Origin of the sequence: Streptomyces sp. NPDC006296 (assembly GCF_040613235.1) — a bacterium.
GTDB lineage: Bacteria > Actinomycetota > Actinomycetes > Streptomycetales > Streptomycetaceae > Streptomyces.
On the sequence record NZ_JBEXRT010000012.1, the window covers coordinates 1 to 54,927 of the forward strand.

The 54,927-nt window shown below is 73.9% G+C and carries 52 protein-coding genes and 1 pseudogene (1 of these 53 only partly in view); 27 read left to right on the forward strand and 26 right to left on the reverse strand.

From position 1 onward, the window contains the following. Nucleotides 1–134: 134 nt before the first annotated feature. On the reverse strand, nucleotides 135–2,102 hold the full coding sequence (locus ABZ172_RS10855; RefSeq protein WP_356882457.1) for an NAD-binding lipoprotein: 1,968 nt from the start codon (nucleotides 2,100–2,102) through the stop codon (nucleotides 135–137). A 329-nt stretch (nucleotides 2,103–2,431) separates the two neighbouring features. Between ABZ172_RS10855 and ABZ172_RS10860 the strand changes: the two genes are divergently transcribed. Beyond that, nucleotides 2,432–2,782: a hypothetical protein gene (locus ABZ172_RS10860; protein ID WP_356882459.1), complete on the forward strand. Its 351-nt coding sequence runs from the start codon at nucleotides 2,432–2,434 to the stop codon at nucleotides 2,780–2,782. 345 nt (nucleotides 2,783–3,127) lie between these two features. Then, a complete protein-coding gene (locus ABZ172_RS10865) occupies nucleotides 3,128–4,372 on the forward strand; it encodes a SpoIIE family protein phosphatase (RefSeq protein WP_356882461.1) in 1,245 nt (414 codons plus the stop codon). Nucleotides 4,373–4,448: 76 nt separating this feature from the next. Here the strand turns inward: ABZ172_RS10865 and ABZ172_RS10870 are convergent, their stop codons facing one another. After that, nucleotides 4,449–5,252 carry a siderophore-interacting protein gene (locus tag ABZ172_RS10870; RefSeq protein ID WP_356882463.1) on the reverse strand — a complete coding sequence of 268 codons (804 nt, stop codon included), beginning with the start codon at nucleotides 5,250–5,252 and terminating at the stop codon, nucleotides 4,449–4,451. 392 nt (nucleotides 5,253–5,644) lie between these two features. Between ABZ172_RS10870 and ABZ172_RS10875 the strand changes: the two genes are divergently transcribed. Both ABZ172_RS10875 and ABZ172_RS10880 read left to right on the forward strand, forming a co-directional pair. Next, on the forward strand, nucleotides 5,645–7,705 hold the full coding sequence (locus ABZ172_RS10875; RefSeq protein WP_356882465.1) for a phosphocholine-specific phospholipase C: 2,061 nt from the start codon (nucleotides 5,645–5,647) through the stop codon (nucleotides 7,703–7,705). A gap of 172 nt (nucleotides 7,706–7,877) precedes the next feature. Further along, the gene (locus ABZ172_RS10880; RefSeq protein WP_356882467.1) at nucleotides 7,878–8,270 is read left to right on the forward strand and encodes a VOC family protein; all 393 of its coding nucleotides are present in this window, start codon (nucleotides 7,878–7,880) and stop codon (nucleotides 8,268–8,270) included. Nucleotides 8,271–8,400: 130 nt separating this feature from the next. On the opposite strand, the gene ABZ172_RS10885 is transcribed toward ABZ172_RS10880, so the two are convergent. The 7 genes from ABZ172_RS10885 to ABZ172_RS10915 all read right to left on the reverse strand — a co-directional run bounded on the left by ABZ172_RS10885 (nucleotide 8,401) and on the right by ABZ172_RS10915 (nucleotide 15,570). Further along, the gene (locus ABZ172_RS10885; protein ID WP_356882469.1) at nucleotides 8,401–9,309 is read right to left on the reverse strand and encodes a class I SAM-dependent methyltransferase; all 909 of its coding nucleotides are present in this window, start codon (nucleotides 9,307–9,309) and stop codon (nucleotides 8,401–8,403) included. 233 nt (nucleotides 9,310–9,542) lie between these two features. Beyond that, entirely contained in the window at nucleotides 9,543–10,637 is a 1,095-nt protein-coding gene (locus ABZ172_RS10890; RefSeq protein WP_356882471.1) for an NAD(P)-dependent alcohol dehydrogenase, read from the reverse strand. Continuing rightward, nucleotides 10,634–12,034, reverse strand: coding sequence for an aldehyde dehydrogenase family protein (locus ABZ172_RS10895; protein WP_356882473.1), 1,401 nt, complete (start codon nucleotides 12,032–12,034; stop codon nucleotides 10,634–10,636). Before ABZ172_RS10895 ends, ABZ172_RS10890 begins: the two co-directional genes overlap by 4 nt. Nucleotides 12,035–12,043: 9 nt before the next feature. Next, nucleotides 12,044–12,799 carry a (5-formylfuran-3-yl)methyl phosphate synthase gene (locus ABZ172_RS10900; RefSeq protein ID WP_356882475.1) on the reverse strand — a complete coding sequence of 252 codons (756 nt, stop codon included), beginning with the start codon at nucleotides 12,797–12,799 and terminating at the stop codon, nucleotides 12,044–12,046. 264 nt (nucleotides 12,800–13,063) lie between these two features. Beyond that, nucleotides 13,064–13,834 (reverse strand): polysaccharide deacetylase family protein, encoded by a 771-nt coding sequence (locus ABZ172_RS10905; RefSeq protein WP_356882477.1) that lies wholly within the window; start codon nucleotides 13,832–13,834, stop codon nucleotides 13,064–13,066. Beyond that, nucleotides 13,828–14,694, reverse strand: coding sequence for a DMT family transporter (locus tag ABZ172_RS10910; RefSeq protein ID WP_356882479.1), 867 nt, complete (start codon nucleotides 14,692–14,694; stop codon nucleotides 13,828–13,830). Before ABZ172_RS10910 ends, ABZ172_RS10905 begins: the two co-directional genes overlap by 7 nt. A gap of 42 nt (nucleotides 14,695–14,736) precedes the next feature. Continuing rightward, entirely contained in the window at nucleotides 14,737–15,570 is an 834-nt protein-coding gene (locus ABZ172_RS10915) for an SDR family oxidoreductase (RefSeq protein ID WP_356882481.1), read from the reverse strand. Between the two features lie 178 nt (nucleotides 15,571–15,748). On the opposite strand from ABZ172_RS10915, the gene ABZ172_RS10920 reads away from it, so the two are divergent. The 5 genes from ABZ172_RS10920 to ABZ172_RS10940 all read left to right on the forward strand — a co-directional run bounded on the left by ABZ172_RS10920 (nucleotide 15,749) and on the right by ABZ172_RS10940 (nucleotide 21,848). Then, a complete protein-coding gene (locus ABZ172_RS10920) occupies nucleotides 15,749–16,849 on the forward strand; it encodes a glycosyltransferase (protein WP_356882483.1) in 1,101 nt (366 codons plus the stop codon). 124 nt (nucleotides 16,850–16,973) lie between these two features. Next, complete coding sequence (locus tag ABZ172_RS10925; protein ID WP_356882485.1) at nucleotides 16,974–17,849, forward strand: methyltransferase domain-containing protein; 876 nt, start codon at nucleotides 16,974–16,976, stop codon at nucleotides 17,847–17,849. Nucleotides 17,850–18,034: 185 nt separating this feature from the next. After that, nucleotides 18,035–18,925 (forward strand): oxygenase MpaB family protein, encoded by an 891-nt coding sequence (locus ABZ172_RS10930; protein ID WP_356882487.1) that lies wholly within the window; start codon nucleotides 18,035–18,037, stop codon nucleotides 18,923–18,925. Nucleotides 18,926–19,022: 97 nt separating this feature from the next. Further along, entirely contained in the window at nucleotides 19,023–19,928 is a 906-nt protein-coding gene (locus ABZ172_RS10935) for an NAD-dependent protein deacetylase (protein WP_356882489.1), read from the forward strand. 459 nt (nucleotides 19,929–20,387) lie between these two features. Beyond that, nucleotides 20,388–21,848, forward strand: coding sequence for an amino acid permease (locus ABZ172_RS10940; protein ID WP_356882491.1), 1,461 nt, complete (start codon nucleotides 20,388–20,390; stop codon nucleotides 21,846–21,848). A gap of 254 nt (nucleotides 21,849–22,102) precedes the next feature. On the opposite strand, the gene ABZ172_RS10945 is transcribed toward ABZ172_RS10940, so the two are convergent. Beyond that, entirely contained in the window at nucleotides 22,103–22,534 is a 432-nt protein-coding gene (locus tag ABZ172_RS10945; protein WP_356882493.1) for a nuclear transport factor 2 family protein, read from the reverse strand. An 86-nt stretch (nucleotides 22,535–22,620) separates the two neighbouring features. Here ABZ172_RS10945 and ABZ172_RS10950 point away from each other — a divergent pair, with 86 nt between their 5' ends. The 6 genes and pseudogenes from ABZ172_RS10950 to ABZ172_RS10975 all read left to right on the forward strand — a co-directional run bounded on the left by ABZ172_RS10950 (nucleotide 22,621) and on the right by ABZ172_RS10975 (nucleotide 27,638). Continuing rightward, on the forward strand, nucleotides 22,621–23,190 hold the full coding sequence (locus ABZ172_RS10950) for a PadR family transcriptional regulator (RefSeq protein WP_356882495.1): 570 nt from the start codon (nucleotides 22,621–22,623) through the stop codon (nucleotides 23,188–23,190). Further along, nucleotides 23,177–23,995: an SGNH/GDSL hydrolase family protein gene (locus tag ABZ172_RS10955; RefSeq protein ID WP_356882497.1), complete on the forward strand. Its 819-nt coding sequence runs from the start codon at nucleotides 23,177–23,179 to the stop codon at nucleotides 23,993–23,995. The genes ABZ172_RS10950 and ABZ172_RS10955 overlap by 14 nt, the downstream gene beginning before the upstream one ends. A gap of 336 nt (nucleotides 23,996–24,331) precedes the next feature. Next, the gene (locus ABZ172_RS10960) at nucleotides 24,332–25,135 is read left to right on the forward strand and encodes a methyltransferase domain-containing protein (protein WP_356882499.1); all 804 of its coding nucleotides are present in this window, start codon (nucleotides 24,332–24,334) and stop codon (nucleotides 25,133–25,135) included. 257 nt (nucleotides 25,136–25,392) lie between these two features. Beyond that, nucleotides 25,393–25,776 (forward strand): DoxX family protein, encoded by a 384-nt coding sequence (locus ABZ172_RS10965; RefSeq protein WP_356882501.1) that lies wholly within the window; start codon nucleotides 25,393–25,395, stop codon nucleotides 25,774–25,776. 269 nt (nucleotides 25,777–26,045) lie between these two features. After that, nucleotides 26,046–27,059: pseudogene (locus ABZ172_RS10970) on the forward strand (cation diffusion facilitator family transporter); the annotation flags it as partial. Between the two features lie 231 nt (nucleotides 27,060–27,290). Continuing rightward, nucleotides 27,291–27,638 carry a hypothetical protein gene (locus tag ABZ172_RS10975; RefSeq protein ID WP_356882745.1) on the forward strand — a complete coding sequence of 116 codons (348 nt, stop codon included), beginning with the start codon at nucleotides 27,291–27,293 and terminating at the stop codon, nucleotides 27,636–27,638. Between the two features lie 94 nt (nucleotides 27,639–27,732). On the opposite strand, the gene ABZ172_RS10980 is transcribed toward ABZ172_RS10975, so the two are convergent. Both ABZ172_RS10980 and ABZ172_RS10985 read right to left on the reverse strand, forming a co-directional pair. Next, a complete protein-coding gene (locus tag ABZ172_RS10980) occupies nucleotides 27,733–28,878 on the reverse strand; it encodes a DUF6596 domain-containing protein (protein ID WP_356882747.1) in 1,146 nt (381 codons plus the stop codon). An 8-nt stretch (nucleotides 28,879–28,886) separates the two neighbouring features. Beyond that, on the reverse strand, nucleotides 28,887–29,294 hold the full coding sequence (locus ABZ172_RS10985) for a YciI family protein (protein WP_356882503.1): 408 nt from the start codon (nucleotides 29,292–29,294) through the stop codon (nucleotides 28,887–28,889). Between the two features lie 327 nt (nucleotides 29,295–29,621). On the opposite strand from ABZ172_RS10985, the gene ABZ172_RS10990 reads away from it, so the two are divergent. Then, nucleotides 29,622–30,206 carry a helix-turn-helix domain-containing protein gene (locus ABZ172_RS10990; protein WP_356882505.1) on the forward strand — a complete coding sequence of 195 codons (585 nt, stop codon included), beginning with the start codon at nucleotides 29,622–29,624 and terminating at the stop codon, nucleotides 30,204–30,206. 33 nt (nucleotides 30,207–30,239) lie between these two features. Continuing rightward, a complete protein-coding gene (locus ABZ172_RS10995; RefSeq protein ID WP_356882507.1) occupies nucleotides 30,240–31,544 on the forward strand; it encodes an MFS transporter in 1,305 nt (434 codons plus the stop codon). 123 nt (nucleotides 31,545–31,667) lie between these two features. Here ABZ172_RS10995 and ABZ172_RS11000 read toward each other — a convergent pair whose 3' ends face one another. Next, complete coding sequence (locus ABZ172_RS11000; protein ID WP_356882509.1) at nucleotides 31,668–32,990, reverse strand: geranylgeranyl reductase family protein; 1,323 nt, start codon at nucleotides 32,988–32,990, stop codon at nucleotides 31,668–31,670. Between the two features lie 664 nt (nucleotides 32,991–33,654). Further along, entirely contained in the window at nucleotides 33,655–33,858 is a 204-nt protein-coding gene (locus ABZ172_RS11005) for a cold-shock protein (RefSeq protein WP_014158060.1), read from the reverse strand. 417 nt (nucleotides 33,859–34,275) lie between these two features. On the opposite strand from ABZ172_RS11005, the gene ABZ172_RS11010 reads away from it, so the two are divergent. Further along, the gene (locus ABZ172_RS11010) at nucleotides 34,276–34,902 is read left to right on the forward strand and encodes a hypothetical protein (RefSeq protein WP_356882511.1); all 627 of its coding nucleotides are present in this window, start codon (nucleotides 34,276–34,278) and stop codon (nucleotides 34,900–34,902) included. 69 nt (nucleotides 34,903–34,971) lie between these two features. Here ABZ172_RS11010 and ABZ172_RS11015 read toward each other — a convergent pair whose 3' ends face one another. After that, nucleotides 34,972–36,081: a glycerophosphodiester phosphodiesterase family protein gene (locus tag ABZ172_RS11015; RefSeq protein WP_356882513.1), complete on the reverse strand. Its 1,110-nt coding sequence runs from the start codon at nucleotides 36,079–36,081 to the stop codon at nucleotides 34,972–34,974. A 396-nt stretch (nucleotides 36,082–36,477) separates the two neighbouring features. Here ABZ172_RS11015 and ABZ172_RS11020 point away from each other — a divergent pair, with 396 nt between their 5' ends. Next, nucleotides 36,478–37,368: an LLM class F420-dependent oxidoreductase gene (locus ABZ172_RS11020; protein ID WP_356882515.1), complete on the forward strand. Its 891-nt coding sequence runs from the start codon at nucleotides 36,478–36,480 to the stop codon at nucleotides 37,366–37,368. 144 nt (nucleotides 37,369–37,512) lie between these two features. Here ABZ172_RS11020 and ABZ172_RS11025 read toward each other — a convergent pair whose 3' ends face one another. From ABZ172_RS11025 to ABZ172_RS11040, 4 genes are all read right to left on the reverse strand, one after another. After that, the gene (locus ABZ172_RS11025; protein WP_356882518.1) at nucleotides 37,513–37,683 is read right to left on the reverse strand and encodes a hypothetical protein; all 171 of its coding nucleotides are present in this window, start codon (nucleotides 37,681–37,683) and stop codon (nucleotides 37,513–37,515) included. A gap of 464 nt (nucleotides 37,684–38,147) precedes the next feature. After that, complete coding sequence (locus tag ABZ172_RS11030) at nucleotides 38,148–38,414, reverse strand: hypothetical protein (protein WP_356882520.1); 267 nt, start codon at nucleotides 38,412–38,414, stop codon at nucleotides 38,148–38,150. Nucleotides 38,415–38,590: 176 nt separating this feature from the next. After that, nucleotides 38,591–39,358 (reverse strand): NPP1 family protein, encoded by a 768-nt coding sequence (locus ABZ172_RS11035; RefSeq protein WP_356882522.1) that lies wholly within the window; start codon nucleotides 39,356–39,358, stop codon nucleotides 38,591–38,593. Between the two features lie 202 nt (nucleotides 39,359–39,560). Beyond that, nucleotides 39,561–40,697: a hypothetical protein gene (locus tag ABZ172_RS11040; protein ID WP_356882524.1), complete on the reverse strand. Its 1,137-nt coding sequence runs from the start codon at nucleotides 40,695–40,697 to the stop codon at nucleotides 39,561–39,563. 217 nt (nucleotides 40,698–40,914) lie between these two features. On the opposite strand from ABZ172_RS11040, the gene ABZ172_RS11045 reads away from it, so the two are divergent. After that, nucleotides 40,915–42,312, forward strand: coding sequence for a hypothetical protein (locus tag ABZ172_RS11045; RefSeq protein ID WP_356882749.1), 1,398 nt, complete (start codon nucleotides 40,915–40,917; stop codon nucleotides 42,310–42,312). A gap of 191 nt (nucleotides 42,313–42,503) precedes the next feature. Here ABZ172_RS11045 and ABZ172_RS11050 read toward each other — a convergent pair whose 3' ends face one another. Next, complete coding sequence (locus ABZ172_RS11050) at nucleotides 42,504–43,364, reverse strand: PepSY domain-containing protein (protein ID WP_356882526.1); 861 nt, start codon at nucleotides 43,362–43,364, stop codon at nucleotides 42,504–42,506. 208 nt (nucleotides 43,365–43,572) lie between these two features. Beyond that, nucleotides 43,573–43,815, reverse strand: a complete 243-nt coding sequence (locus tag ABZ172_RS11055) for a DUF5133 domain-containing protein (protein ID WP_356882528.1) — start codon at nucleotides 43,813–43,815, stop codon at nucleotides 43,573–43,575. Nucleotides 43,816–44,091: 276 nt separating this feature from the next. On the opposite strand from ABZ172_RS11055, the gene ABZ172_RS11060 reads away from it, so the two are divergent. The 5 genes from ABZ172_RS11060 to ABZ172_RS11080 all read left to right on the forward strand — a co-directional run bounded on the left by ABZ172_RS11060 (nucleotide 44,092) and on the right by ABZ172_RS11080 (nucleotide 48,717). Continuing rightward, on the forward strand, nucleotides 44,092–44,346 hold the full coding sequence (locus tag ABZ172_RS11060) for a DUF6296 family protein (RefSeq protein WP_356882530.1): 255 nt from the start codon (nucleotides 44,092–44,094) through the stop codon (nucleotides 44,344–44,346). 141 nt (nucleotides 44,347–44,487) lie between these two features. Further along, nucleotides 44,488–45,249 (forward strand): DeoR/GlpR family DNA-binding transcription regulator, encoded by a 762-nt coding sequence (locus ABZ172_RS11065; RefSeq protein WP_356882532.1) that lies wholly within the window; start codon nucleotides 44,488–44,490, stop codon nucleotides 45,247–45,249. Further along, nucleotides 45,246–46,193, forward strand: coding sequence for a 1-phosphofructokinase (gene pfkB, locus ABZ172_RS11070; protein ID WP_356882534.1), 948 nt, complete (start codon nucleotides 45,246–45,248; stop codon nucleotides 46,191–46,193). The genes ABZ172_RS11065 and pfkB overlap by 4 nt, the downstream gene beginning before the upstream one ends. Before the next feature lie 81 nt (nucleotides 46,194–46,274). After that, complete coding sequence (locus ABZ172_RS11075) at nucleotides 46,275–48,257, forward strand: fructose-specific PTS transporter subunit EIIC (protein ID WP_356882536.1); 1,983 nt, start codon at nucleotides 46,275–46,277, stop codon at nucleotides 48,255–48,257. A gap of 25 nt (nucleotides 48,258–48,282) precedes the next feature. Further along, the gene (locus tag ABZ172_RS11080; RefSeq protein ID WP_356882538.1) at nucleotides 48,283–48,717 is read left to right on the forward strand and encodes a protein phosphatase; all 435 of its coding nucleotides are present in this window, start codon (nucleotides 48,283–48,285) and stop codon (nucleotides 48,715–48,717) included. Between the two features lie 22 nt (nucleotides 48,718–48,739). Here ABZ172_RS11080 and ABZ172_RS11085 read toward each other — a convergent pair whose 3' ends face one another. Both ABZ172_RS11085 and ABZ172_RS11090 read right to left on the reverse strand, forming a co-directional pair. Further along, a complete protein-coding gene (locus ABZ172_RS11085; RefSeq protein WP_356882539.1) occupies nucleotides 48,740–49,027 on the reverse strand; it encodes a hypothetical protein in 288 nt (95 codons plus the stop codon). 124 nt (nucleotides 49,028–49,151) lie between these two features. Further along, nucleotides 49,152–49,583, reverse strand: coding sequence for a DUF2000 domain-containing protein (locus ABZ172_RS11090; RefSeq protein WP_356882541.1), 432 nt, complete (start codon nucleotides 49,581–49,583; stop codon nucleotides 49,152–49,154). A gap of 89 nt (nucleotides 49,584–49,672) precedes the next feature. On the opposite strand from ABZ172_RS11090, the gene ABZ172_RS11095 reads away from it, so the two are divergent. Next, on the forward strand, nucleotides 49,673–50,485 hold the full coding sequence (locus ABZ172_RS11095; RefSeq protein ID WP_356882543.1) for an AraC family transcriptional regulator: 813 nt from the start codon (nucleotides 49,673–49,675) through the stop codon (nucleotides 50,483–50,485). Nucleotides 50,486–50,531: 46 nt separating this feature from the next. Here ABZ172_RS11095 and ABZ172_RS11100 read toward each other — a convergent pair whose 3' ends face one another. From ABZ172_RS11100 to ABZ172_RS11110, 3 genes are all read right to left on the reverse strand, one after another. Next, the gene (locus ABZ172_RS11100) at nucleotides 50,532–51,041 is read right to left on the reverse strand and encodes a DinB family protein (protein WP_356882545.1); all 510 of its coding nucleotides are present in this window, start codon (nucleotides 51,039–51,041) and stop codon (nucleotides 50,532–50,534) included. Between the two features lie 52 nt (nucleotides 51,042–51,093). Further along, nucleotides 51,094–52,101 carry an alpha/beta hydrolase gene (locus tag ABZ172_RS11105; protein ID WP_356882547.1) on the reverse strand — a complete coding sequence of 336 codons (1,008 nt, stop codon included), beginning with the start codon at nucleotides 52,099–52,101 and terminating at the stop codon, nucleotides 51,094–51,096. Between the two features lie 252 nt (nucleotides 52,102–52,353). Continuing rightward, nucleotides 52,354–53,064 carry a DUF4230 domain-containing protein gene (locus tag ABZ172_RS11110; protein ID WP_356882549.1) on the reverse strand — a complete coding sequence of 237 codons (711 nt, stop codon included), beginning with the start codon at nucleotides 53,062–53,064 and terminating at the stop codon, nucleotides 52,354–52,356. Between the two features lie 987 nt (nucleotides 53,065–54,051). On the opposite strand from ABZ172_RS11110, the gene ABZ172_RS11115 reads away from it, so the two are divergent. Then, nucleotides 54,052–54,927: the 5' portion of a glycoside hydrolase family 6 protein gene (locus ABZ172_RS11115; RefSeq protein WP_356882551.1), read on the forward strand. Its footprint extends 870 nt past the window's final position; the window shows 876 of its 1,746 coding nt (coding positions 1–876); the start codon lies at nucleotides 54,052–54,054; its stop codon lies off the right edge, out of view.

The following is a 54,927-nucleotide window of genomic DNA, read 5'->3' on the forward strand; positions in this document are numbered from 1 at the left end:
CTTAAGTTGTGTTGTGTTTTGTTATTTCCTGTGTTTTTTTCTCCCTTGGTCTGGCCGGCGGGCGGTCCCCCCCCCCGGGCCCTCCGCCCCCGCCCCGGCGTCCGGCGTAGGGGCCCGCGGACCGGTCCCCGTCGTCAGGGTGCGGGGGCGGTGTCCGCGGGGTCCACCGGGCCGGCCGGGGCCGAGGCGGTGGAGGGTTCCGTCGCCAGGAGCACCAGCAGGTCGTGCGCGTTCCAGACGCGCCGCTCGGCCTTCGGCGGGTTGAGCCGGATCCCCGGGCCGGTGGCGGACCCGGTGCGGGCGTCGTGGCGGATGTAGCCGATCGCGCACTCGCCCCGTTCACCTGCGGCGGCGACCAGGGTGGCGAAGGTGGCCTCGGCGTCCTGGAGTACGTATCCGCCGGCGGGCCTCAGGGACACCCCGGCGCCCTCCGCGGAGAACAGTTCGTCGAAGACCGGAGCGAGGTGCCGGTTCTGGGCGATCTGGGCCATCAGGAGGCCCGTGAGCTTCCCGCTGACGATCACGTCGGAGCCGGTGTTGACGGGTGCCAGGGGGCGGTTGCGGTCGTCGATGATCTCGGTGACCAGGCGGACCTCACGTCCGGTCCGCTCCTCCAGCAGCCTCAGGGCGAGCAGGGTGACCAGGGTCCAGTCGTCGGGGTGGTCCGGGCCGCCGTCCTGGTCGGGGGCGAGGACGACCAGCCCGTCGTACGGGGTGAGGTCGAGCCCCAGCAGGGTCTCGGGCCGCGACAGCGCAGCCGACCGGAAGCGCACGTCCCGGTCCGACGGGGCCCCCTCCCCCGGCTCCGGCTGTCGCGGCCCGGGGACGGCGCTGTCGGTGACCACGTCCAGGACGGACCCGGGGCGCGCGGCGCGGCGCAGCTGGTCCACGACGAGCGGGGCCCGCCGGTTCCAGCCGAGCAGCAGCAACCGGGCCGGCCGGTCCGGCGCGCAGGGGGCGGAGACGATCACCGAGGGGTCGACGAGATGGCCGCAGTCCTCCACCCGGGTGCTGTCGTCGTCCCGGGCGAGCACGATGAGGCGGCCCCCCGGTGCGACCGCGGTGCCGGCCGGCGGGTTGAGCAGCGTACGGCCGTCGGGGGTGAGCAGTCCGACCACGCAGGAGCCGGGGTGGCCGAGCAGGGTCGCGCCGAAGGTGCTTCCCCGGAAGGCGGTGGCGTCGGCCAGGTGGAACTCGTCGCCCGCGAAGTCGAGGAGGTCGCCCAGGACGAGCGAGAGGCCGGGCCGGCCGACACACTGCGCGATCAGCCGGGCCGTCACGGTGTCGGTCTCCAGCACCGTGCCCTGCGCACCGGCGGCCAGCCGGGCCGGAGCCCGGTACCGGTCGTCCCGGACGGCCGCGAGCACCGGCGGGCCGTCGGCGCCCTCGCCGAGAACGGCGCGCAGCGCCAGCAGCGTGCGCAGCACCTCGGCGTCCGCCGCCGGTCCCGCCGACGGCAGCACCAGGACGGTGCTCGCCGTCCGCGGGCTGACGAGGGCGAGCATGTCCGGATCGCCTGCGGGCCCGCTGCGGCAGATGATCAGGTCGCGGACGGCCGCGGGGACGTGGGCGGCCAGCAGCCGTTCCATCCCGACCTTGTCCCGGTCGGCCAGCACCACGATGGCGCGGGGCCGGTGCGGGGCCCGGGCGGCGGCCAGCTCGCCCACCACCGTGGTCACCTGGTCCGACCAGCCGAGCACCACGACGTGCCCCTCCTCCAGGACCGTGGACCGTCCGCGGCTCAGTTCGGCCATCCGCTCCGCCAGACCCGTCGTGATCACTCCGACCAGGGTCGACACGCACAGCAGGGCGACGAGCCCGAGCACCGCCGAGAGCACCAGGCGCAGCGGTGTACCGGTGGCGGTGCCCAGCCGCAGCGTCTCGGCGCTGGTCCGCCAGGCCGCGGCCAGCCGTCCCGACACCGAGCGGGGGGATCCTGGATCCGTCCACACGAGCAGCGCGCTCACCGGCACGACGACGGCCAGGCACGTCACCACGAGCCAGCCCATCAGCGTCCCGGTGGAGCGGGCCAGCGTGCGGTCGAACCGGTAGCCCATCCGGTCCCGCAGCGACGCCCTCGTCCGCCCCTCGGCTGTGTCCACTGCCACTCCCCTCGCCCGCCGTCGCACACCCCTGCGGAGGTGCACCACCGACTGTCCCCGCACGCAGCGTGCTGCCTCGGGGCCGGGGACACGCGGGGTACGGAGGCCGGTTCATCCTTTCGGGCGGGTGCCCCCGGCGGCCGGGAGGCGGCGGGACGAGCCGCAGGGCGTGCGCGCGCCGCCGGAAGGACCCGGGGCGCGGACGCCCGGTGCGTCCGCGGGCGGGGTCGAGTTCCCGCCGCTGAGCCGGAACCGTTGCATGGGAGCAACTGAAAAGGGCAGACGCAGTGCACACGAGCCCGCGGACGGGCCTGCAACGGAGGTCACCCATGCTGCGTCACAGATTCGATCACGACGTCCTCGTCATCACGGTCGTCGACGACCCGGGGGTCACCGGACGCGCCGGACTGGCCGCCGACATCATGGACCTGGTCCAGGTCCACCGGCACGCACCCGTCCTCCTCGTCGTCGACGGCGCCGCGGCCACCCCCGCCACGGTCAGCGCCGTCCTGCGGGTCCACCGCCAGTGCGGCGACCTGGAGACGCCGCTGTCCGTCGCCACCCGGGACGCGGCCACCCGGCGCCTCCTGGAGGCCAACACCGACGCCCGCGGGCCGAGGCTGGTCTTCGACGACCCGGCCGAGGCCGCGACCGGCACGGACTACGCCCCCGCCGCCTGAGCCCGCGGTCCGAGGCGCCCGGCCCCGGGGACCCCGTCCCCGGTGACGTGAGGGCGCAGACCGCCGGGGACGCGTCGTCGCACACCTTTCCGCCCTGTCGGCGCCTCCGTACGGCCTCCGTGTCCGGGCAGTCGGGTGCGCCGGGACCGGAATCAGGGATTCCGTAAGTGCCCGGCGCGCGGGACCTGTCCGCGTCGATCCGCCCACCGCCCCGGGCACCGTCCTCCCGTCGGCACACACCGGCGCCGCGCCCGGCGGATCCACAGCGGGCGAGGCCCCGTGGTGGCGCATAGCGTGGAAGGACCAGGGCCGTCGAGGCCGAGGCTTCACAGTGGGCGGAATCGCGTGAAACCCGAACTGGACTACAGGTCGTTGTTCGCAGCGACGCCGAGCCCGTATCTGGTGCTGGCGTCGGATCTGGTGATCGTCGACGCCAACGTGGCCTATCTGCGGGCGACCCGCCGCACCCGGGAGGATCTGGTCGGCCGGCACGTGTTCGACGCCTTTCCGGACAACCCGGCGGATCCGGACTCGGACTGGGTGCCGACCGTCGAGGCGTCCTTCGGGCGGGTACTGGCTTCCGGCGAGGCGGACGTGCTGGCCATGCAGAGGTACGACATCCCCGTGGCGGCGCAGCCGGGGACGTTCGAGGAGCGCTGGTGGTCGACGGTCAACACGCCCGTGCTCGACCGGGACGACGGCGTGGCGTGGATCATCCACCGGGTGGAGGACGTGACCGCCTTCGTGCGGGCCCGGCGGGCACCCGGCCGCGGGGCGGGTAGCTCGCTGACGGAGCGCGAGGAGGGGATGGAGGCCGAGCTGTACGTCCGGGCGCGTGAGCTGCTGCGTCTGAACGAGGAGCTGAGGGCGGCGCACGGGCGGGAGCGGGAGGTCGCGGTCACCCTGCAGGAGTCGATGCTGCACTCCCCCGACCTGGCGCGCCACGAGGACGTCGCGGTGCGGTACCTGCCCGCGATCGGCTCGCTGAACGTGTGCGGCGACTGGTACGACGCCGTCGACCTGACCGACGGGCGGTTCACCGTCGCCGTCGGTGACGTGGTGGGCCACGGTCTGGAGGCGGCCACCGTGATGGGAATGCTCCGCAGCGCCCTGTCCGCGGCGAGCCGGGCGGTGACGGGGCCCGCCCAGGCCTTGGAGGTCCTCGGCATGTACGCCCGCTCCGTCGAGGGCGCACTCGCCACCACCGCGGTGACGGTGCTCGTGGACGCCCGGTCGGAGCTGCTGGTCTACTCCAGCGCGGGCCACCCGCCGCCGGTGCTGCTGCACGCGGACGGCACCTGCGAGATGCTCGAGCACGCCACCGACCCGCCCCTCGGCGCGCGCCCCGAGCACGTACCGCGCCCGCAGGCGAGTGCCGCCTATCGCCGTGGCGACTCGCTGATCCTCTACACCGACGGCCTGGTCGAACGCCGGGGCGAGGACATCTACACCAGTCTGGACCGGCTCAAGACGGCCCTGGACGGCATGACCGGATTCAGCCCCGCCCGCATGGCGGACACCCTGCTGGCACGCCTCGGTGTCGCCGGGGGCGGCCAGGACGACATCGCCCTGGTCGTCGTCCGGCTGTGAGGCACGCGCACCGAGCGGACCGGCAGCACCGGCGAACGCCTTCCACCGCGGAGCGGCTGGTCTCGCAGGGATGCGGTCAGGCGGCCACCGGCTCGCGGTCCGTCGTGGCGGCTGCCCGTACGGCGGCCGGCGTCTCCCGCCAGTAGCCGCAGAAGTAGATCCGGTCCTTGTCGATGCCGCGCTCGTTCACCAGGTAGCGGCGCACCGTGGTGGCCAGGGTGGACTCGCCGGCCACCCAGACGTACGGCGTGCCGGCCGGGAAGGACAGGCCGCGCAGCGCCGCCACCGTCCGGGAGCCGCGGGCGCCCGACCGGTGCAGCCAGTTCACCTCGCCGGCCAGGTCCGGGACGTCGCCCTCGTCCCCGACCTCGAGGAAGGTGTGCACAGGGGTGCGGGCCCCTTCGAGCGCCGACGCGATGGCGGGCACGGCGGTCTCGTCACCGATCAGGAGCTGCCAGTCCGCACCGTCGGCCCGGTAGCGGGCGCCGTCGCTGAGCACGCCGATCCGGTCCCCCGGTACGGCGGCTCCGGCCCAGGCGGACGCCGGCCCGCTGTCCCCGTGCAGCACGAAGTCGACGTCGATCCGGCGCCGGGCGCGATCGATGCGGCGCACCGTGTAGTTGCGGACCACGGGGCGCAGGCCGGCCGGCATCGCCTGCAGCTCGCCCCACCAGTCGGAACCGGTCGGCAGGTGCAGCTCCTCGCCCACCGGGAGGAACAGCCGGACCAGCTGGTCGGGGCCCGCGTAGAGGAAGTCGCCCAGGCCGTCCCCGGCCAGCGTGATCCGGACCATCCGCGGTGCGAGCGGACGCACGGCCACGACCGTGGCGTACAGGGGCCGCTGGGGTGCCGCCTGACGGACTGCAAGCGATTCGGGCATCGAAGGACCACTCCCCGGCAAGAGACGCCATGATTAGGTTAGGTTTAGCTTAGTTGCAACAGGTGCCTTCTCCGCAACCTCGGCGGGGACAGCACATGAGGAGTGCGCGGTTCCGGCACTCCGGGGACGGGCGTCCCCGACAGCGGTCCGCCGGTTCCGGCCGCCGGCCGGAACCGGCCCCTGGACGGAGAGCGCACCGCCGGGGCCTGTCGCCCGGCCACGGGTTGCCCGTACCCTCCGACCAGCCGCAGGCGCGGGCAGGTCCGTCCCGCCGGAGCGGGAGGCCGTTCTCCCGGTGTACCGCCCGGTGTCACGGACCCGTCCCCGTCCGGTACCCCGGGACGGCTGTCCTTGGGGCGCCCCTGATCCCCCCACCCCAGAGGTCGTCACCCATGACCGAGTTCGACCGCCGCAGGTTCCTGCAACTGGCCGGAGGCACCGCCGCCCTCACCCTGCTGAACGAGAGCATCGCGCGGGCCGCCTCCATCCCGGCGCAGGGCAGCAAGGGAACGGTCCAGGACATCGAGCACATCGTCGTCCTGATGCAGGAGAACCGTTCCTTCGACCACTACTTCGGATCGATGAAGGGGGTGCGCGGCTTCGGGGACCCCCGGCCGGTGCTCCAGGACAACGGCAGGTCCGTCTTCCACCAGTCGGACGGGACGAAGGACGTCCTGCCCTTCAACCCGCAGGTGGACGACCTGGGGATGCAGTTCCTGACGGGTCTCGACCACGACTGGGCGGGCGGCCACCGGGCCTACGCCGACGGCAAGTACGACGCGTGGGTGCCGGCCAAGACGGCCACGACCATGTCGTACATGACGCGGAACGACATCCCGTTCCACTACGCCCTGGCCGACGCCTTCACCGTGTGCGACGCGTACCACTGCTCGTTCATCGGGGCCACCGACCCCAACCGCTACTACCTGTGGTCCGGGCACACCGGCAACGACGGCACGGGCGGCGGTCCGGTCCTCGGCAACCAGGAGGCCGGCTACGGCTGGCGGACCTACCCCGAGCGGCTGGAGGCCGCCGGGGTGTCGTGGAAGGTGTACCAGGACATCGGCGACGGGCTCGACGCGGCCGGTTCCTGGGGCTGGACCGACGACGCCTTCCGCGGCAACTACGGCGACAACTCCCTGCTGTACTTCGACAACTACCGCACGGCGCGGCCCGGCAGCGCCCTGTACGAGAAGGCCCGCACCGGCACCGACGTCGCGGCGGGCGGCACCTACGTCGACCGGCTGCGCGCGGACGTGACGGGCGGGACGCTCCCCCAGGTGTCCTGGATCGCCGCGCCCGAGGCCTTCAGCGAGCATTCCAACTGGCCCACGAACTTCGGTGCCTGGTACATCGCGCAGGTCCTGGACGCACTGACGGCGAACCCGGCCGTGTGGGCGAAGACCGCCCTGTTCCTCACCTACGACGAGAACGACGGCTTCTTCGACCACGTGGTGCCGCCGTACCCGCCCGCCTCCTCCGCGTGGGGGCTGTCCACGGCGGACGTGTCGAAGGACCTGTACCCGGGCGGCGGAGGGTACGCCGCGGGCCCGTACGGGCTCGGCCCCCGGGTGCCGATGATCGTGGTCTCACCGTGGAGCAAGGGCGGCTACGTCTGTTCCGAGACCTTCGACCACACCTCGGTGATCCGCTTCATGGAGAAGCGCTTCGGGGTGCGGGAGCCGAACATCTCCCCGTGGCGTCGCGCCGTCTGCGGGGATCTGACCTCGGCCTTCGACTTCGCCCGCGCGGACGCGGATCCCGCGGCGCTGCCCTCCACGGCCGGATACGAGCCGCCGGACCGGAACCGGCACCCGTCCTACCACCCGAGCCCGCCGGCCACCGGGGCGCTGCCCCGGCAGGAGGCGGGCTCCAAGCCGGCCCGCGCCCTCGGGTACGAACCGTACGTGGACGGGAAGGCCACCGTCTCCAGCGGCACGTTCACCCTGACCTTCGCCGGCGGCCCCACCCTGGGCGCCCACTTCCACAGCACCTCGGGCAACCGCACGGACGGCCCCTGGCCGTACACCGTCGAGGCGGGCAGGACCCTTTCGGACACCTGGAACACCAGCGCCTCCACGGGCAACCGGATCGACCTCACGGTCTGGGGCCCCAACGGCTTCCTGCGTACCTGGCGCGGACCGGCGAAGGAGAACGGCCCCGAGGTCACCGCGCGTCACGTGGCGGCCGGCGGCAATCTGACGCTGAGCATGACCAACTCCGCCTCGGCCGCGGTCAACCTGACCGTGACCGACGCCTACGGCGGCGCGGCCCAGACCTTCAAGGTCAACCCCGGCGCGACCGTGTCGCACACGGTCGACCTGCGCGGCTCCGCCCGCTGGTACGACATCGAGGTCGTCTCCGACACCGACGCCGCCTTCCTGCGCCGCTTCGCCGGTCATGTGGAGACCGGCGAGGCGGGCGTCTCCGACCCGGCGATCAGCACGGTCTGACGCGGCGGCGGGCGCGGCGGGCCGGTGGCCCGGGAGCCCGTGCCGCCGCCGCGCCGCGTCCGGGCTGTGCGCGGCTCCGGGAGCCCCGCAGTCGGCACCGCGGGGCGGGGAGTGGGCGGCGTGTCGCGCGGATCCGGCGCGGGGCGCGGCCCTCGGGCCTATCCTCTGCGGCATGGCATGCCGTATCAGCGAACTCGTGATCGACGCGGAGGATCCCGCCCGGCTGGCCGCGTTCTGGTGCGACGTCCTCGGATACTCCGAGCTGGAGCGCGAGGACGACGGCAGCATCCACATCGGTCCGCCGGATGCCGGATCCGGCGGACCGACGTGGATGCTGCCGACCCTCGTCGTCAACGCGGGACGCGACCCGCGACCGGGGAAGCTCCCGCTGCACCTCGATGTCAGCGCCACCGACCGCGACCAGGACGCCGAACTGGCCCGGCTGCTCGCCCTGGGTGCCGTGCACGCCGACGTCGGCCAGTCCGGGGAGGAGAGCTGGCACGTCCTGGCGGACCCGGAGGGCAACGAATTCTGTCTTCTGCGCACCCGGGTGAAGCCCGTCTGACGCGTCACCGGTCCCGACGACGGTCCGGGACCCGCGGTGCGCGTCACCGCGCCCGCGGCCTGCGGGAGGGGGCGCCGAACCGGTCGTCGCGGCCACGGCCCGGGCACGGTGTCAGCGTCCGTCGACCGTGTCACGGGCGGGTTTTGTCCGCGAACACCCAGCGGTTGCCCTCCAGTGCGTCGTTCGGCTCGGGCAGGGGGCCGCGGCCGTGCCGGTGAGTGAAGTCGAAAGGGGTGTGCACCGAGGTCGACCAGCCCCTGCCCTCCAGGTCTCCCGCAGAGTCGGGCCGTGGTCCGCCGTCGAACAGATGGAGCAGGTCGATGCCGATCTGCCGCTCCGTGGACGTGTAGAGCGGGCTGTCGCGATAGGCCAGCAGATCCTTTTCGAGCTTGACCTCGTACGCCAGAGTGCTTCCCCTCGGGCTCAGCCGGTCCACCGTGTCGATGAGGTATCTCTCGGCGGTGATGGGGAGGTAGAACAGCAGGCCCTCGGCCAGCCAGACCGTCGGGGCGGTCCGGTCGAATCCGGCGTCGGTCAGCGCTCCCACCCAGTCCGCGCGGAGGTCGATCGGGACGGGCACGCGCGTGGCCCTGGGCGTGGCCGACAGCCCGTCGAGCACGCCGTGCTTGAAGTCCAGCACTCCCTGCCGGTCGATCTCGAAGATCACGCAGCCGGGCGGCCAGTCCAGCCGGAACGCACGCGCGTCGAGACCGGCCCCGAGCAGCACCACCTGGCGGAGAGCGCCGGTGTGCACCGACCGGAGAAGGTGGTCGTCGAGCACCCGGGTACGCAGTCCGAAGTACCGCGCGAAACGTCCCCAGAGCGGGTTCGCGTCCCCGTCCGGAACCTCGTGGATGCGGACCGGCCAGTCGGCGGACGCCGGCGCGGCGCGCACGAAGTGCTCGGCGTAGGGATCGCGGGCCAGGCTGTCGTGGCGGTGGGTCTCGATCGCCCGTGACGCGGCGACCAGGAGGGCGGTACGTCCGATTCCTCCTTCCACGCCCTCCCTCTCGGTGTCCCTGCGAGCTGTGTCGACCATGTGCATCTCCTTCGACGGACAAGCGGACGAGCGGACGAGCGGACGAGCGGACGAGAAAAGGACACGGGGTGACGGGGACGGGAGCCGCGCCGATCTGCCCCGTCGGCCCCGCGCCACCGACGGCTGCGGCCGGGTCTGGATCTGAGGCTGAGGTTGAGGTTGACGCTGAGGTTGAGGCTCAGGAGGGCCGCTCCTCGGCGTGCGCAGACGGCGCATCCCCGCGTCCGCCCCTCCTACGGAATGAGGACGGGTTTCACCACGCGGCCGGCTTCGCAGTCACGTTCGGCCTCGTTGATGCCGTCGAGCGGGTAGGTCCGGATGAGCCGGTCGAAGGGGAACAGCCCGGCCTGCCACAGCGCGGTCAGACGGGGGATCAGCAGGCCGGGCACCGCGTCCCCCTCGCAGATGTGGGAGATCTTCCTGCCGCGGTCCAGTGACCCCGGCAGGAGCGGGAGGGCCGTGTGGGTCCGTGCCACCAGGCCGAGATGGCCGGTCGGACGCAGGGCCTGGAGGGCGTCGTTGATCAGCTGCGGTGAGCCCGTGCTGTCGAGCGCATACTGCGCGCCCGCGTCGGTCAGCCGGCGGACGACCTCGGGCAGGCCGGCCGACGAGCCGTGGACGGGGATCGCACCGAGCTCTTCGGCGAGAGCCAGGCGTTCCGGGTGCCGGTCGACGGCCACGGTCACCGCACCGGCTGCGGTGGCGGCCATCACCGCGGCGAGGCCCACCGCTCCCGCGCCGAAGACGGCGACGGTGTCGCCCGGTCCGGCACCGAAGGTGTTGAGGACGGCGCCCGCCCCGGTGAGGAAGCCGCAGCCGAGCGGCCCGAGCAGTTCGATCGGCAGGGACCGGTCGACCCGGACGGCGTTGCGGGCCCGCACGACGGCGTACTCGGCGAACGAGGACTGGCCGAACCACCGGGGGGCGAGTCCTTCCCCGGCCGCGTCGGTGCACCGTGCCGCGTCCTCCTCCCGCCCCCCGAAGAGGTTGAGCGAGGCGAAGGAGTCGCAGTAGGCCGGGGCCGCGGCCCTGCACGTGCGGCACTGTCCGCAGGAGTCGAAGCTCAGCACCACGTGGTCGCCGGTGCCGAAGCCGGTGCCCGCACCGCCCGTCTCCACCACGACCCCCGCCCCCTCGTGGCCCAGCACCGCGGGCAGCGGGCTGCGGCCGGCCGACCGCCGGACGGCGAGGTCGGTACGGCACATCCCGCAGCCCGCGATCCTGACCAGGAGCTCGCCGTCGGCCGGCCCCGCGCCGAGCGTCACCTCCTCGAGGGAGAACCGCTCCCCGTACGAGCGCAGTACCGCCGCCGTGAACCCGGTGGTCACGCCTCCTCCGGGCGGTGCACGACGAACGGCCGGAGGTTGCCGTAGAGACCCCAGGGGCCGCCCGCGACACCGGCACCGCTCTCCTTGGTGCCCGCGAAGGGCTGGGCGAGGGACAACTCGGCGTGGTGGTTGATCCAGGCCGTCCCGCACTCCAGCCGGTCGGCGACCGCCTCCGCCCGGTCCAGGTCGGTGCCCCACACGGAACCGCCGAGACCGAAGCCGGTGCCGTTGGCCGCCTCGACGGCTTCGTCGAGGCGGGCGTAGGGCAACACCGGCAGCACCGGGCCGAACTGCTCGTTCGTCACCACCGGGCTGGTGGCGGGGACATCGGTCAGCACCGTGGGCGCGAAGAAGTAGCCGGGCCGGTCCAGCCGGTGGCCACCGGCTGCGGCCCGGGCGCCGTCCGCCAGAGCCCGGGCCGTGTAGTGCTCGACACGGGCGAGCTGTGCGGCGTTGTTGACCGGGCCCAGCTCCGACACGGGGTCGAGTCCGGGGCCCACGGCCACGGTCCTCGCGCGCTGTGCGAGGGCCTCGACGACGCGGGAGTGGAGCCGGGCGGGGGCGTACACACGCTTGACCGCCATGCACACCTGCCCGCAGTTGCGGAACGCGGCCCAGAACAACCGGTCCGCGATGCGGTCCACGTCCACGTCCTCCAGCAGGACGGCGGCGTCGTTCCCGCCCAGCTCCAGGGTGGCCCGGGTGAGTGAGGCCGCCGCGCTCTCCGCGACGGCCCGTCCGGTGGGGACCGAGCCGGTGAACGTCACATGGCGGATCCCCGGATGGGAGGCGAGGCGGGCGCCGAGGGGCTCCCGGCCCGTGACGACGGTGAGGACGCCCTCGGGCAGGGCGCTGGACAGGACGGAGCCCAGCATGCGGGTGGCGAGCGGGGTGTACGGCGAGGGCTTGAGCACCACCGTGTTGCCCGCGGCGAGCGCGGGCGCGAACTTGGCGGAGGCGAGCTGGAGGGGGAAGTTCCAGGGGACGATGGCGGCGACGGGACCGAGCGGTCGCCAGCGGACCTCGCTGCGGACCGGTCTGCCGTCGGTGAGCGGCTGGACGCCGGGCTCCAGTTCGGCGAAGTAGCGAAGGCGGGCGGCGGTCCGGACGACCTCCGCGTGGGACTCGGCCAGCGGTTTGCCCTGTTCACGGGTGAGCAGGGGGGCGAGCTCGGTCCCGGCGGCCTCGACGGCGTCGGCCGCCGCGAGCAGTGCGCCGGCGCGGACGGCGGGGGCGGCACGCCAGCCGTGCCAGGCGTCGTGGGCCGCGTCGACGACGGCGTCCAGGTCAGGGCCCTGGTCGGGTGCCTCGTCGAACGTCTCGCCCGTCGCGGGGTCGAGCACGGCGAAGCCCGTACGGGGGACCGCGGGGGCGCGGACGGGCCGGTGCGTCGGCATGCCCGGCGGTCAGCTCGCGGCTGCCGCGGTCACGGCGTCTGCGCCGGCGTGCCGGTCCATCTCCGCCCGGAAGGCCGCCACCAGGTGCGGCTGGATCCTTCCGGTGGTCCGGTCCCCGCGTTCGCAGACCGCGCCGCGCACCCCCACGATGTCCGTGCCGATGCGGGTCAGTGTGGCGAGGTCCTCGGCCCTGATGCTGCCCGCGAGGGCGGCGAGCAGATCGGCCTCGTGGGCCAGCCGGACGAACTCCGCGCAGACCTCGGGCGGAACGTGGTCGAACAGCCGGGTCCCGTCCTTGACCGCGGTGTCGAGCATGGCCGCGTCGGAGCCGGAGAGGCGGGCGATGTCGGGCAGGGCGAGCGGGTTGACACTGCCGATCCGGTGGGCGTCGGCGTACCCGGAGGCGACCACGAAGGCGTCGGGCCGGTGGTCCTTCACCGCGCGGACGACCCCCCGCATGACCTCGACGGCCTGTTCGGGCGTCGTGCATCCGTAGAGCCCCACCTTGATGTACGTGGCTCCCGAGACCGCGGCGCCGAGCGCCGCCTGGGCCACCGTGCCGGGCTTGTACGGTACGTCTCCCACGGTGGCGGACACCGGTTTGTCCGCCGGGACCGCGGCGCGGATGTCCCTGATGACCCACGGGTAGTTCGCACCGAGCGAGCCCTCGTCGGGCTTCTTGACGTCGACGATGTCGAGGTGTTCGGCGGCCTTCGCGCAGTCGAGTGCTTCCTCGACGCCGTCCGGAGAGATGAGCAGCAACAACGTGGGTTCCTTCCACCGTGGGTCCACCGGCCGGAGGCCGGTGGGCGGAGTCCGTCGGATCACGTGCGGTGTGCTCATCCTTCCCGCGCCCCGGGGGTGACCGGCAGGGCGCGCGGACCGCCGGAAGGATCATTGCCGGACCGTGCACACGCCCCTCCCGGCGCGCCGTCCGCGCCGGTGCGCAGGGGGCCGCGGGGGTGCGCACGATCGCGGCGGCGGGTGGACGTGCGGGTGGGGCCGCACCGGGGGCGTGCGGTGCCGGCGCTACCGGGCCGGGGGCCGGGGCCTGGGATCCCGGAAGCTCCCCACGGCGTGCTCGGCCAGTGGGCCCACGCTCAGACCGCGCCCCCGGCAGGCTGCGAGGAGGCCGGGCAGCGCGTCCGCCGTGGCCCTCCACGCGTCCGGTGCGCTCCACCGGTCCGCGTCGTGCAGCAGCACGGTGCCCCCACCGTCCAGGTCCGTCAGGACCGATGCCGTCACGGAGCGGGCGTCGGCGTGCGCGGTCCAGTCCCGGCCCCATGCCGACCACAGCACCGGCCGCAGGCCGGCGCGGCGGGCGGCCGCCAGCCGTCCCCCGGTGAGGATGCCGTAGGGCGGCCGGTACCACCGCGGGTCCGTGCCGCAGATCCGCCGTACCGCACCGGCGGCGCGCGCCACCTCGCGTACGTCGCGCAGCGGCGCGGGCATCCAGGGGCGGTCGTGGTGCCAGCCGTGCACCGCGACCTCGTGACCGGCGGCCACGAGGGCCCGGCCGAGGCCGGGGTGACGCGTCAGCGACTCCCCGACGAGGAAGAAGGTGGCCCGGACCCGGTGTTCGGCGAGCAAGCGCAGGACGTGCGGGGTGCCGGCCGGGTCCGGTCCGTCGTCGAAGGTCAGTGCCACGTGGTCCGGGCGGCCCCGGCCGTCCAGCGACGGGCTGAGGATCCTGCGCACCGGGGGCAGCCAGGTGGCGGCGGGACCGATGTGCCATGCGGCGGTCGCGGCCAGCACGCCCGCGACCGCTGCCGCGCTCCTCGCACCGGGGTGCCTCACCATCGTTGTTCCGCCTTTCCGGAGACCAGGGGCGACCTGCTCAGGCGGACGCAGGCGTACGCGATGAGGCCGAGCGCAGCGGCCTCCGGAAGCACCCGCCAGCCGAGGCCGATCCGTTCGTCGAACAGGGAGATGCCCAGGATGACGCTCAGCAGGGAGTCGCCGAGCGTGAGGGCGGGCTGTGACGCGGCCAGCGAACCGGCGCGCAAGGTGGCCTGCAGCATCAGGAAGGACCCCAGTCCGGACACCCCGGCGGTGTAGACCTGCCAGGAGGTGAGCACGTTCCCGGGCCCGCCGGAGGCATGGCCGAGCGTGTCCTTGATCAGTGCCGCGGTGAAGGCGAAGCCGATGGCCGTCACGGTCCCGAGGACCGCCGCGCGTGCCGAGCCGCGCAGCCGCCGTCCCACCGCGACCAGCGCGACCGACACGGCGAGGGCGGGAACGGCGCTGATCGGCCATCTGCCGGGAGGGACGGTCTCCGTGCCGCCGGACGGTGCGGCCAGCAGCAGGAAGGCGGCCAGCCCGAGCGCCATCCCGAGGAACGCCGCCCAGGTCGCGGGTCCGGGCGGACGCCGGAAGACGGCGGCGGCCAGCACCAGCGTGAACAGCAGCTCGGTCGTCATCACCGGCTGCACCACCGCCAGCGGTCCGGTCGCCAGGGCCAGGGCCTGCGCCGCGCCCGAGACGACGAGGAGTCCGGCGCCCCAGCGCCAGGCCGGGCGCCGGACGAGGCCGAACCGCCGGCCGGGGAGCCCGGCCGCGGTGTCGGCCAGGTCGGCGGCCGCGGCACGGCGCTGCAGCACGGAGGCCGCCGCGTTGCCCAGCGCGGCGCACAGGGCGGCGACGACGGAGAGGACGATCACGCCTCCGGCCCTCCGCGGCCGTACCGGAGACGGGGGTCCAGCTCAGCCAAAGCGTGTGGCCAGCCGGCGAAAGAGGTTCGGGGCCATGCCCTGGACGCGGCCGGGGGTTCCCAGCCAGCGCGGCACGGTGATCTCGGGCCGCCTCCCGGTCAGGGCCTCCTCGACCGCGGCCGCCACCCGCCCGGCGGGTACCGGCCGCGGCCAGGAGCGGGTGTAGGGGGCGTGGCGGTGGGCGAAGAACGGGGTGTCGACGGGGCCCGGCTGGACGAGACAGACGCGGACCCCGGTGCCCCGGAGTTCGTAGCGGAGGCTCTCGGCGAAGGGGATCAGCGCGCCCTTCGTCGCCGCGTACACCGCCTCGCCCCGCACGCCGAACCGGCCGGCCACGGAACCGAGGAGGACCAGGCTGCCCGACCCGCGGGCGACCATCTGCGGCAGCAGCAGGCGGACGAGGTGGAGCACGGCCCCGACGTTGACGTCGACCAGGCGGTCCACGGCGGCCGGTGGCATGTCGGTGTAGGCGCCCGCCCATCCGAGCCCGGCCGCGGCGACCAGTGCGTCGACCCGGTCGCCGTGGGCCAGTGCCGCCTCGGCGAGTTGGCGGCAGCCGTCCGGGGAGGCCAGGTCCACCGGCAGCGCGGCACCGCCGGTGCGGTCGGCGACCGCACCGAGCCGGTCCCGGTCCCGCCCGTTGAGCAGCAGGTCCCACCGGCCTCCCGCGGCGAGCCGTACGGCGACGGCGGCGCCGATCCCGGACGAGGCGCCGGTGATCAGCGCGACCCTGCGCCGGCCGCGGGCGGGGCGGCCGGCCGCGTCCGACGGCTTCGCACCGGCTCCGGCCGCCGGGGTGCTGCGGGGTGTTGGGCTCGCGCGCATGGGCCTTCCGTCCTCCGTGGCCACCGGTCACGCGGAGCACCGTCCCGGGCCCGCACCGGCCGTACTCACTCATCCTTCGTGCAACCGGCGTACCGGCAAACGCACATGCCCGCAGTGGGCTAACGGCTCGCCGGTCCCCTGCCTGGCCCCCGGAGCTCCTGACGGGGACCATGCGGGAATGAGCAGGTTTATGATCATCAGCGCCAGTATGGGAGCGGGGCACGACGCCGTCGCCCGCGAACTGGCCGGACGCCTGCGGGCCGAGGGTCACCGGGCCGCACTCGTGGACCTGCTGGACCTGCTGCCCTCCGGTGCCGGCCGGGGGATGCGCGCCGCGTACCGGACGGCGCTCCGCCGCTGCCCGTGGACCTACCAGGCGGTCTACTCGGCGTTCTTCCAGGACCGTGGCGCCGCACGCGGCCGGGGCACGACCACCGCCCCGCTGGCCGCGGTCCTCGCGCCGCGCCTGCGCCGCGTCGTCGGCCGGTGGCGTCCGGACGCGCTGGTCCCCACCTTCCATCAGGCCGCCCAGGTGACGGGACGATTGGGCGCGGCGGACGGCGACGACTGTCCGCCCCGCACGGTCGTGGTCACCGACTTCGCCGTGCACCGGCAGTGGCTGCACCCGGGCAACAGCCTGTACCTGTGCCTGACGGATGCCGCGGCGGCCCGCGTCCGTGCCGGGACCGGCCGCCCGGCGCGGGTGAGCGGCCCGGTGGTGCCGGCGGCCTTCACCGCCGCCGGGCGGGCGGACGGCGCCCGGCAGCCGTCCCGCTGGGTGTCCGAACTGGCGCGGTACGGCCGGGGCCGCCCCGCCGTGCTGGTCTCGGCGGGGGCCTGGGGGGTGGGCCGGGGTCTGACCTGCACCGCACGGCTGCTCGCCGAGGCGGGTCTGCTGCCGGTGCTGCTGTGCGGCGGCGACGAGAGGCTGCGGGCGCGTGCGGCGGGGCTCCCCGGCGTCCTGGCCCTGGGCTGGGTCGAGGACCTGCCCGAGCTGATGGCCGCGGCGAGCGCTCTGGTGGACAACGCCGCGGGGCAGACCGCGGTGCAGGCACTGGCCGCCGGGGTACCGGTCGTGGGGTACCGGCCGATTCCCGGGCACGGGGTGGAGGGTGTGCGGGAGATGGCCGGCGCGGGCCTCACCGAACACGTCCACGACGCGGCCGCGCTGCTCGGCGCGCTGGACCGGCTGAGCCGCCCCGGCCCGGAGCGGGAGCGCCGGATCGCCGCCGGGCGTACGGTCTTCACCGGGGACGCCGCCCGTCTCCTGGCCCACTGAGACGGGTACGCCGACGGGCCCGTCGGTCCGCCGCTCCAACTGCCGCGGTGCACCGCACCCCCTTCTTCTTGCCATTCCGGCAAACAAAAGTGCCATCTGCGCACGGTGGGCCTAGCGTGACGCCATGACCCACGCACACCCGCACTCCCCCGGCCACGGCACGTCCCACCGCCCCGATGACGCCGCCGGCTCCGACGACCAGGCGGAGATCCTCGACCTGGACGCCGAGGTGCTCGGCGAGCACACCGCCTCGATCACCGCATGGCTGCCCGTCGGAACGCCCCCGCAGGAGATCGTGGACCTGGGCTGCGGGACGGGCACCGGGACCTTCGCGCTCCTCGCCCGCTTCCCCGAGGCACGCGTCACCGCCGTCGACTCCTCCGCCGAGCACCTGGAGCGGCTGCGGGAGAAGGCCGCCGCCGAGGGGGTGCAGGACCGTGTGCGCACCGTGCGGGCCGACCTCGACGCGGCCGACTGGCCGGACCTCGGGACGCCCGGTCTCGTCTGGGCCTCCGCCTCGATGCACCACATGGCCGACCCGGGACGGACCCTGCGTCAGGTGCACGAGGTGCTCGCACCCGGCGGCCTGTTCGCCGTCGTCGAGCTGGCGGGCTTCCCCCGTTTCCTGCCCGAGCACGCCCCCGAGGAGCGGCCCGGCCTCGAAGAACGCTGCCACGCGGCGACCCGGCGGATCCACGAGGAGCACGTGCCCCACCGCGGTGCCGACTGGGGGCCGATGCTGACGGGCGCCGGCTTCACCGTGGAGGACCGGCGCACCGTCGAGGTGCGCATCGAGGGTTCCCCCGGCGACACGGTCCCCCGGTACGCGCTGAGCGTGCTGCAGCGCATCCGCGGCGCCGCGGCCGAATCGCTCGCACCCGAGGATCTCGCCGCGCTCGACCGGCTCCTGGACGCCGACGGCCCGCACAGCATCCTGCGCCGCACCGACCTGGGCGTACGCACCGAACGCATGGTCTGGGCCGCACGCCGTACGGGGTGAGCGGGGAGGGCCACGGGCGACCGCGGCCAACCCGGCACCGTCGAAGCGGTGTTGTCGCACCCCGCCGGTCCGGCCGGCAGGGTGCGGCACGGCTCCCGGCCGAGGGCGCCGTGCCGTCCCGGCCGCCGCCGTCCGGGCGTCCCCCGCCCGGCCGGCCCGGCTCTCGCGAGGCGCATACTGGGCTCATGGAATCGCCCACGCGTGCCGCACCCGGTCTGCGGGACCGGCTCGGCAGCGCCGTCTTCGCCCGGGTCGCAGGTCCGGCGGGACCGGAGAACCGCGCCCGTATCCACGGCACACCCGGTCCGCGCTGGTTCGGCCCCGACCGGCCGATCCGTACGGTCCACGGCGACGCGTCCATGTTCATCGGCGGTCTCCGGGCACTCCTGCTCCAGTCCCTGCATCCCCTGGCGATGGCCGCCGTGGAGGCCCATTCCGGTTATCGCGGCGATCCCTGGGGACGGCTCCAGCGCACCAGCACCTTCCTCGCCGTGACCACGTACGGGACGGCGGACCACGCCCAGCAGGCGGTCGACCGGATCCGCGCCGTGCACGACACGGTGCGGGGCACGACACCCGCCGGGGAGCCCTACGCCGCCTCCGACCCGCATCTGCTCGGCTGGGTGCACGTGGCCGAGGTCGAGAGTTTCCTGCTCGCGCACCGGCGCTACGGCGCCGCACCGCTCGACGCCGCCGGCTACGACGGTTACATCGCCGACACCGCACGCGTGGCGGAGGCCCTCGGGGTCATCGATCCGCCGCGCGACCGGACGGAGCTCGCGGCCCGGCTCCGCTCCTACCGCGCGGAGCTGCGCCCGACCGTGGAGGCGCGCGAGGCGGCGCGCTTCATCCTGCTGCATCCGCCCCTGCCCCGGGCCGCCCGTGCGCCGTACGCGGTCCTCGCCGCGAACTCCGTCGCCGCGCTCCCCCGGTGGGCCCGCACGTCGCTGGGGCTGCCCCGGCTGTCCGGCGTGAGCGAGGCGTGCCTGAACCCGACGGGGCGCGCCCTGACCGCCGCGATCCGCTGGGCGATGGCTCCGGGGCGCGAGGCGCACCGGCCGGCCGTGTCCGGCTGACACCCCGTCCCGGAACGCACCCCGGCAGGGCTCCCTCACCCGGGACCCGGCAGGCACGGCCACCGCCGCTGGCGGGTCCTTTCCGTACTCTGGGGGCATGCGTATGCGCCCGACCCTGAGCTGGACCCCCACCGAGGGCCTGGCCCCGGGCACCACGGATCCGGAGCCGGTGGCCGACGCCCTCCGGGCCGGTGGTGTGCTGGTCCTCAGCGGGGCCGGCCTCTCCACGGAGTCCGGCATCCCCGACTACCGCGGTGAGGGCGGGAGTCTCAGCCGGCACACCCCGATGACGTACCAGGACTTCACCGCGAGCGCGCAGGCCCGGCGCCGGTACTGGGCCCGCAGCCACCTCGGCTGGCGCACCTTCGGCCGTGCGCGCCCCAACGCGGGCCACCGGGCGGTGACCGCGTTCGGGCGGGAGGGCATGCTCTCGGGTGTGATCACCCAGAACGTCGACGGTCTGCACCAGGCCGCCGGCAGCGAGGGCGTCGTGGAGCTGCACGGGAGCCTGGACCGGGTCGTCTGCCTCGTCTGCGGTGACCTCAGCCTCCGGCGCGAGCTGGCCCGGCGGCTGGAGGAGGCCAATCCGGACTTCCGGCCGGTCGCCGCGGCGATCAACCCGGACGGCGACGCCGACCTCACCGACGCACAGGTGGGTGACTTCCGTGTGGTGCCCTGCACGGTCTGCGGCGGCGTCCTGAAGCCGGACGTGGTCTTCTTCGGTGAGAGCGTGCCCCCGGCCCGCGTAGAGCAGTGCCGCGCACTGGTCCGCGAGGCCACCTCCCTGCTGGTCCTGGGGTCCTCGCTGACGGTGATGTCCGGGCTCCGCTTCGTCCGCCAGGCGGCGCAGGCCGGCACGCCGGTGCTGATCGTCAACCGGGACGTCACCCGGGGCGACCGGCACGCCGTCACCCGCGTCGCGCTCCCGCTGGGCGCGGCCCTGGCCACCGTGGCCGGCCGGCTGGACGTCCCCGTAGAGGACGGGGTGTCCGGGCCCGCCTGAGACAGCGGCGGACGTGAACCACCCGCCCGGGGCTCGGGCCACCGGGAGGGCGGACGGCTGCCTGCGGTCCCGTGTCCGGCCGCGGTGACGCCCGGGGCACCCGGTCGTGACGGCCACCGGCCGGCCGGGGCGCCGTACCGGCCCATGCGCCCGCCACGGCGCCCCGCTCCGGTCCGCCGGGCCGCGGCGGCGACCCCGCACACCGGCCCCGTACCGGCGCGCCGGAGCGCCTGACGCCGGGGTGCGGACCGCGGGACCGTCCTCCGGGCCTCGCGCCGTCCGGCACGGTTCATCCAGTCGAAACCTCTGAAACACCTCAGATTTGTTTTCGCGGACCCCACCGCACTGCCAGAATCGCAGGGTTCCTGATCATGAGCCCTCGCGCCATCGCCGGATGCCCGCCCCCCACGGGCCCGGCCGGGACGGACCGTTTCCCCCTCACAAAGGCGAACCCCCCACATGAGTGACGGCAGCATCGCAGCAGCCGATCAGCCCGGCGCCGGCACCTCGTCGACGACCTCCCCCCACGTGGACGCCGGCGACGCCGGTTACAGCAAGGACCTCAAGTCCCGCCACATCAACATGATCGCCATCGGCGGCGCGATCGGCACGGGGCTCTTCCTGGGCGCGGGCGGACGTCTCGCCGACGCCGGCCCCTCGCTCGCCCTCGCGTACGCCGTGTGCGGCGTCTTCGCGTTCTTCGTCGTGCGGGCGCTCGGCGAGCTGATCCTCTACCGCCCGTCGTCCGGCGCCTTCGTCTCCTACGCCCGTGAGTTCATGGGCGAGAAGGGCGCCTTCGCGGCCGGCTGGCTGTACTTCCTCAACTGGTCGACGACCGCGATCGCGGACATCACGGCAGCGGCGACCTACGCCCACTTCTGGGGCCTGTTCAGCGACGTCCCGCAGTGGATCCTCGCGCTGATCGCCCTGGCCGTGGTGCTGACGGCCAACCTCATCTCGGTGAAGTACTTCGGCGAGATGGAGTTCTGGTTCGCGATCATCAAGGTGGCGGCGCTCGTCGCCTTCATGCTGATCGGCATCTTCCTCGTCGTCACCCGGCATCCGGTGGACGGGCACACCCCCGGGCTGTCGACCGTCGCGGACACCGGGGTCTTCCCGCTCGGGGCCCTTCCGATGCTGCTCGTGATCCAGGGCGTCGTCTTCGCCTACGCGTCCGTCGAGCTGTGCGGCGTCGCCGCGGGCGAGACGGAGAACCCGGAGAAGATCATGCCCCGCGCGATCAACTCCATCATGTGGCGGGTCGGACTCTTCTACGTGGGCTCGGTGGTCCTGCTCGCGCTGCTGCTGCCCTACACCGCGTACTCCGGTGACCAGAGCCCGTTCGTCACCGTCATGGACAAGATCGGCGTGCCGGGTGCGGCGGGCGTGATGAACCTGGTCGTGCTCACCGCCGCCCTGTCCAGCCTGAACTCCGGCCTCTACTCAACCGGCCGCATCCTGCGCTCCATGGCGCTCTCGGGCTCGGCGCCCCGTTTCACCGGGCTGATGAACAAGGGCCAGGTGCCCTACGGCGGCATCCTGCTGACCGCGGGGTTCGGGGTGCTGGGTGTCGGGCTGAACTACGTGGTTCCCGGCCAGGCCTTCGAGATCGTGCTGAACTTCGCGTCGATAGGGATCCTCGGGACCTGGGGCATGATCATGCTGTGTTCCCTGGTGTTCTGGCACCGCTCGCAGAACGGCGGGGTCGCCAGGCCCGCCTACCGCCTGCCGTGGGCTCCCTACACCCAGATCGTCACCCTGCTGTTCCTCGCCGGCGTGGTCGTCCTCATGTGGTGGGGCGGCGGCGTCGGGCGGACGACCGTGACCCTCCTGCCGCTGATCGCGGCGGCTCTGGTGGGGGGCTGGTTCCTCGTCCGCGGCCGGGTGCGCGAGATCGCACGGACCCGGCAGGACGCCTGAACCCTGCTCCCGGTGTGGCCCCCACCCGCGCGGGTGGGGGCCACACCTGTGTGTGCCCGCGGCGGGGAAGGCCGCGGGTGCGAGGGCTCCCTGCCCCGGGCCGCGGAACCTGGCGCGGGCTCGCCCCTGAACGGGGACAGCAGGGTCACAGCAGCACCGGGGCCGCTCCCCCTGCCGGAACGCGGGGGCCTCGCCGGGCACGGGAGCTTCCCGCGGTCGGCGGTCGGGGGTCAGCGGGTTCCGGGGCGAGGCGATCAGCGGTCGGCGGGTTCCGGGGCGAGGCCGTCGGCGACCAGGCCTGCGAGCACCGCCTCCCCCAGGGCGTGCACCGCGGACCGGGGACGCACCATCACGGTGAACTCCTTGATCCTGTCCGCCTCGTCGAACTGGAGCAGGTCGATCCCGTGGATCTCCTTGCCGTTCACCGTGGCCCGGAAGACCAGGATCGCCGACCGGGCCTCCTCGCCGTCGGCGCTGGTCTCGGCCGTGCCCTCGAAGTCGCCGACGTAGCGGAAGTCCTCGAAGGTGCGCAGCAGGACGCCGAAGAGTCCCGTCACCATGGCCCTGCCCTCGAAGGGCGTGAACTTCACGGGGCTGTAGAGGCGGATGTCCTCGGTGAACAGGTCTTCCAGCGCCTTGAGTTCACCCTTCTCCACGGCGTCGCGGAAGCGTTCGGCAGTCTGCATGACCTCTCCCCATACTCAAGAATGTGACTATTCATTTTCTTGAGTATGATGCAGCGGGGGACGACGAAAGGGAAGGGGCTGCTTCGATGGCCTTGCGGCACGCGGTGCTGGCGGCACTGCTGGACGGCGAGTACAGCGGGTACCAGCTGGCGAAGGCGTTCGACATCGGTGTGGCGAACTTCTGGCACGCCCTGCCGCAGCAGCTGTACGCCGAGCTGGCGAAGCTGGAGAAGGAGGGGCTGGTCTCCGGCCGGCAGGTCGTCCAGGAGACACGGCCGAACAAGCGGCTGTTCCAGGTCACCGACGCCGGCCGCGCCGAGCTGGAGGCGTTCGCCGAGGCCGCGGCGAAGCCGTCGTTCATCCGTGACGACCTGCTGGTGAAGGTCCAGACCGCCGACCGCATCGGCACGGCGCCGGTCATCCGGCAGCTGGAGGAGCGGGCGTCCGCGGCCGAGGCCAAGATCGCGCTCCTCGGCTCGCTGCTGCGGCAGTTGCGCGGCGAGGCGGACGAGGAGGACTTCCTCCTGCGGGGCGAGCGGATCGGCCCGTACCTCACCTGTCTGCGCGGCCTGGCGTTCGAACAGGAGCACCGGAGCTGGTGCCTCAGAATCGCAACCGTCCTCAGAGAGAGGCAGTCGACCCATGCCGAGCGGTGAGTACCTGCGTTACGTCGCGCTGGGCGACAGCCAGACCGAAGGGGTCGGCGACGGTGACGACACCGTCGGCCTGCGCGGGTTCGCCGACCGGCTCGCCGGGCACCTCGCCGCGGCCCGCCCGGAGGTGCTGTACGCCAACCTGGCCGTGCGGGGCCGGCTCGCCGGACAGGTGCGCGCCGAACAGCTGGGCCCGGCCCTGGCGCTGCGACCCGATCTGGCCACCGTCGTCGCGGGGGTCAACGACGTGCTCAGGCCGCGGTTCGACGCCGCTGAGGTGGCCGGACACGTGGAGGCGATGTTCGCCGCCCTCACCGGGGCCGGGGCCCATGTGGTGACGCTGGCCTTCCCCGACGTGACGCGGATCGTGCCGCTCGCCCGGCCGGTCAGGCCGCGCATCCTGGAGCTCAATGCGCGCATCGGCGCCGCGGCCGCCCGTCACGGGGTCACGGTCGTCGAGACGGGCGGGCACGCCGTCGCCACGGATCCCCGGATGTGGAGCGCGGACCGGCTGCACGCCGGCCCTCTCGGGCACGAGCGGATCGCCGCGGCCGTGGCCCAGGCCCTCGGCCTGCCGGACAGTGACGACGCCTGGACGCTCCCCCTGCCGCCGCGGGCCGTTGCCACGGGGTGGCGGACCGCCGGCGACGAACTGCGCTGGATCGCCGCGTTCCTGGGCCCGTGGCTCGGCCGCCGCCTGCGGGCCCGCTCCTCCGGCGACGGCCGTACGGCGAAGCGCCCCCAGCTGCTCCCGCCGGACACGCCGTGGCGCGCCCCGGACGGCATCGGGCAGCAGGAGCCCGCGTAGCGCCGCCCGCGTCAGCGCTGCGCCGCCCCGGCGCGGGGTGCGGCCGTTCGAGAACGTCCGGGCGAGGGTGCGGAAGGCCGCGGGCGTCCGGGCGGTGGTGCGGAAGGCCGTGCTGGGGGCGCGTGGACTCCGTCGGACACGGGGGCGTCCGCCCGCTCGGGCGGGTGGGCCGACAGGCCGGATCCGGCCACGGGATCGGCCTGGTCCTCGCGGAACCCGCAGCCCCGCAGTCCCGCGTCCGGTGGGCGCGGCCTGCACCCGGGCGCGTCCGGGACCGGCGCACGGGCCATCCTGGACACGTCCGGTCCGGGTGCAGCAGGAGAGACGGGTACGAGCATGACCGAACACGGCACGGAGAGCGGGTATCTGCTCGCCAACCAGCAGTCGGAGGCGGGCGTGCGGTTCGGCGCGCTGGCGGAGCTGTTCGATCCGGTGACGTTCCGGCACGTCGACCGGATCGGCCTCACCGAGGGCATGCGGTGCTGGGAGGTGGGGGCGGGCGGCACCTCCGTCCCGACCGGTCTGGCCGAACGGGTCGGAGCCTCGGGTCATGTGCTGTGCACCGACATCGACGTGTCCTGGGCTCAGGAGGCCGCCTCCGACGTCATCGAGGTCCTGCGCCACGACGTCGCCGCCGATCCCCCTCCGCCGGGCGGTTTCGACCTGGTGCACGCCCGGCTGGTGCTGGTGCACGTCCCCGACCGGGCCGAGGCGCTGCGCCGCATGGTGCGGGCGCTGCGACCCGGTGGCGCGCTGCTCCTGGAGGACGCCGATCCGGGGTTGCAGCCCTTGCTGTGCCCCGACGAGTCGGGCCCCGAGCAGCGGCTGGCGAATCGCCTGAGGGCCGGCTTCCGCGAGCTCATGGCGGCACGCGGCGCCGATCTCGCGTACGGCCGCACCCTGCCCCGGCAGCTGCGCGAGGCCGGCCTGAGCGACGTCCGGGCGGACGCCTGCTTCCCCCTCGCCTCTCCGGCGTGCACCGTCCTGGAGGCGGCGACCGTCCGGCAGATCCGCGGGCGGCTCGTGGCGGCCGGGATCGCGACCGACGAGGACATCGACCGCCATCTGTCGAACGTCGCCACGGGACTGCTCGACCTGGCGACGGCTCCGCTGGTCTCCGCCTGGGGACGCCGCCCGTAGCGCACGCCGCGGAGACTCGGGACCACGGAGGTGCGGGGCGAGGAGCGGGGAGCGGTGAAGCCGTCCTGCCGCGTGCGCGTGCGGTCCGGGAGTGGTCGGGCGTCCTGCCGTGTGCGCGTACGGTCCGGCATCGGCGGTTCCGTGTGGGCACGCGTCACCGGAGGCGGTGGACGCCGCTCGCGGGAGCGCCAGGGACCCTGCCCTTACCCAGGAGTAATGTTCGTGGCCCGCACCGCCGGTCATCCTCGGGAGCCCTCATGGCACACGCCCCGCACGCCTCGCGTTCGCCCCTGCTGCTTGCCGGTTTCCTGGCCGCGGCCGGGGTCGCGCACTTCGCCGTCCCCGCGTCGTTCGACGCGATCGTGCCGCGGTCCCTCCCCGGGCACCCCAGGACCTGGACCCGGGCGAGCGGCGCGGTCGAGCTGGCACTCGCGGCGGGACTCGCCGTGCCCCGTACCCGTCGCCTCAGCGCCCGGGCGACCGCGCTCCTCTTCGTGGGGGTGTTCCCCGCCAACGTCAAGATGGCGTACGACTGGCGCACCCGCCCCGCACGTGCGCGGGCGCTCGCCTACGGGCGGCTGCCGCTCCAGGTCCCGCTCGTCCTGTGGGCCCGTGCGGCAGAACGTTCCGCGACCCGCTGACCGGGGCGTGCGGCCGTGACGCCGCTCCGCGCGCCGCCGGTGTGCGGTTGCGAGCCTGTCGCACCTGGTCACGGAGGGTAGGACGGCCGTAGCCGCAATGGGTTCGATGTGCCACGGTGACGGGCATGGAGGGGAATCGGCACACGCAGGCACCCGACAGCGCCCACACCCACCGAGACGCCCACCCGGCCCGCGCACATGAGCACCGTCACCGGCCCGGGCCCACGGCCGCCGGAACGCCGCACCGGTCCGCGGGGTCCCTGTCGGGCCGGCTCCGCCACAGGCTCGCGCACGCGGTCCGGCCGCACGGTCACGAGGCCGCGGACAAGGTCGACAGGGCGATGGAGACGTCCCGCGCGGGCATGCGCACGCTGTGGATCTCGCTCGTCGTCCTGGGGGCGACGACCGTCGTCCAGACACTCGTCGTCGCCCTGTCCGGGTCGGTGGCGCTGCTCGGCGACACGATCCACAACGCCGCCGACGCGCTCACCGCCCTCCCCCTCGGCCTGGCGTTCCTGCTCGGGCGCAGGGCCGCGAACCGCCGCTACACGTACGGATACGGCCGTGCCGAGGACCTCGCGGGCATCCTCGTCGTGGCCGCCATCGCCGCGTCCGCCGTACTGACCGCCCGGGTGGCCGTCGAGCGCCTGCTCGGCCCCCGCGACCTCACGCATCTGTGGGCCGTCTCCGCAGCGGCGCTGGCCGGCTTCGTCGGCAACGAATGGGTCGCCCGTCTCCGGATCCGCACCGGGCGGAGGATCGGCTCGGCCGCCCTGGTCGCCGACGGGCTGCACGCGCGGACCGACGGGTTCACCTCCCTCGCCGTGCTCGTCGGGTCGGGGGGCGCGGCTCTCGGGTGGCGGGCGGCCGACCCGGTCGTCGGACTGCTGATCACCGCCGCGATCCTGTTCGTACTGAAGGACGCCGCCCGCGAGGTCTGCCGGCGCCTGATGGACTCCGTCGACCCCGCCCTGGTCACCGCTGCGGAGGACGCGTTGCGGGGCGTGGACGGGGTGCGGGACATCGGGCCGGTACGGATGCGCTGGATCGGCCACACCCTGCGGGCCGAGGCCGACATCGTCGTCGACGCCCGGCTGACGGTCGTCCAGGCGCACGAACGGGCGGTCGCGGCCGAACACGCGTTGATCCACGCGGTGCCCCGGCTGACCGCCGCGACCATCCACACCGACCACGTCCGCGTCACCGGCGCCGACCCGCACCGTGTGCTCGCGCGCCATGACGGCCGCCCGGACCCGACGGCCGAGGCGCCGGGACGGGCCTGAGGGACACCCGCGGCTCCGGTCCGCCCCTGCCGGAGACCGCGGCCTCCGGGGTCGAGCCGTGCGGCCTCGCGCGGCCGGCCGGGGAAGGAGCGGCCGGGCCGGCGGCGACTCCTCGCAGGCCCGGGACGGCACGGCGTCCGCCGATCGCATGAATCCGAGTGGCCGGAAATCGACCGCCCGGCGTGTGACTCGCGCCCGTAAATCGAACAGACGTACTATCCCGGGGTGCCCATGTACGACTTCCCCCAGGACCTGCGAGACGCCCAGCTCGCCCTCCACCGGACCCGCACAGCGCTGGACCGCTGTGCCGCGGCTCTCCCCTGGTCAGCCGAGCCGATGCCCGGGTGGCAGGGCGAGAAGCACCTGCACACCGAGTACCGGTCCGAGAAGGGCGACAGCCCCGGTTACACCCCCGAACAGCGCGACGAGATCGCCCGGCTGCGGACACAGCTGCTCGACCTGAGCGTCACGGTCTCCACCCACCCGTACTGGGCGACGGTGGACCGGGGCGAAGCCGTCGAGGTCCGCATGGCGCTGAAGCACGCCCACGAGGCGGCCGACGGAGCGCCGCAGCCCTGACCGGCGGCACGCCGTGCGCGGCGTCCCGCCGATCACGCCCGCGGGGTACCGGCCGGGCGGGCCTCCACGGCCGGGCCGTGCGCGGGGGGGACCGTCAGCCGGCCGGACGGGAGTTGAGCCGAGCGGCCTGCCGCGTCAGGTGGTCGCGCTCGGCCAGGTCGCGCGCCTTCCCGGCCGCCCGGGCGTACAGCCTCGCCGCGGTCACCGGGTCGCCGTCGCGTTCGTGGAGGTACGCCGCCACCGCGTCGTAGCGCGGAAGGGTGTCGTCCAGCGCCGCGAGCGCCGTCAGGCCGGCGCGCGGACCGTCGGCCTGGCCGACGGCCACGGCGCGGTTGAGCCGGACGACCGGGCTGTCGGTCAGCCGGGCGAGCTCGTCGTACCACTCCACGATCTGCACCCAGTCGGTCTCCTCGGCGGTGGGGGCGTCCGCGTGGAGTGCGGCGATCGCCGCCTGGGCCTGGAACTCCCCCAGCCCGTCCCCGCCCAGGGCGCGCTGGAGGATGTGCACGCCCTCGGCGATCGCCCCGGTGTCCCAGCGGCTGCGGTCCTGCTCGGCGAGCGGCACCAGGCTGCCGTCCGGCGCGGTCCGGGCGGGGCGCCGCGCGTGGTGCAGCAGCATCAGGGCGAGCAGCCCCGACACCTCGGGGTGGTCGATCGACGTGGCGAGCTGCCGGGTGAGCCTGATGGCCTCGGCCGCCAGGTCGACGTCTCCCGAGTAGCCCTCGTTGAAGACCAGATAGAGGACGCGCAGCACGGTGGACACGTCCCCCTGCCGGTCGAACCGGACACCGGAGACGGTTCGCTTGGCGCGGCTGATGCGCTGCGCCATGGTCGCCTCGGGCACGAGGTAGGCCCGGGCGATCTGCCGGGTGGTCAGCCCGCCGACGGCGCGCAGCGTGAGCGCCACCGCGGACGAGGGGGTCAGCGACGGGTGGGCGCACAGGAAGTAGAGCTGGAGCGTGTCGTCGGACGCGGGAGCCGGTCCGGGGACCGGCTCCTCGTCGACGCGGTCCTCGCGCCGGCGCCGGGAGGCGTCCGCGCGGGCCGCGTCGAGGAATCGGCGCCAGGCCACGGTGACCAGCCACCCCTTGGCGTCCTGGGGCGGATCGGACGGCCAGACGCGGACCGCCTCGACGAGTGCGTCCTGGAGGGCGTCCTCGGCCGCCGCGAAGTCGGCTCCGCGGCGGACGAGGATGCCGAGCACGCTCGGCGTGAGGCTCCTGAGCCGGGCCTCGTTCACCCCGGGGTTCACTCCGTGACGGTGGGCGGGGCGGTCAGGAAGGGGCGCAGTTCGAGCCACTCGTGAATCGGCTTCCCGCCCGCACCGGGGGCGGCGGACAGCTCCCCGGCCAGTTCGACGGCGCGCTCGTAGTCGTCGACGTCGATCACCATCCATCCGGCGATGAGGTCCTTGGTCTCGGCGAACGGCCCGTCGGTGACCGGCGGCCGGCCCTCGCCGTCGTACCGGACGAAGGTCCCCTCGGGGGAGAGCGCCTGGCCGTCGACGTACTCGCCGGTCCCCTCCAGGCGGGCCGCGAAGTCCTCCATGTACCGCATGTGGGCGGAGATCTCCTCGGGCGTCCAGCGGTCCATCGGCACGTCGTTGACCGGATCGGGTGCGCCTCGGTAGTGCTTGAGCAGCAGGTACTTGGCCATCGGTGGTTCTCTCCTCTGCGCTGTGCGACCCGTCGTGGTCGCGTTCACCCCGGGGACGGAGCGGGCGACCGGTTCTCGACATCGGCGGCCGACGTGTTCTCCGGCTCTCCGGAGGGCCCGGAGACGGCCGGGGGTCCCGCACGGTGCCCGCTCCCCCGCGCGGGGCTCCGGGACCATCGATACCACGCCGACGGGCGGCGGGCGGCGCACGTCCGTGGCGCAGGGGAGGACGGCTTCCGGCCGCGCACGTCCGCTCTCCGGCGGGACACACAACAGATGTGAAAATATTATTGCGCAATAAAATGTGCGCATCTATCGTCGGCGCGCATGCGAGAGAAGCGCGAGCCCGAGCAGATCACCGGCCTGCGCCGGCTGAAGGCCTTCACCCATCCCCTGCGGATGCAGCTCTACCGGCTGCTGTTCGCGGCGGGTACGGCGACCGCCTCCCAGCTCGCCGATCAGGTCGGCCAGGCTCCGTCACTGGTCAGCTACCACCTGCGCACGCTGGCCGAGCACGGCTTCGTGACCGGGGCGAGCGGGCGGGGCGCCGACGGCCGGGAGCGGTGGTGGCAGGTGGCGACCGAGGAGGGCTGGGGCTTCCGTTCCTCGGACTTCGCGGCCACCCCCGAGGGCGCGGCGGTGGCCGGTGCGCTGACCCGGGGCATCTTCGAGACCCGTGCCTCCCAGTACCGCGCCTATCTGGACCGGTCGGCCTCCTGGGGCGGGGCGTGGACCGACGCCGCGTTCAGCTCGGAGTGGCTCCTCGATCTGACGCCCGCCGAACTCGCGGAGATGAGCGAGGAGTTCAACGCGGTGGCGCGGCGCTGGCGGGACCGCGGCCAAGCTGCCGGGGCCGCGGAGGACCGCGAGCACGTGTCCGTGCACCTCTACGGCTTCCCGTTCCGGCCCTGATCCGGCCCCGACACCCACATCCAGGAGCCCCGCTTGACCACCACCGACCCGGCCCCACCCCGTGGCCCCGCCCTGCCCGCCTACCGTGACGGCAACGTGCTGCGGTGGCTCGTCGCGTACACCGCCTCACTCGTCGGCGACAGCGTGTACTTCGTCGCTCTCGGATGGTCGGCGCAGAAGACCGGCGGTCCCGCCGAGGTCGGTCTCGTCATGGCCGTGGGGGCCGTGCCGCGGGCGTTGCTGATGCTCGTCGGGGGCGTGGTGGCGGACCGGTCGGATCCGCGCCGGGTGATCCTGGGCAGCGACGCGCTGCGCTGCCTCCTCATCCTGGCGGTGGCCGGCGGGATCGCCCTGACCGCGCCGTCGCTGTGGATCCTGGTCGCGGTGGCACTGGTCTTCGGCGCCGTGGACGCGCTGTTCGTGCCGGCGATAGGCGCCCTGCCCCCGAGGATCACCGGCCCCGACCAGCTGGCCCGTGTCACCGGCATGCGCTCCCTGTCGGTGCGCCTCAGCCAGATCGCGGGTCCGCCGGCCGGCGGCCTGGCCATGGGGCTGGGCGGTACCGCGGCCACGTTCGCCGTGGCCGGCCTGCTCTTCGCCCTGTCCCTGCCCTTCCTCGCGACGATGCGCCTGCGGCCCCTGGAGAAGGGCCCGGTGGAGCGGCCGGGCCCCGGGACCGCACGCCAGGACCTCCTGGACGGGCTGCGCCACATCCGCCGGCACCGTCTCGTGGGTCCGCTCGTCCTGGTCGGCGGCGTCTGCGAGCTCGGGCTCATCGGCACCCTGAACGTCGGCATGGTGCTGCTGAACGCGGAGCGCGGCTGGGGGCCTTCCGGCTACGGCTGGATCATCAGCGGCTTCGGGACGGGTGCGGCCGTCAGCGCCGTGCTCCTCACCGTCATCGGCTGGCTGCCGCGTGCGGGCCTCGTGCTGGCGGGCACGCTGGCCGTGTGCTCCGCGGGGGCCGCGGCCATCGCGCTGGTGCCGGCGCTCTGGATCGCCGTGGTCGCGGCCGTGGTGACCGGGCTGTGCGCGGGCGTCTTCGCCGGTCTGAACAACGCGCTGGTCCAGATCTCGGTCGAGCCCGCGTACCTCGGCCGGGTCACCTCCGTCGGGATGCTGGTCTCCGTCGGAATCGCCCCGCTCAGCTATCCGCTGGTCGGGGCGGCCATCGGGGCCTGGGGCAGCGCCCCCGTGTTCGTGGGCTGCGGCGCCTTCGCCGGTCTGGGCGTGGTCGTCGTCCTGGCCTCCGGAGCGGTGCGCCGCGCCGAACTCCCCCGGCCGGTCCGGCGGCCGGAGCGGGGCACGGCGGGCCCCGGCCGGGGAGCACGGCCCTGACGGGACGCACGCGCACGGCTGTGCGGCTCCGCGGCGGCCCGGCCGCAGAAGCCGCACCCCGCGTCGCCCTCGGCTGACCTCAGCTGCACGACGGTTCGGCCCGCCGGCCGGGCACCCCGCGGCTCACCGGCGTCCGCGCTCCAGGCCCCGCGCACGCCGGCCCGACGCGGGAACCATCCGCACGACGCTCCGGACGACGGTGTCGATGAGATCGTCCGTCGGCGCGTCGCTCCCGTGCGTCAGAAGCCGGGCGAGGGTGCGCACCAGCGCCGGCGAAGCCATGACACGCGGGCTGAGCAGCGGCCGGTAGCCGTAGCGGGCGAGCACCAGGTCGGCGACGCTGTTGCCGAGCCGGTAGTAGCGCCCCCAGCGGCGGTTGACCTCGCTCGCGTACTGGTGGAGGGCCTGCTCACGCCCGGGACCCTCGGAGCGGTGCAGGGCGAGGGCGACGGTCTCGGCGGCGACCTCGCCCGCCTCCATCGCCTGCACGATGCCCTCACCGCTCCACGGGCTGACCATGCCCCCGCTGTCGCCGACCAGGAGCAGCCCGCGACCGTACTGCGGACGGCGGTTGAACCCCATGGGCAGCGCGGCGCTCCGCATGGGCGAGTCGGCGTTCTCCTCCCGCAGCCCCCAGTCCGCGGGCACCCGCTCCAGCCACCGGTCCATGGTGGCCCGCAGGTCGATCGCCCCGTGGCCGCGATGCGGCAGGGCACCCAGGCCGACGTTCACACGGCCGTCGCCGAGCGGGAAGATCCAGCCGTATCCCGGCAGGTCGCGCCCGGTGCGGGAACAGCGCAGGTCGGCCCAGAGCTCCAGGTAGGGGTCGTGCGTACGGGCCTCGCTGCGGTAGTAGCGTCGCGCGGCGGTGGCCATCGGCTTGTCCGGATCGCGTTCCAGCCCCATGGCGAGGGCCGTACGGGCGGAGGCGCCGTCGGCAGCGATCACCAGCGGGGCGCGGTAGTTCACCGGCCGCTTGTCGGCCCCGGTGACGGTGCTGACGCCGACGATGCGGCCGGCCCGGTCGGTCAGCGGGCCCGTCGCCTTGGTCTCCAGGCACAGCCTGGCACCGGCGGCCACCGCGTGGCGGGCCAGGATGTCGTCGAAGTCGTGCCGGGACCGGGTGAGTCCGAAGTCCGGGCTGCTGCCCGAGCGCGGCCAGTCGATGTGCACCTGGCGCCCTCCGCACACCCAGCGCATGCCCTTGGTGCGCATCCAGCCCGGGGCGTCGATGTCGACGCCCATCCGCACCAGTTGCTGCACCCCGCGCGGGGTGAGTCCGTCGCCGCACACCTTGTCGCGCGGGAAGTTCCCCTTCTCCAGCAGCAGTACGTCCACTCCGGCCCTCGCCAGGTGCAGCGCCGCGGCCGAACCCGCGGGTCCCGCGCCCACCACGATCACCTGCGCTCGGTGATGGTCGTTCCCCACGCCCTCGTCTGACTCCACGTGCTGACTCCTCGATGAGCCGGGCGGCCGGAGATCCGGTGCGGCCCCGGCGTCGGCCTGTCCGTCCGGCAGGCCCGGCTCCGGGCCTGCGCATCGAGCACCTACCCGGTCCGGGCCCGGGGCACCCTCCGGGGCGGACGGCGAAGTCGGACGCGGGCGGCGGGCGGAGGTCGGCGGTCGGCGGTCGGCGGTCGGCGGTCGGCGGTCGGCGGTCGGCGGTCGGCGGTCGGCGGTCGGCGGTCGGCGGTCGGCGGTCGGGCCACTTCGCAGGCTCGACCCGCGCGAGGCGCACCGGGTCACCGTCCGCCCGTCGCGTCCGTCCGTCGCGTCCGCGCATCGCGGAACGGTGAGTGCCGGGGCCAGGGGAACGTCAGGGAGGACCGGGGGCCCGGGAATGCCGGGGGCCCGGGAAACGTCGGGGAGGACCGTGGCCCGGGGACCACCAAGGGCCCGGAGCATGCCGGGGAGTGCCGGGGCCGGGCGACGCCCGGCGGTGCGTACGAGGGCCGCGGGCCGCGGCGGCCCTCGGGGGCTCGGCGGGGGCGCGTCGTCCTCGGGGCGTGACGCCGACCGGTTCGCTCCGTGGGAGAACGGAACGGCCGATACAGATCACCAGGCCCCGGGATCGTGCTCCCCGGGGCCTGGTTGATCTCGACCTACACCGTCAGGCGGTCGTGATGTTCTCCGCCTGCGGGCCCTTCTGGCCCTGGGTGACGTCGAAGGTGACGGCCTGGCCTTCCTGGAGCTCCCGGAAGCCGGTGGCGTTGATGGCGGAGTAGTGCGCGAAGACGTCCGGCCCGCCGCCGTCCTGCTGGATGAAGCCGAAACCCTTTTCGGCGTTGAACCACTTGACGGTTCCGCTGGCCATGCTCATGCCTTCCCGTTGATATCCGGATCCGCACCACGCGTGCCCGGAGGCGTCGTGGACCGCGCCGACACAGCGAAACGCCCGCACCGAAGCGCGGGCTTGTACGGCGAACCACGACATCTGGCAGTGACGCTACATGGCGAAACCGGCCCCCACCAGAGAGCAACGACGGGATGTGGAGGAGTTGTGCGCTCGACTCACTCCTACGCACGGCACGCGAGGGAGGCGAGGCGCTGACGCGGCGTCCGGTTCACCCGCGCGGGCGGACACCGACGGGGCAGGTGGGGCCGGTGATCCGAGGGGTCCGAAGGCCCGCGGCGGGGCGGATCGGTGCTGCCCCGGCGGTGGCTCCCCCGGTGTCGGTAGCATCGGCCGCCCTGCTTCTTTGAGACACGACGACCGAAGGACGAGGACTGCATGTCCGAAAACACTCCTACTTCCGGCATCAGCGCGGACTACGCGCAGCGGATCGAGGACGATCTCGCCGCGAACCGCAGCGAGCAGGACCGGGCGCGTGCCGAGCTGACCCGGCTCCAGGACGAGATCGCCCAACTGGAGGAGGGCGAGCGGATCCTGGTCAGGATGCAGGACGTACTGGGCGACGCCGTGAAGTCCGCCTCCCGTGCGGGCAAGGGCCGCCGGGCACCGGCGTCCGTACCCGCCGCGCGGTCGGCCGGGGGCGGGGCGGCGGCGAAGAAGCGGGGAAGCACGCCGAAGTCCGGTGCGCGAGCGGGGCAGCGGAGTGACGCGGGGCGGACCGCGTCTTCCAGGAAGGTGTCGTCGAAGGGGACCGGCGGGCCGACGTGGCGTGAGCTGGTCACGTCGTACCTCGCGGGCCAGCGGGAGCCGAAGTCGGCCGCAGAGGTGGCCGCGGCGCTGACGGAGGCTCATCCGCAGCGCTCGCCGCAGGTCACCGTCGTGCGGAACACCCTGGAGCAAGGAGTCGCGCACGGGCTGCTGGAGCGCTCCAAGCAGGGCCGGTCCGTCTACTACAGCCCCGTGTCGGCCCCGGATCTCGACACCGCCGCGGTTACCGCTCCGTAGCCGTACCCCCGGGGTGTGCGCGGCGGGCCGGAGGGACGGGGCGCGCCTCCGGGAACCGCCCGCGGCGCGTCAGGGACGCGGCACCGGGTACGCCCTCGGCAGGGGCATGCCGCGCTCGGCCATGAGGTCCCGCACACGGTCCGGATAGTCGGTGATGATCCCGTCGACCCCCATGTCCATCAGCGCCTCGACGGTGGCGGGGTCGTCACAGGTCCAGGGGATCACCTTCAGTCCACGGCGGTGGGCGTCCCGCACCATCGTCCGGTCGGGGTAGAAGCGGAAGCCGGGGTCCGCGACGGTGCCGTTCTGCGGGAAGCCGTAGTTGGGGGACAGCGCGGTCACCCCGGGGACGGCTGCGGCGGCCCTCACGAAGTCCCCGCCGTAGTCGTCGGCGTCGATCCCGCCGAGCCAGGGCGAGGCCCCGGGCTCGCCCACCTGGAGGAAGTCGTAGTTGGTCAGCGCCACCAGCGGGTAGTCCGGAGCGAGCGTGTGCATCTCCCGCAGTGATCCCCAGTCGAAGGACTGGACGGACACCTGGTCCTCGATGCCCGACCGGTGGATCTCCTCGAAGACGCGGCGGACGAACAAGGAGCGCGGAGCGGTCTGCTCGGGTGCCCCGGCCTCGACCTTGGTCTCGATGTTGAGCCTCACACGCTTCGCCCCGTGCTTCCGCACCAGCCCGAGGACGTCCTTGAGCTCGGCCATCCGGGCGCCTGCGATCCGCTCCTGCTCCGGGAAGCCGGGCAGCTGCCGGTATCCGCAGTCCATCGTCCTGATCTGCGCGAGCGTCAGATCCTTGATGTATTTTCCGACGTACGGATACATCGGATCGCGCGGTGCCGACGGACCGGTGTCCCGGCACTTCTGGGCGCTGACCTGGCGGTCATGGGTCACGACCACCCGCCGGTCCCTGGTGATCTGGGTGTCGAGCTCCAGGGTGCTGACGCCCAGGCGCAGCGCCTTGCCGAACCCCTCCAGGGACGACTCCGTGGTCAGCCCGAGGCCTCCGCGATGGGCCTGCAGATCGAACACGGGACGGTGAGCCGGCCCGTGCGCATGGGGCGGCGCGGCCGCGGGGAACGACTCGGCCGCGTGCGGGGGCACGGCCGCGTGCGCGGTCGCCGGGACCACGAGCGCGAGGGAGAGGGTCAGACCGGCCAGTGCGTGCTTCAGGGACATGGGTGCCTCGTCTGTCACGTCGAACAGGACGCCGTGAAGCCAATCCCGGAGAGCCGGCTGGCACGGGGCCCCACCGTAAGCACCACGTGAACGTCCACGGAACGGTCGCACCGGGAGAGGCCGGCCGGGCTGCGTCGCACGCGGAGCGACGGCCCGGCGGCGCCCACGGGCAGTCTCGAAAGGTCCGGGCGGCGCCGTCGCTCGCGGACGCACCCTCCGCCCCGGTGCCACCACCCCGCGCACGCGCCACCGTCCACCGCCCGTCCGTCCCGTCCTCGACGCCCGTTCCGCCTTCCTTGCCGTCCTCGACGCCCGTCCCGCCTCCGGGGCCGGCTCCGTTCGGACGAACCCTCGCCCGGCCGGGAATAGGCGCGCCGGGACGCGGTTGACCTCACCATGAGTGCAGACAAGCGTGAGACGTTCGGACAGGTCGGCATCTGGAGCAGCGCCCTGCACGGGTCGCGTACCGACGACGCGGGCAGAGCCGCGATCGCGGAAGCCGTCGCCGAGCTCGAGGAGCTGGACTACGGCACCCTCTGGATCGGCGGGAACGCGTCGGTCGAGGACGCCGCGGCCCTCGTCGCCGCCACCCGCACGGTCACCGTGGCCACCGGCATCCTGAGCATCTGGGACCACACCGCGGAGGAGGTGGCCGCGCAGATCGCCTCGATCGCCGCGAGCGCGCGGGGGCGGTTCGTGCTCGGTCTGGGCGTCAGCCACGGCCCGATGGTGCCCCGCTACGCGAAGCCCTACAGCGCGATGGTCGCCTATCTGGATGCCCTCGACGCCGCGAAGCCCCCGGTGGACCCGGGACACCGGGTCCTGGCCGCCCTCGGTCCCAAGATGCTGAAGCTGGCCACCGGCCGCTCGCTGGGCGCCCACCCCTATCTGGTCACCGCCGAACACACGGCGGAGGCACGTGCGGCGCTGGGTCCCGACGCACTGCTCGCCCCCGAACTCTCCGTGGTCCTCGACACCGACCTGGAGCGGGCCCGCACCACGGCGCGGACCATGCTCGCGCTCTATCTCAAGCTGCCCAACTACACCGACAACCTGTTGCGCCTCGGCTTCGCCGAAGCCGACTTCGACGGAGGCGGCAGCGTCCGTCTCCTCGACGCCCTGTTCGCCCTGGGCGACGCCGAGCGGGTGCAGGCCCGGACGCGCGAGTACCTCGACGCCGGCGCCGATCACGTGGCACTCCAGGTGCTCACCGCCGGCGAGGGCCGCAGCGGACTCCCCCGGGCCGAATGGCGTGAGCTGGCCGGAATGTTCGCCGGCCGGTCGTAGGGCACGGCACCGCGGCCGATCGGCTCGTCCCGCCCCCTGCGGACGGACCGGTCCGGCGACAGCAGCCCCGGACGAGCGCGCCCGCCTCCGCGCGTGCCCGGCCGGAACGCCGCCACCACGGTGTTCCGGCCGGGCACGCGAGGATCATCGCCGGCCGACTCTGCGCCCGTTCCCGATGCCCGCGACGTGCAGGGCCAGCAGGATCAGGCCGATCAGCATGACGTTCGTCGAGGAGAAGACGTCGTTCGTCGCTATCTCGGCAGCGTTGATCAGGAAAGCGATGAAGAACAGTACGGCCGCGCCAATACCCAACATGACATGTCCCTTTCGTCGTTGGAACGCATATGCCCCCGGATACCGCGGTCAGACCTCGCCTGCCGCGCACACCACGATCCGGGTCGGCGGGCGCGGCCCCGCGGTGACGAACAGGCGGCCCCGGACCTGCGGGACCGGCCGCCGATACCGAGGAGGGGTCCGTTTCGCCGATACCGAGGGGACGTCCCGCCGGGGCGCGAGGAAGCGGCCTTCCCGCACGGCTTCAGCACAGCGGACGGGCATCCTCGGCGCCCGCCCGGACGGCTTCCGCACCGGGACGGTCAGCCTCGGCCGATGGCAGGCACCGGCCGGGGTGAGCCCTCCGCCCGGAGCGGGCGGGTGTGGTGGGCAGGCCGACCCGCGACCACCGTCCGGTCGGGCCGGAGACCGTGGTGCACCGCCCCGCCGACGGCCACCACGCCGCTTCCCCGCACCGCACCCGGCTGCGCACAGGACCGGGCGGCTCAGGGGCTGTCCGCCTCCCAGGCCCAGCGCTGCGGATCGGCAGCCAGGGGCCCGTACACGGTGCGGCCTCCCGCACCGAATCTCCCCAGTTCGGTGCCGAGCGCGGCCCCCGCGGCCAGGCGGTCCCGGGGCCAGCCGGTCACGTCGAGGAGCAGGCCGTCCAGCGGTCCGCCCACCAGCTCCACGTAGACGCGCCCTGGCCGGGGTCCCGGGTCGGGGTCGTCGTGGTCGGCGCCGTAGACGCGGCGCCTCATCAGTTCGTCCATACGTGCAGCATCACAGCCACCACTGACAGCCGGTCCCGTTCCCCCGGCCGCGCGCTCCGCCCGCAGGACGACGGGCACGGCGCCGGCCGTGTCCTCGGTGTGCGGACGGCAGGGCCGGGCGTCCGCCTGCGCGTCGCCCGGCCCCTCGGATCAGCCCCTCGGATCAGCCCTTGGGATCAGCCGTTCGGATCGAAGGGGATGCCGGTCGGAAGGGCCTTCTCCAGGTGGTTGCCGAAATTGCCGTCCTTGAGCCCGAAGACCGCACTGCCGAAGTCCGCCTGCACCAGCTTGTCCCGGAGTCCGGCCGGGTAGCCGTTCCAGCCGACGAGGGTGGGGAACCGCCAGTCGTGGTAATGGTTCTCCGGCGGTTCGTCGTTGGCGTTCGCGGGGCGGAAGCAGTGGGTGCCGATTCCGTCCTTGTGGTAGACGACCTTCGGGTGGTTGCCGTCCCAGCGGATCTGATCACGGTTGTAGACGTCGAAGTCCCCGTGGGCGGAGGTGGACACGTAGCGCGCCTCGTCGTCCTTGATCCACACCACGACGTGCTCCCAGTCGTGCCGGTGACCGCCGAGCCCGCTGCCGGCCACCGCCTGGTCCTTCTCGAAGTAGAGCCCGTACATCACGGCACACCAGCCGTTGTTGCACAGGGAACGGGCGTAGCCGTTGGTGTTGTCCAGATCCTCGGCGTCGTGGCAACTGCCGTTGACCGCACCGGTGGTGTTGAGCCCGGTGGCGATCGCACCGTCGGGGCCGATCGCCGGCGTCGGGTAGCAACCGTCCGTGTCGTAGTCGAACGCCGGCTGGTACGTCTGCTCCAGGGCGTCCGCGGCGGCGGGCAGCGCCGGCGGCGGGGCGGCGAACGCGCTGCCCGCCGAGGCGACGACGAGCGCCGCGGCGCTCGTCACGACGAGGGCGGCCTTGCGGATGGGTGTCCTGCTTCTCACTGCGTCCTCCCGGTCGGCGCGTGTCTGTGGGGGGCACGCGCGCTACGCCTGGCATGCCCGTCACCCTCGCTTTGAACCCTGCCAACACGCATGGCCCGGGGCGGAGTTGCCGGTACCGGTCCGGGCGGCACGGTCTCGGGCACCGGGGCGCGGGCGGGACGCCGGACGCCACCGCCGTCGTCAGTGCGGGAGTGCGGCCGCCTCAGCCGCGGCGAGCCGCCGCGGGGGCGGCCGCTGCGGCCCCCGTCTGCGCGGCCCGGCCCGGGCGAAGGGTCCACGGCACCGGATCGGTGTTCGTCAGCCAGCCTTCGGCGATCAGCCGACGGATCACGTGGATGCGCAGTTCCCGGGACATCTTGCCCCAGCCGAGCTCCTTGCACAGCTGCTTGACGGAGGGTCCGTGGCCGTGCGCCGCGCGGAAGGCGGCGGCCGACGCGGCAGCCGCGGGCCCCTGATCGGGGTATGCGGCGGCCCAGACGCCGTAGGCCCGGCGCGCCTTCTCCCCGAACTGGGCGGGGACCGCCTTGCGCATGAACGCCTCCGACACCCGGGAGGTGGAGAGTGCGCACGCGGCGCAGCTCTCGACGGCCTCGACATGCCGCCGGAGGGCCACGCTCGCCCGGTCCTTCCACTCCTCCCAGCTCGGCCCCTCCGCCTCCGGCTCGTCCCGCACGGCGGGCTCGGTGTCGGGCAGGGGCCGCAGGCCGGACAGATGGCGCACCGCGTCGGCCAGGGCGTACCGGTCGCCGTCCAGCTCCCGGAGGAATCCCTTGGTGAGCAGCTCGGGCAGGGCGGCACGACACGGGTCCGGCAGATGAGCGGGCAGCGTGCCGTGCGCGTCGGCCGGTCCGTGAGCGGCCAGGAACAGCGCGGCCAGCCGGGCGGCGGTCGAGGTCTTCTTGACCGGCTTGGCGGACAGGGTGCGGACCGTCCAGCCCGACACCCGGGAACGCATGACCTTGCCGAAGGGCAGCCGGGAGTCCGGCCGGCTCCCGAGGTCCGGGACGGTCACGCCCGCGGGGGTCACGAGATCGTCACCGAGCAGCGCCTCCTGGCCCTGCCAGCCCAGCGCGGCGAGGGCCGTGACCGCTGCCTCCGGATCGGTGAGCCGGAGGCTCCGCAGGTCCTGGCCGGTGAGGTTGCCGACGCCTCGGCGGGCGGCCCGGATCGCGACGACGGTGGCGAGGAGCTGCGCGTCCGCCCCGCTCAACGGCAGGGCGCTCACGTAGGCCAGGAGGGCGCGCGCGGCCTCACCCTGGTGCGGTGTCAGCAGGAAGGGCTTCGGGACCACCGCCGGGGCGGCCGGGGGGAGAGGTGCGCGGGGGGAGGGAGAAGACACGCCCTGCTCAACGCGTCCGGCGACCCGAGGTCACCGTTCGCACCGGTGTACGTCCGAAAGCGATCGCCGGTGAACGATATGAACGCAACGTCCGGGCCTCTGGCGCACCGTCGTGGCGCGGCTAGCATCGGCCGGCATGCAGCGCACCGAGAAACCGACCGGCCCTGACGTCACCGCCCGCTCCCCGAAGCGGCGTTCACGCGGAAGGCTGTCCACGATGGCGGCGGGCGGGGTGGCCGGGATCCTCGCGGCCTGCCTCCTCGGTCCGGCCCAGGCGTCGGCGGCGGCCGCGACCCCCGTCGAGGCTCCCTGCCCGGCGGACCTGCGAGGGAAGGCGACGTGCTATTCGGGCCAGGATTCCCACGGCGCCCACTACACCGTCGCCGTCCCGCGCGACTGGAACGGAACGCTGGTCCTGCACGCCCACGGCGGACCCGGTCTGGGCGAGGAGTCGGACCCGGAGCGCAGCGCCGACGACCTGGAGCGCTGGTCGGTCATGGTCGACCAGGGGTACGCCTGGGCAGGGTCGGCGTACCGTCGCGGCGGATACGGGACGAGGATGGCGGCCTCGGACACGGAGAATCTGCGCCGGCTGTTCACGGAGAGGTTCGGGCGTCCCGGGACCACCCTGATCCACGGACAGTCCTGGGGCGGGAACGTGGCCGCGAAGACGATCGAGATGTACGGCTCGGGTGCCCACTCGCCCTACGACGGCGCCCTGCTGACCAACGGCGTCCTGGCGGGCGGTTCCCGCGGCTACGACTACCGCGTGGACCTCCGCGTCGTCTACCAGTACTACTGCCGCAACCACCCGCGCCCGACCGAGCCGTCGTACCCGCTGTGGATGGGGCTCCGCGAGGGCTCGACCATGACCGGTGCGGGGCTGCGCGCCCGGCTCCAGGAGTGCACCGGGTACGCCTCGCCGGCCGCCGACCGGACGGCTCTCCAGCAGCGGAACCTGGACGACATCCTCGCGGTCACGAAGATCCCCGAGAGGACGCTCGAGTCGCATCTGAGCTTCGCCACCTTCACCTTCCGCGACATCGTGGACCGGGTCGGGCTGCGCAGCCCCTTCGGCAACCGGGAGGTGCGCTACAGCGGCTCGCACGACGACGCGGCGCTCAACGCCGGGGTCGAGCGCTTCGACGCCGACCCCGCCGCACGGCGCGACCTGTCCTACGACAGCGATCTGACCGGCGCGGTGTCGATCCCCGTCCTCACCCTGCACGCCATCGACGACCCCACCGCCTTCGTCGAGCACGAGTCGGCGTACCGCGACAGCCTCCGGGGCGCCGGGCGCGACCGTCACCTCGTGCAGACGTTCACGCAGGAGAGCGAGCACAGCGGGCTCAGCACGGCGGAGTACGCCGGTGCGGTCTCGGCGCTGTCCGGGTGGGTCCGGACGGGGCGCAAGCCGACCCCCGCGTCCCTCGCGTCCTCCTGCCCCGCCTTCGACGCCGTGTACGGGACCGGCTGCTTCTTCCGGCCGGAGTACCGCCCCGACGCCTACGCCGCACGGGTGAACCCCCGCGCGGGGGGCACGCACTGGCCCGCGATGACCCGGAGCCAGGAGCGCAGGTGGAGCCGCGTCGAGGACATCGGCATCGCCCCCTGACCGCCGGCCCCGTCGGCACGGACGGGGTGAGGACGCGGTGAGTACACGGTCACGGTGAGCGGAGGCCCCATCGGGACGGGCGGCCGTGCGGTCGGCGCTCCGGGCGCGTGCCGCTTCGTCGTCCCCGCCGGGAACGCAGCGGTGGCGCACCGCATCGCGGTGCGCCACCGGGGAGTCGGCCAGCGCCGTGGTCAGTCGTTGTCGGCCTGTTCGCCGACGATGGTGCCCTTGGCGGCGTCCACCTCGAAGGTGGTCTTGTTCCAGTCCTTGGAGACCACGTCGGTCTTCCAGACGAGAACGTTGCTGTCGTTCTCCTCCAGGGCCATCGAGGTGACCCAGCCGGCCTGCTTGCCGGTGGCGGTCTTGGACGCCTGCTGGGGCGTCTGGGTCGCCTGTGCGAGCCGGTCGGCCAGCGCCTTCTTGTCGGCGTCGCTCTGGTCCGCTTCCGGTGCGGAGCCGAGGACCTGGCCGGACACGGCGTCGATGGTCACCCGGTGGGCGGTGCCGTCGGCCTCGGCGACCTCGGCCATCCACTTCGGGTGGGTGGAGCTGCCGCTCGGGCTGGGACTGCCGCTGCCGCTCGGGCTCGCGCTGCCGGTCCCGCTCGGGCTCGCGCTGCCGGAACCGGCGGACGGGCTCTCCATGGTGCTGCCGGAGGGGCTCGGGCTGCCGGACGCCTCGTCGGCGTCGTCGAGGCCTTCGAGTTCCAGGTCGGCCAGCTTGCCGCCGGACACCTCACCGACCGCCGTCGTGGCGGCCTTGTCGAAGGTGATCTTGACGGTCGACAGCAGATCCTTGCGCTCGGTCTGGTCCTCGGTCAGCCGGGCCGACTCCGAGGGGGCGGCCGACATGCTCCCGGAGGGGCTCGCCGTCTGGTTCGGGAGGACCTTCGCGGCCTCGGAGGTCTCCGCGGCGGTCTTGTCACCGCTGTTCTGGCCGCAGCCGGTCACGAGGGCGGCGGAAAGGGCGACGGCGCACAGGGCGCCGCCGGCCACACGGAGCCGGCGGGCGCGCGGGGAAACGGTCTTGTTTCGACGGGGATCGGATCTCATGCCGGATGCCTAGCCGCCCGTGCGAACACTCATGTTGTCCGGCCTGCGGGTGTCACCCGATCGATGGCACCGTCCGCCCATTCGGCGTGTCGCGCCTGCGGGCCGGGCGCTCCGGACGGGCCGACGCCCCCCGTTCCGCCGGACCGGCGCCCGTTACCGGTGCCCGTTCCCGGCGAGCGATGCGCGGTGCCTGGTGCGCGGTGCGCGGTCACGCCGTCAGGCTCACCTGGGCGGACCCGGGTGAGCCTGCGGCCCGGACGGCGTGCAGCCGGGCCGCCGCGGCGGCCAAGGCCTCGGGCACGGCCCGGGTGCCGGTGGTGACACAGAGGGTGTACGAGACGTCGTCGAGCCGGCGCCCGCTCTCGGGGGTCCCGAGCCGCGCGTGGGCGCTCCGCAGAGTCTCGTAGCGTGCGACGAGGCTCCGGAGCGTCGCGGGATTGGCCATCAGCACGGCAGTTCCTCTCCACAGGGCGGCCGGGAGCCCGTGGGTCCCGCGCCGACGAAGTACGTGCGCGCCGGCGAGGCCGCCCGGCGTCACGGCCCGGCCGTGCGAAATCGTCAGCACGCGCCGGTCCCGTGCCCACGATCGTCGCCCCGGCTCACCCGTTCCGCATCCCCGGACACCCGTGGTCACCTGCTCGTCCTCCCGGAGCGCGGCGTCCACCGGTGGGAAACAATGGAGGGGACGGGCGAGCGGCCGACGCCGGGCCCGGTCGGGAGGTCGATCATGGATTATCCGGAGAGCTACGAGCTCATCTTCCAGGCGGGCGGCGCCGAGGACGACGTGGTCGTCGTCCATCTCACGGCGCGCTCCGGCGCCGGCGGGTACCCGGTCTACGCCGACGAGACGGGCATCGTGCGCGCCGAGATCAGCGAGCGCGGCGAGGTGCGGATGCAGGCGAGCGGCGGCCACCAGGTGCTGGGGGCCCCGCTGCTGGCCCGTCCGCTGGGCCGGTCCACCGCGCCGCACGACAGCGGCTGAGGGACCACCGGGTCGGCACCCAGCCACCCCCGAAGTCTGTTCATGCCCATTCTTCGCCCGAATGTGTTTACTTTACCGACGCGCGACCGTAGTGTGCCCGTAAAACCACAGACCCGGGCATGAAACGGATATGTCACCTCTATGTACGCACCGGAGCGGCAGCAGGAGATCCTGCGCATCGCCGGCGAGAGCGGGCGCGTCGACGTACCGTCCCTCGCCGAGCGCTTCCAGGTGACCGCCGAGACCGTGCGGCGCGATCTCAAGGCCCTGGACCGGGCGGGGCTCCTGCGCCGGGTGCACGGCGGCGCGATCCCGGCCGGGCGGCTCGGGTTCGAACCCGATCTCGCCGAGCGCGACACCGTGGCCGCCGACGAGAAGGACCGCATCGCCGCCGCGGCGCTCGCCGAGGTCCCCGCCGAGGGCAACATCATCATCGACGCCGGGACGACGACCGCCAGACTGGCCGCGTCCGTCCCCCTCGACTCGCGGCTCACCGTGGTCACACACGCCCTGCCGGTGGCGGCCCGGCTGTCCGACCACCCCGGGGTCGCACTGCACCTGGTGGGGGGCCGGGTGCGGCACCGCACCCGCGCGGCCGTGGACGCCTGGGCCCTGCGCGCGTACGCCGAGATCCACGCCGATGTCGTCTTCCTCGCCGCGAACGGCTTCTCCCCCGAGGGCGGCCTGACGACCCCGGACCTGGCCGAGGCCGCCGTGAAGCGGGCCATGATCGCGGCAGCCCGCCGGGTGGTGCTCCTCGCCGACTCGGGCAAGTCCGGTCAGGACCACTTCGCGCGCTTCGGCGACCTCTCGCACGTCGACCTGCTGATCACCGATACGGGGCTGAGCCCCGAGGACGCCCGGGCCGTCGAGAGCCGGGGCACGGAAGTGGTACGCGCATGATCCTGACCGTCACTCCCAACCCGAGCCTGGACCGCACGTACGAACTCCCGGGGCTCACCCGCGGTGCCGTGCTGCGGGCCACCGCGGACCGGGTCGACCCCGGCGGCAAGGGCGTCAACGTCTCTCGGGCGGTCGCCGCGGCCGGCCACCGCACCGTCGCCGTCGCGCCGCTGGGCGGCCCCGAGGGCGCGCTGCTGGCCCGGCTGCTCGGTGAGCACGGCATCGAGGCCGCCGGGGTGACGATCTCCGGCAGCACCCGGGTCAACATCACCCTGGTCGAAGCGGACGGCGCGCTCACCAAAGTCAACGCGGCCGGACCGGAGATCACCCCCGCCGAGGCCGGGCATCTCCTGGACACGGTGCGGACCCGTTCGGCCGGCGCGGACTGGATCGCCTGCTGCGGGAGCCTGCCGCGCGGCCTTCCACCGCAGTGGTACGCCGAGTTGGTGGCCCGCAGCCACCGCGCCGGGGTGCGGATCGCGCTCGACACCTCGGGCGCCGCGCTGGTCGCCGCGCTGCGTGAGCGGCCGGACGTGATCAAACCGAACACGCAGGAGCTCGCCGAGGCGGTCGGCCGTCCGCTCGCGACGGTCGGCGACGCCCTGCGGGCGGCCCGGGAACTGTGCGAGCGCGGAGCGGGCTCGGTGCTGGCCAGCCTCGGCGCCGTCGGGCAGCTCCTGGTGGAGCCGGCAGCGGCGCACTTCGCCCGTGCGCGGGTGGACACCGTCCGGAGCGACGTGGGCGCCGGTGACGCCTCACTGGCGGGGTTCCTGTCCGCGGGCGGGTCCGGCCGCGCGGCGCTGGCCGCCGCCGTGGCGCACGGTGCCGCCGCCGTCCAGCTGCCCGGGAGCGTCATGCCGACGCCCGGCGACCTCGATCCGTCCGCGGTGGTCACCACCGCGGACATCCCCGTGGACCTGGCTCTCCCGGCGCAGTCCCCATGACCGCGCCGTCCCGGTCCCGCCGCACGACGTCCCCGTCCCCCCGCGCCGTCCCCGCGCGGTTCACGAGCAAGGAGCCCCGCGATGAATGAGCTGATCACCGCGGAACTGGTCGATCTCGACCTGTCCGCCGAGTCGAAGAGCGAGGCCGCCCGGTCCCTGGCCGGTCGGTTGGTCGCGGCCGGCCGCGTCACCGACCTCGACGGCTTCCTCGCCGACGTGGCGGCTCGCGAGGCCCAGATGCCGACCGGCCTGGACGGAGGGATCGGCATCCCGCACTGCCGGAGCGAGCACGTCACCGTGCCGACACTGGCGTTCGGGCGCAGCTCCGGCGGCATCGACTTCGGTGCCCCGGACGGTCCGGCGGACCTGATCTTCCTGATAGCCGCGCCCGCGGGGGCGGACGACGACCACCTGACCATCCTGTCGAGCCTGGCACGGCGGCTCATGGACCCCGGATTCACCGGTGCGCTGCGCGCGGAGGCCGACCCGGCCGCGGCGGCGGCGCTGATCCGCGGCGAGGAACCGGCCGGGACGGCCCCGGAGCCGGAGGCGGTCTCCGCGGAGACCGGCACGCGGGAGGCCGGCCCCTTCCGCATCGTCGCCGTCACCTCCTGTCCGACCGGGATCGCGCACACCTACATGGCGGCGGAGTCGCTGGAGGCGGCCGCCCGCGCCGAGGGTGTCGTACTGGATGTCGAGACACAGGGGTCGGCCGGGTTCGAGCGGCTGGACCCGGCGGTGATCGCCGCTGCGGACGCCGTCATCTGGGCGCACGACGTCGATGTGCGGGAGAAGGCGCGCTTCGGCGGCAAGCCGGTCGTGGACACCGGGGTGAAGGCGGGGATCAACCGGCCGGCCGAGCTCATCGCCGAGGCCCGTGACAAGGCCCGGCGGGGTGAGATCGCGCGGATCGCCGAGGACGGCGGCGGCCCGGCCGAAGGGACGGGCGGCGCGGCGAGCGCCTCCGGACACTTCGGCGTGCGGCTGCGCACCTATCTGATGTCCGGCGTGAGCTACATGGTCCCGTTCGTCGCGGCCGGCGGGCTGCTCATCGCCCTGTCCTTCGCGATCGGGGGCTACGAGATCGCCGGTGCGAAATCGGTGGCCGACCACTTCGTGTGGGGGGAGACGGCCAGCTGGGCCGCGCTGCTCAACCAGATCGGTACGGCCGCTTTCGGCTTCCTGGTCCCGGTGCTGGCCGGGTACATCGCCTACGGGATGGCGGACCGGCCGGCGCTCGTCCCCGGGTTCGTCGGCGGCGCCGTCGCGCTGACCGTGGACGCGGGCTTCCTCGGCGGCCTGGTCGCGGGGCTGCTGGCCGGTGGGGTGGTCCGGGCCATCCAGCGGGTGAAGGTGCACCCCACGCTGCGCGGCATCATGCCGGTCCTGGTGATCCCCCTGCTCGCGTCGATCGCCGTCGGCTTCCTGATGTTCATCGTGGTCGGCAAGCCGATCGCCTCCCTGCAGAACGCCCTGACCGACTGGCTGAACGGCCTGTCGGGCTCCAACGCGGTGATCCTCGGCGTCGTCCTCGGGCTGATGATGTGCTTCGACATGGGCGGCCCGCTGAACAAGGTGGCGTACGCCTTCGCCGTCGGCGGTCTGGCCGACCCGACGCCCGGCAGCCTCAAGGTCATGGCCGCGGTGATGGCCGCAGGCATGGTCCCGCCGCTGGCGATGGCGCTGGCCACGACGCTGCGACGCAGCCTGTTCACCCGCACCGAGCGGGAGAACGGACGGGCGGCGTGGGTGCTGGGGGCCTCGTTCATCACCGAGGGCGCGATTCCCTTCGCCGCGGCGGACCCCCTGCGGGTGATCCCCTCCGTGATGGCCGGAGGGGCGGTCACCGGCGCGCTGTCGATGGCGTTCGGCTGTACGCTCCGCGCTCCGCACGGCGGGGTGTTCGTCGTGCCGCTCATCGGCCAGCCGTTCCTGTACCTGCTGGCGATCGCCGCAGGTACGGCGGTGTCCACCGCCCTGGTCGTCGTGCTGAAGGGCATGCGCCGCACGTCGGACTCCGACACCCCCGCCGGCGACGGCTCCCCCGTCGCCGTGGCGGCCTGAACCCCGTGCCGTGCGGGACCGGCCGGTGACGGCGGGCTGGGATCCGGCGGGCGCGGGCGTCCTCGCGCTGCCGTCGGGGCGGCTGGTCCGGGGGCGCGGGCTGCGGCGCCCGCGCCCCGGCGGCCCCGAGCCCACGCTGACGGTCCATCTGCTGGGTGGACCGCCGGCCCCGGTCGCCTGGGAGTCGCTGTGGCTGCGCTGGCCGGACTTCCGGCTGCCGGCGGACCGGGACGCCGCGCGGGCCGTGCTGGGTGAGGTGTGGACCCGGGCCGCGGGCGAGCGCGTCGAGGTGGCGTGCGCGGGAGGCCGCGGCCGGACGGGCACGGCGCTGGCCTGCCTGGCCGTCCTGGACGGCGTCCCGGCGCCGGAGGCGGTCGGCTATGTGCGCCGGTACTACCACCCCGGGGCCGTCGAGACGCCCTGGCAGCGCCGCTACGTCCGGCGCTTCGCGGCGGGCTGAGCGGGAGCCGGAACGCCGGGGGTCACGCCAGCGAGTGCGGAGCAGGAACCGTGGCTCCGCCGCCGGCGCGCACCGCCTCCACCACCCTCTGGTGAAGGGTTCTGCTCTCCTCCTCCGACAGGCACGGCACCGGACTGCCGGCCAGGGTGAACCAGTCCGACGCCCCGCTGTACTGCACGGCGACCTCGGCCTGCTTCTCGGTCCACGTCGTGTGGACGGTCAGATCACCGCCCACGACTCCCACCTCTTCGGTGCGCACTCCGCCGGTTCCCGCGAAGACACCGAGGGTGGTCCACGATGCCCAGTTCATGACGCGTCGCCTTTCGGGACGGTGACAAGCCTGTCAAGCGGACTTGTCTCCGAGTATGGCACCGGAGCCCCTCACTCGCACGGGTGTGCGCGCGAGTATCCGTTCGGTGACGCCGGGGCGCGGCTCACGGGTGCATCGACGCGCCCTTGAGGATCTTGTCGACGGCGTTCCGCGGCCCGTACACGGCCAGGCCCACGAGGTCCAGGTCGTTCCCGGGCACGGCCCGGACCGCCGCCCGGTTGGCCTCGTCGTGTCCGGTCGCGAAGAGGCCGGAGGTGAAGACGGCCCGCACCGCGCCCCGGCTGACCGCTCGGCCGTGCGCGGTGGTCAGCAGCTCCTTGGGCCCGGCGAACACCAGGACGGGCTGCCGGAACATGGGCAGGTACGGAGTGTCGTCGGCGTCGGCGTACGGCTCGCCGATCACCTCGGGCACCTGCGTCCCGAGGCCGCTCACCAGGAAGGCGGTGACGTTGAGGCGCTGCCAGGTCTCCAGGTCGTCGCGGAGCAGCAGGGCGATCTTGGTGTCGAAGCGTACGGGTGCGTCGTGGTCGGTCATGGGAAGGATCCTGCCGGGCCCGCCCGCGGCCGTCTTGTACGAAGTTTGCACGTGCCGGTGCGCCCGTGGCCCTCTTGTACGCTTTCCCCATGGGTGCACGTCCGGACATCACCGCGTGGCGTCCGGGCGTCGAGGGGATCGCGGAGGTCTTCCACGCGCACTTCGCCGACCACGCGTATCCCATGCACACGCACGACGCGTGGACACTCCTCATCGTCGACGAGGGAGCGGTCCGCTACGACCTGGACCGCCATGAGCACGGGGCGCCCCGTTCGGTGGTGACGCTGCTCCCCCCGCACGTCCCGCACAACGGCGGCCCGGCCTCCCCGGGCGGTTTCCGCAAGCGCGTCCTCTATCTGGACACCACGCAGCTCGGCACGGACCTCGTCGGACGGGCGGTCGGCAGGCCCGTGCTGCGGGACCCCCGGCTGCGTCACCGCGTCGACCAGCTCCACCGGACCCTCATGCACCCCGGGGACGAGCTGGAGGCGCAGAGCCGTCTCGCTCTCGTCGCCGAGCGCCTCGCCCGGCATCTGCGCGACGAGCCCGCGGCCCCCCGCACGTCCGACCGCCGGGTCGCGTACGCGCTCCGTGACCTGCTGGACGAACATGTCGTGGCGGGACTGGCGCTCCGCGAGGCGGCGGAGCGGCTGCACTGCCATCACACCCACCTGGTGCGGGCCTTCAGCCGCGAGTTCGGCCTGGCACCGCACCAGTACCTGACGGGCCGCCGCGTCGACCTGGCCCGGCGCCTGCTGCTCGGCGGCATGCGCGCGCCGGAGGTGGCGACGTCGACCGGCTTCTACGACCAGTCGCACTTCTCCCGGCACTTCAAGCGTGTGGTCGGCACGAGTCCGGGCCACTACGCGCGCACCGGCGCCGCCCCTCCCCCGGTGTCCTGAGCGCCGTCCCGGAATCGCCGGAGCAGCGGTCCGGCGGGGGCGCCCCTCAGCGGCGCTCCAGCGCGCCGCGGACGAACGCGGCCTGGCCGGCGTGCTGCAGGTCGTCGGCGATGACACTGACCAGCCGCACGCCGAGGGTCACCGGCGGCGACCAGGCGTCGTCGACGACGCGGTCCAGGGAGCTGTCGTCGAGTCCGCGCACGAAGTCCAGGGTCCGCTCGTGCACGGCGTCGGCGTAGCCGAGGAGCAGGTCGGCCGACTCCACCGTCACGGACCCCGCCTGGGCACCGGTGTGGCCGTAGCCGGTCGAGCCCCGCTCCAGGGGGAGCGCGAAGCGGGACTCCCAGTCCTGGGTGAACCAGACCTGCTCGGTGCCGGCCGCGTCGGCGATGTGGTCGTCCTGGACGCGCGCGAGGTGCCACACCAGCCAGGCGACGGAGTTCGCTCCGTCGTCGAGCCTGGTGTTGAGGTCCTCCGGCGGGAGGCCGTCGACGGCCGCGTGCACCGCTTCATGGATGCGTTCGAACGCATCGGCGAAAATGCCTGCACTGTTCATACGTCCACCCTCCCCGGTCCGCGGAGCGCGCCCCGACCGCGACACGCGGGCGTCACCGGCGCACGGTGTGCAGCCACTTCGTCAGCAGGGCGTTGACCTCCGCGGGGCGCTCCTGCTGGATCCAGTGGCCGCACCCCTCCAGGATGTGCGAGGAGACGAGGCCCGGGAGCGTGGTGGGGAACGCGGCGATGGCGTCGGCCATCCAGGTCGTGGAGGAGTCCAGGGCGCCGCCGACGAACAGGGCGGGGCAGCCGGGACGGGCTCCGTCCCAGGCCGCGAGGTCCTCCCAGTCGCGGTCGAGGTTGCGGTAGCGGTTGAGCGCTCCGGTGGGGCCGCTCCTCTCGAACTCCGCGCTGTAGAGGTCCAGTTCCTCCTCCGAGAGCCAGGACGGGAGGGGGCCGCGGGTGAAGCGGTCGCGCATCGCCGCGCCCTTCGGGACGAAGAAGGGACTGTCCGTGCCCGGCGGAGGCATCGTGTCGCCGGACAGCGAGGTGTAGAAGCCGGCCAGCCACCCGCGTACGTCCGGCTCGATCTCGGCCTCGGCCCGGCCGGGACGCTGGAAGTAGCTGACGTAGAACTCCTCGCTCCCGCCCATCCGGGCGAACCCGTCGGTCGGGCGGACCGGGTTCCAGGGGGCGTAGGGGACGCTGAGCAGGGCCACCGCCGTGAACACGTCGGGCCGCAGCAGCGCGCTGTTCGCCGCGATGGACGAGCCCCAGTCATGGCCGACGAGGATCGCGGTCTCCTCGCCCAGGGCGTGCACCACACCGACGTTGTCGGAGACCAGGGCGGTCATCCGGTAGGCGTCCACGGGAGCGGGGGCGAAGGAGCGCCCGTAGCCGCGCACGTCCACGGCGACCGCGCGGTAGCCGGCCGCGGCGAGGGCCGGCAGCTGACGGCGCCAGGAGGAGGAGGTCTCGGGGAAGCCGTGGATCAGGAGCACGAGGGGTCCGGTCCCCTGCTCGACGAGGTGGATCCGGCCCCCGGGGACGTCCACCAGCCGGTGGGACGCTCCGGGGAGGGTCGTGGAGGGCTCGGCGGCGGAGGCGGGCTGGGACATGTCGGTCTCCTGGCGTTCTCGGTGGCCTTTCTGCCGGTCATCATTCGGCCCCGCGGTGCGGGCGGCCAAGAGGACTTGCCGGTACGGCAAACATTGCGACGCCCCCTGGAATTCGCCTTCCGGCGGGGGCGTCAGGAGGGGCCGAGGGAGGCGCTGCACTCCGGTGCGCGCTCGGGGTACGGGCGCGGCACGCCGCGCCCGTACCCTGCCGGTCTTTCCGGCATGCGCCCACCCAGATGAGCGGGCGGTGGGTCAGGCGGACGGATCGGCGTAGCGGACCGTGACCTTCTCGAATCCGAGGGAGCCGAGCAGCCCCTGGAGCATCGAGGTGGTGTTCTTCTCGGCGCGCTTCGTGAGCCCGCTCTCCTCCGCGGCCTCACCGATGTGCTTGACCGCGAGCTTGTTGACCGCCTGCTCGCTGGAGGGGTTGTCGGAGAAGAAGTCGCCGAGCCGGTCGAGAATGCCCCGCTGCTTGGAGACGGCGTAGGACCGGTCCGGGTCCAGGGCAGCCTTGCCCAGGATCGCGTGGGGCAGCACGAGCTCGGCCTCGGTCCGCTCCTCGTTCACCTTGACCCCGTCGGCCCCGACCTCACCGAGGTCGACGGACGCCCCGACGGTGCCCGCGCCGACGTACAGCGTCCGGGTGCCGCGGATGGCGTCGGGCAGGTACTTCGCGTCCTTCTCCAGGTCGACGACGACCTGGAAGTTGCCGGACGCGGCCTCGTACGCGCTCATGTCCTGGATGGACTTGAGCACCGCGGGGCCGGAGCGGTCCGTGGTCTTCTCCTCGAAGAGGTCGCCGAGCCCCGGCAGCATGCTGAGCCGTGAGCCCAGGAGCAGCAGGACGAGTGCCGCGGCACACACGCCGGCGAACGGAAGGCACCCGCGCATCCGGGAACGGCGCTGCGGTGCACTGTGACCGGGCTCCCCGGTGCTGTCTGTCCTCAGGTCGGTGGACGTCATTCCTACCGTCTGACCCGGTCCGGCGATTTCACTCCGCCGGGAGGCGCCGAATACGTCAGAACCTGTACGGGCAGGGGGCGTTGGGCCATCACCCCTCTCCAGGTTGCGGCCCTGGCACCCTCGGTGCGCCGGCGCGGAAGCGGCCGTGCCGAGGAGCGGCCGGGCGGTTCTCCCGGCCACCGCGTCCTTCGCGCGCGTCCCGACGGCATGTCCGGCGCCTCCTCGCGGCTCGGCGACAGGGGGATGTGCGGGGTGGAGCACAAGCTTTGAACCAGTGGGAGCGCTCCCAGCATGAGGAGGAGGAAAAAGAGAGTCAAGAGACGTGAGGAGTCGAATATTTTCGACAGCAAGAGGGCCGAACTGCTGTGTTGACCGACACCAGTTGACGCTCTAACGTCGAGCCACACCAGTGGGAGCGGTTCCACCAGTCGACGTGCCGTAGGGGTCACGCCCGGTCTGCAAGGAGTCGCTCATGTGTCGTCCCCCGCACCTGTCGCACGTGTTCAGTCCGCTCCCCGGAGCGGTGCCCGACATGGCCGTCAGCACGCTCGCGGCCATGGACCCGGCTTCCGGATCCACTCCCGTACGCACGGCGGTCGCACGGCGCCGCGCGTCGGCGGACCTCCGGAAGCGGGCACCGGGACCGGCCGCGGCACGCACCGGACACGGACGGACGGTGCGGACCTCCCGACGGGCGGGCCGCCGAGGCCCGGCCCCGCATCAGCCACGTGGACCGCGGACACGCGGGACCGCCCGCCATCACGTGGTGTCCGCCCGACCGCACGACCGGTGACGACGAGGGGCGCGTGCCCCTCTCCCGCCGGCCGGGCCGGAATCCCCCTCGTCCTGGGCGGGACCGGCGAGCACACCTCCGGGGACCGCATCGCGGCCCCGCTCCTGATCAGCGCCTCCGACGGTACCCCCACCCGTAAGGAACGGGCCGCGCGATGTCCGCGCGCCCTCTACAGCTGAGGAAACGGAATTCGCATGAGCCGCACGAGCCGCACCACCCTGCGCCGATCCCGCATGGCGCTCCTCGCCTCGGGAGCACTCGTCGCCGCAGCCGCGGGCTCCGCCGTCGCGGCGGCGCCCTTCGGAGCCTCCGCCGCCGCGGCGGCGGGCTGCACGGTCGACTACACGATCCAGAACCAGTGGAACGGCGGTCTCACCGCAGCGGTGAGCGTCACGAACAACGGCGCCGCCGTGTCCGGCTGGCAGCTGGAGTGGTCGTTCGCCGGCAGCGAGAAGATCAGCCAGGGCTGGAACGCCACGGTCTCGCAGAGCGGAGCCGCCGTCACCGCGAAGAGCCTCTCCTACAACGGCACCCTCGCGACGGGCGGTTCCGCCTCCTTCGGCTTCAACGCGTCCGGCAACGGCAACAGCGCCGTCCCCGCGACCTTCAAGCTGAACGGCGTGACCTGCAACGGCGACAGCACGGGCCCGACCGACCCCACGGATCCGCCCACCGACCCGCCCGCGGGCGCCCGCGTCAACAACCCGTACGCGGGTGCCAAGGTCTATGTGAACCCGGAGTGGTCGCAGAAGGCCGCCGCCGAACCGGGCGGCAGCAGGGTGGCCGACCAGCCGACAGGCGTCTGGCTGGACCGCATCGCCGCCATCGAGGGCGCGAACGGCTCGATGGGTCTGCGCGACCACCTGGACGCGGCCCTGGCCCAGAAGGGCTCCGGAGAACTCGTCGTCCAGCTCGTCATCTACAACCTGCCCGGACGCGACTGCTCCGCACTCGCCTCCAACGGCGAGCTCGGACCCACCGAGATCGGCCGCTACAGGACGGAGTACATCGACCCGATCGCGGCGATCCTGGGTGACGCGAAGTACGCCGGGCTGCGCATCGTCACCACC

What these genes read in the sequence shown, in the direction of transcription:
- ABZ172_RS11010 (WP_356882511.1), top strand. Translation starts at nt 34,276, where the DNA reads ATGTCCGAAAACACTCCTACTTCCGGCATCAGCGCGGACTACGCGCAG.
- ABZ172_RS11050 (WP_356882526.1), bottom strand. Translation starts at nt 43,364, where the DNA reads ATGAGATCCGATCCCCGTCGAAACAAGACCGTTTCCCCGCGCGCCCGC.
- ABZ172_RS10975 (WP_356882745.1), top strand. Translation starts at nt 27,291, where the DNA reads ATGTACGACTTCCCCCAGGACCTGCGAGACGCCCAGCTCGCCCTCCAC.
- ABZ172_RS10875 (WP_356882465.1), top strand. Translation starts at nt 5,645, where the DNA reads ATGACCGAGTTCGACCGCCGCAGGTTCCTGCAACTGGCCGGAGGCACC.
- ABZ172_RS10955 (WP_356882497.1), top strand. Translation starts at nt 23,177, where the DNA reads ATGCCGAGCGGTGAGTACCTGCGTTACGTCGCGCTGGGCGACAGCCAG.
- ABZ172_RS10990 (WP_356882505.1), top strand. Translation starts at nt 29,622, where the DNA reads ATGCGAGAGAAGCGCGAGCCCGAGCAGATCACCGGCCTGCGCCGGCTG.
- ABZ172_RS10925 (WP_356882485.1), top strand. Translation starts at nt 16,974, where the DNA reads ATGACCCACGCACACCCGCACTCCCCCGGCCACGGCACGTCCCACCGC.
- ABZ172_RS10985 (WP_356882503.1), bottom strand. Translation starts at nt 29,294, where the DNA reads ATGGCCAAGTACCTGCTGCTCAAGCACTACCGAGGCGCACCCGATCCG.
- ABZ172_RS10870 (WP_356882463.1), bottom strand. Translation starts at nt 5,252, where the DNA reads ATGCCCGAATCGCTTGCAGTCCGTCAGGCGGCACCCCAGCGGCCCCTG.
- ABZ172_RS10930 (WP_356882487.1), top strand. Translation starts at nt 18,035, where the DNA reads ATGGAATCGCCCACGCGTGCCGCACCCGGTCTGCGGGACCGGCTCGGC.
- ABZ172_RS11005 (WP_014158060.1), bottom strand. Translation starts at nt 33,858, where the DNA reads ATGGCCAGCGGAACCGTCAAGTGGTTCAACGCCGAAAAGGGTTTCGGC.
- pfkB (WP_356882534.1), top strand. Translation starts at nt 45,246, where the DNA reads ATGATCCTGACCGTCACTCCCAACCCGAGCCTGGACCGCACGTACGAA.
- ABZ172_RS10880 (WP_356882467.1), top strand. Translation starts at nt 7,878, where the DNA reads ATGGCATGCCGTATCAGCGAACTCGTGATCGACGCGGAGGATCCCGCC.
- ABZ172_RS11015 (WP_356882513.1), bottom strand. Translation starts at nt 36,081, where the DNA reads ATGTCCCTGAAGCACGCACTGGCCGGTCTGACCCTCTCCCTCGCGCTC.
- ABZ172_RS10935 (WP_356882489.1), top strand. Translation starts at nt 19,023, where the DNA reads ATGCGTATGCGCCCGACCCTGAGCTGGACCCCCACCGAGGGCCTGGCC.
- ABZ172_RS10920 (WP_356882483.1), top strand. Translation starts at nt 15,749, where the DNA reads ATGAGCAGGTTTATGATCATCAGCGCCAGTATGGGAGCGGGGCACGAC.
- ABZ172_RS11065 (WP_356882532.1), top strand. Translation starts at nt 44,488, where the DNA reads ATGTACGCACCGGAGCGGCAGCAGGAGATCCTGCGCATCGCCGGCGAG.
- ABZ172_RS11025 (WP_356882518.1), bottom strand. Translation starts at nt 37,683, where the DNA reads ATGTTGGGTATTGGCGCGGCCGTACTGTTCTTCATCGCTTTCCTGATC.
- ABZ172_RS11075 (WP_356882536.1), top strand. Translation starts at nt 46,275, where the DNA reads ATGAATGAGCTGATCACCGCGGAACTGGTCGATCTCGACCTGTCCGCC.
- ABZ172_RS10905 (WP_356882477.1), bottom strand. Translation starts at nt 13,834, where the DNA reads ATGGTGAGGCACCCCGGTGCGAGGAGCGCGGCAGCGGTCGCGGGCGTG.
- ABZ172_RS10895 (WP_356882473.1), bottom strand. Translation starts at nt 12,034, where the DNA reads ATGCCGACGCACCGGCCCGTCCGCGCCCCCGCGGTCCCCCGTACGGGC.
- ABZ172_RS10960 (WP_356882499.1), top strand. Translation starts at nt 24,332, where the DNA reads ATGACCGAACACGGCACGGAGAGCGGGTATCTGCTCGCCAACCAGCAG.
- ABZ172_RS11105 (WP_356882547.1), bottom strand. Translation starts at nt 52,101, where the DNA reads ATGTCCCAGCCCGCCTCCGCCGCCGAGCCCTCCACGACCCTCCCCGGA.
- ABZ172_RS10860 (WP_356882459.1), top strand. Translation starts at nt 2,432, where the DNA reads ATGCTGCGTCACAGATTCGATCACGACGTCCTCGTCATCACGGTCGTC.
- ABZ172_RS11045 (WP_356882749.1), top strand. Translation starts at nt 40,915, where the DNA reads ATGGCGGCGGGCGGGGTGGCCGGGATCCTCGCGGCCTGCCTCCTCGGT.
- ABZ172_RS11110 (WP_356882549.1), bottom strand. Translation starts at nt 53,064, where the DNA reads ATGACGTCCACCGACCTGAGGACAGACAGCACCGGGGAGCCCGGTCAC.
- ABZ172_RS10915 (WP_356882481.1), bottom strand. Translation starts at nt 15,570, where the DNA reads ATGCGCGCGAGCCCAACACCCCGCAGCACCCCGGCGGCCGGAGCCGGT.
- ABZ172_RS11060 (WP_356882530.1), top strand. Translation starts at nt 44,092, where the DNA reads ATGGATTATCCGGAGAGCTACGAGCTCATCTTCCAGGCGGGCGGCGCC.
- ABZ172_RS10940 (WP_356882491.1), top strand. Translation starts at nt 20,388, where the DNA reads ATGAGTGACGGCAGCATCGCAGCAGCCGATCAGCCCGGCGCCGGCACC.
- ABZ172_RS11095 (WP_356882543.1), top strand. Translation starts at nt 49,673, where the DNA reads ATGGGTGCACGTCCGGACATCACCGCGTGGCGTCCGGGCGTCGAGGGG.
- ABZ172_RS10965 (WP_356882501.1), top strand. Translation starts at nt 25,393, where the DNA reads ATGGCACACGCCCCGCACGCCTCGCGTTCGCCCCTGCTGCTTGCCGGT.
- ABZ172_RS10950 (WP_356882495.1), top strand. Translation starts at nt 22,621, where the DNA reads ATGGCCTTGCGGCACGCGGTGCTGGCGGCACTGCTGGACGGCGAGTAC.
- ABZ172_RS11100 (WP_356882545.1), bottom strand. Translation starts at nt 51,041, where the DNA reads ATGAACAGTGCAGGCATTTTCGCCGATGCGTTCGAACGCATCCATGAA.
- ABZ172_RS11090 (WP_356882541.1), bottom strand. Translation starts at nt 49,583, where the DNA reads ATGACCGACCACGACGCACCCGTACGCTTCGACACCAAGATCGCCCTG.
- ABZ172_RS11085 (WP_356882539.1), bottom strand. Translation starts at nt 49,027, where the DNA reads ATGAACTGGGCATCGTGGACCACCCTCGGTGTCTTCGCGGGAACCGGC.
- ABZ172_RS11030 (WP_356882520.1), bottom strand. Translation starts at nt 38,414, where the DNA reads ATGGACGAACTGATGAGGCGCCGCGTCTACGGCGCCGACCACGACGAC.
- ABZ172_RS11020 (WP_356882515.1), top strand. Translation starts at nt 36,478, where the DNA reads ATGAGTGCAGACAAGCGTGAGACGTTCGGACAGGTCGGCATCTGGAGC.
- ABZ172_RS10885 (WP_356882469.1), bottom strand. Translation starts at nt 9,309, where the DNA reads ATGGTCGACACAGCTCGCAGGGACACCGAGAGGGAGGGCGTGGAAGGA.
- ABZ172_RS10945 (WP_356882493.1), bottom strand. Translation starts at nt 22,534, where the DNA reads ATGCAGACTGCCGAACGCTTCCGCGACGCCGTGGAGAAGGGTGAACTC.